The organism is Pseudomonas sp. 2hn (assembly GCF_019646095.1).
In the GTDB taxonomy this organism is placed as follows: domain Bacteria; phylum Pseudomonadota; class Gammaproteobacteria; order Pseudomonadales; family Pseudomonadaceae; genus Aquipseudomonas; species Aquipseudomonas peradeniyensis.
Genome location: NZ_CP081016.1, coordinates 2,780,584 through 2,837,432, shown reverse-complemented (window position 1 = coordinate 2,837,432; position 56,849 = coordinate 2,780,584). Strand labels below are relative to the sequence as shown.

The window sequence follows — 56,849 nt, the reverse complement described above, 5'->3', positions numbered from 1 at the left end:
GCCAGCCCTCGATCAGCACGAATGCCAGCATGACCACCGCCATGAAACCCAGCACCAGGCGGAACAACGACACGGCGCGGCCCTCGCCGGTCACCGCGAAGACGCCGTCATCAGTGTGTTTCCTGGCTGCTGCCATCAAAGTCCCTTGTCGTCACGCACTGGCCGCTCATCACTATAGTTCAGACAAGCCACTGTCTATCACCTGTAGGAGCGGCCTTGTGCCGCGAAAGGGCCGCAGAGCGGCCCCGCGATCTATGCATGAGTGTTGAAACCCAGGGGCCGCTTTGCGGCCCTTTCGCGGCACAAGGCCGCTCCTACAAGTGCCCGTTCAACCAAGCTCCGTCATGATCGCCTCCATCAACGCCCGCACTCGCCTCGGCTGCACCCGGGTCGGCGGATAGACGATCTGCAGCGCCACCGGTCCGGCGCTGAACTCGCCCAGCACCTCCACCAGCCTGCCACTGTCCAGGTCATCCTGCACGTCACGCAGCGACTTCAGGCACAGGCCATGCCCGTCCACAGCCCAGCGCCGCACCTGCTCGCCGTTGTTGGCAACCCGCCGGCCGCGCACGCTGACCGGATGCGCCACCGCGTCCAGGCGAAACGGCCAGACCCGCTCGGTATGGATGCCGAAGCGCATGACGATACAGTCGTGCCGCGCCAGGTCGTCCGGGTGCAGCGGTGTGCCGTACCGATTCAGGTATTCAGGCGCGGCGCATACCACCCGGCGGTTGTCGCCCAGCGCTCGGGCGCGCAGGGAGCTGTCGGCCAATGTGCCATAGCGGATGGCGAAGTCGATGCCCTGCCCGACAAGGTCGACGTAGCCATCAGTCAGGTCCAGGTCGATCGACACGTCGGGGTGCGCCTCCAGGAAGCGGTCAAGCAACGGTGCGATGCAGTGCCGACCGAGATCCACCGGGGCGCTCAGGCGCACCAGCCCGGAGATCTTCTGCTGGCCGTGACGCAGCTGGCTCTGAAGCTCGTCAGCCTCGGCCAGTAGGCGCCGGGCGCCGTCGGCCAGCAGGCGACCGGCGTCGGTCAGGCTGAGCGAGCGGGTGCTGCGGGTCAGCAACGCCACCCCGTAATGTGCCTCCAGCGCCGACAGGCGCTCGGACACGGTGGCCGGTGACAGCCCACGCTCACGGCCCGCCGCCGACAGGCTGCCCTTCTCGATGATGGTGAGGAACAACGCCAGTTGATCCAGCATGGCTTTCGATTTTTCCGAAATATGATTTTGCCTTTCGGCTGATTATTAGCGATTTTATCGCTAATTACACTGCCCGGCATCGAAACCCACGCACTCAGGAGCGAACCGATGACCAGCAGAAGAGACTTCATGAAAGGCACCCTCGCCGGCGGCATCGCCGTGGCGGCGGGCGCGGCACTGGCGAGCGAACCCGGCAGCAGCAACGGGGCGACGCCCGGCAACGGCGCTGGCAAGGCGTTCTGGCCCAACGGCGCGCAACTGGTGATCTCGGTGTCGTTGCAGTTCGAATCAGGTGGGCAGCCGGAGCATGCCGAAAGCCCTTTCCCTCCACTGGACCCACGCTACCCCGACACCATCGCCCCCAGCTGGTACCGCTACGGCCCGCTGGAAGGCGTGCCGCGCCTGCTCGCGCTGTTCGACCGGCACGGCATCAAGGTCACCTCGCACATGGTCGGCAAGGCCGTGGAAGCCTACCCGGAGCTGGCGGCCGAGGTGGCCCGGCGCGGTCACGAGGCCGCCGGGCACGGCCTGCACTGGGCGCCCCAGTACAGCTTGACGCCCGCCGAAGAGCGCCGCCAGTACCAGCAGGCCAGCGCCATCATCGAGCGCGTCACCGGGCAACGTCCGCTGGGCTTCAACGCGTTCTGGATGCGCCACTCCCGCGAGACCCTGAATATCCTCCAGGACCTGGGCTTCCTCTACCACATCGACGACCTGGCCCGTGACGAGCCCTCGATCACCCCGGTGCGCGGCAAGCCGTTCGCCGTGGTGCCCTACACCCTGCGTAACAACGACATCGGCCGCATCGCCGGGTCCACGGCGATGACTGGCGCGGCCTTGCTGCAGGAGCTCAAGGACGAGTTCGACGTACTGTACGCCGAAGGCCGCCAACGCCGTCGGCTGATGTCGCTGTCGGCCCATGACCGCATCGGCGGCACACCCACCGTGGTGCGGGCGCTGGACCAGTTCTTCGCCTATGCCCGCAGCCATGCAGGGGTGGCGTTCATGCGCAAGGATGAGATCGCCCGCTGGACCCTGGCCCAGGGCGATGCGCCGGTCAATCCGCCGCAGGTGTTCGGCTGATTGCAGGCCGGCCAGGCCCAACCTGTAGGAGCGGCCTTGTGCCGCGAAAGGGCTGCAAGGCAGCCCCGGCGACCTTTGCATTAAAGCTGAAATCCAGGGGCCGCTCTGCGGCCCTTTCGCGGCACAAGGCCGCTCCTACAGCCCCACCAGGCCCGCCTGGCGCATGAACGCCAGGTTGTCCTCCAGATGCCAGTCCTCGGCGATCCGGCCATCGGCGATGCGATAGATGTCCATGGCGATGAAGTCGATGGCCTGGCCCTGACCCTGGTGCTCGCCCAGCGTGCCGGTGAAATGGCCGGTAAAGCGCAGCGCCGCGGTGACCCGGTCGCCGGCGACGATCATCTGCAGCACCTCGCAGCGCAGGTCCGGCACCGCCGCGCGGAATGCCCGGGAAGCCTTCAGCGGCCCTTCGACGCCCTGTGGCCGCCCCGGCGGCAGAGTGTTGTCGCGAAAGTCGGCGGCCAGCGCGGCGCGGGCCATGGCCTCGTCGCCGGTGTTCCAGAAGGTGTCGTAGCGGCGGGCGGCGAGGATCTGCTGCTGCGCCTGGGCCGCGGGCAGGCTCTGATCGACCACCAGCGTGACCGGCGTCACCAGCTCGCTGGCGTTGCCCAGATTGGCCGCCGCAGTCAGCAGCAACGTGGAGATCCAGCGGGCGGCACGCAGCGCCGAAGCCTTGGTTTCGGTGTTCATCCTGATTTCCTTCAGTGCGTTTACAAGGGGCATGGCGCGGCCGCGAACCATGGACAACAGCCTAACCAGCCCCGACGAAGCGCTCAAGAAGGCACTTTTCACTCACCAGATTACCTTGGAGTAACCCATGGCCCACTACCGCGAATGCCCGGCCTACGACGTCTTCGCCCCGAACTGCCCGGCACGCCTGGTGCTCGACCGCCTGGCCGACAAATGGGTGCTGCTGCTCATCGACCGCCTCAGCACCGGCGAACGGGTGCGCTTCAACCAGCTACGCCGGGATATCGCCGGTGTCTCGCAGAAGGTGCTGTCGCAGACCCTGAAGAAGCTCGAGCGCGACGGCCTGGTGGAACGCCAGGTACACCCGACCGTGCCGCCCACCGTCGAATACGCCCTGACCGAACTGGGCGCGACACTGGGTGGCACGGTGGAACAACTGGCGCATTGGGCGGAGTCGAACATACCGGCGATTGTTCAGGCTCGGCAACGCTACGATAAGAGGCCGGACCCAGGATCCCCCTACAATGCACTTTCCCTGTAGGAGCGGCCTTGTGTCGCGAAAGGGCTGCAAAGCAGCCCCGGCGATCTTTGCATCAATGCGGAAATCCCGGGGCCGCTATGCGGCCCTTTCCGGCCGGTCCGACGCCTCGGCAAGGCTGCTCCTACAGAGAAGCGCGTAACCTCGACTCACGGCTGCTGATACTGACTCAGGTACTTGTCCAGCATCGCCTTGTCCCCGCCACCTGCCACAACCGCCGCTCGATTCCCTGGACCAACAGGTGGCGCACCTCAGCCTTGGCATCCCCCATCAGTCGATTAGATGGATGGCTCAAAAAGGGGCTTCTTTAGATCTAGGCAAGACGACTTGCGTGTCACCTTCTCTCAGAGATCGGACCGCTATTAAAGGATATGCAGGTTCCCTTATAACAACTTCCATCTCTCTACGATGAGAAGGGTATTCGGGAAGCTGGCCAAAATTAAAGTCTCTCCCCTGTTTAAGGCGCGCCATATTTTCGACATACACACCATACAAACCAGGCGTCTTACCCTTAACATCCCGAATATAAGCACCAACAAATCCAGTCAGATATTTCATCACCGCAAGATAAAAACCCTGACCAAAATCTGGCTCACCACCCAAATTACTCCCGATGAATTTCGGATCCAGGCCCAATTTCAGGCTGGCACCATTCTCTATCGAACTAGCATGAAATCCAATCAAATCCCAGCCCTTTGGTGTATGGCCTTGGGCTGGGCGATCAGTTAGCGAAGGTAATGAGTTGGATCTTGTTCTAGGTACACCTGTCACTTTGTAGGTACCCATAACAGCCTGCCTATACCTATCAAAGTTAAAACTCGTTGACGAGGACCGCTTGGGGGCGTGCCCGCTCGCGTCTGTTAGATTTACCGGGTCTCCCATACAGTAACTATATGCATTCAAACCACCCGAATCGAACGGACTGATGTCATCCGGCGAATTGAAACGCATCAAGTTCACACAGAACATCCTATAACCATTACCCAGCATGTAATTTTTGATCAAGCGATCTACTTTCTCACCATTGAATCCGAGTAACCCATCCCCCTTTTGGCAATGGCCATACACTGTGTAGGTGGAGGCCTGAAGCGAATGGTGCGAATTCATCCTACCGAGTACTGTTTGCGACTTATCCACGCTCAACAAAACCATCCACCCTCCTTTCACACTGTTACCGGACGAAAAATCTTTAACACTACATTCTGCCACCGTTTTCATTACCAAACGCGCCACGTAGTGTCAGCAGCAAACCTGCTCACACTCAACACTAGCGCATCAGTAAATCGTATCGACAACGTCGCCCTACGCCAACCATTACAGACAAGCGTCAAACCTACCACTGACATAATTGCTAGTTGTCATATTTTGCATCTGCGCTACCCAAGCAATTATATTGTCTTGGGGGACGTCGGCGTGCTTTCAGGTTATACAACTGCTTCAGCCTCCTAGACCCTATACGAAATGTATTTGCACTCGCCCATTCTGCGTTGAAGCATGGCCGACAGCACGCACAGCGGCGCCGTGAAATCGCCGGTGTCTAGCAGAAGGTGCTGTCGCAGCCCCTGAAGAAGCTCGAGCGCGACGGCCGGGTGGAACGCCAGGTACACCCGGCCGTGCCGCCCACCGTCGAATACGCCCTGACCGAACTGGGCGCGACACTGGGTGGCACGGTGGAACAACTGGCGCATTGGGCGGAGTCGAACATGCCGGCGATTGAGAAAGCGCGGCGATGCTAGGACGACCGGTAGGATTGGACCTTCGTCCAGAAATGACCATTAGAATCCACACATTTCCTTAAGCCTTATGTTGCAGCTTAGTTGCTCCGCGCTCTCCCTCAAAACAATAGCGCATCTGGCTTCTTACTTTCGCCCCCATCGAACAGCACCAACAACAAGCTAAGCAAATTCCCTATACCTGCCCGTCGGAAGCTTACCTTCAGGGAGCCCGGACGATGGGTAAAACTCTATTCGCTCTTCAACTACAGACGTTATAAATAATGCTTCTTCATTGATCACTTTGTAAGAACCCAACATTTCGCTCCTAGGTGGCTCCGCTACTTTAATCCCAGACTGACTTGCAGTTTGTTGCGGCAACACATTTGCCGAAACTCCAGATGAGGTCATATCCTGGCCAATACCCTTCGAATTATACCTTTCAGACACCGCCGACCTTAGGTGCACTCCCTCGCCCGGTTTACGCCCACGCATAACCTTCGCAGTTTGAATAGTAGAGGGAACTGCGGAAGAAGCAGATAGAATAAGGCCCTTAAAATTAACTGACAATAATACGTGCCCCGCTGGATCACTCTGGCAAACTGGATTACCCTCACAATAGGCATAGGAATTCCCCCCCGACCCCAAAGGGGCTGAGGCTATCTGGAGAGCTGAATCTCATCAATGTCGAATATAGGCCCGATAACCATTACCCAACAGATAGTGGCTACCCATCGCCTCACGAAGCTGTCCGTTGAACCGCGTATCGACTTGCACAATTCGGGTTGTAACGGTCATGACGCACCTCCCTGCGACGTCACTGCACAATCACCTGTGGATCAGCAGACCGCAACTGGCAAATCTGCCAAGTGTCCGTCCTCCCCTTGTGGGGCCTTGTGCCGCGAAACGGCGGCGCAGAAATTTCAGGATCTCAGTGTCGATCAAAGATCGCCGGGGCCGCTGTGCGGCCATTTCCGGCCGGTCCGACGCCTCGGCAAAGCCGCTCCTACAGAGAAGCGCGTAACTGCGACTTACGGCTGCTGATACTGACTCAGGTACTTGTCCAGCACCGCCTTGTCCCCCGCCCCATCCCCCGCCACCTGCCACAACCGCCGCTCGATCCCCTGGGCCAGCAGGTGGCCCACCGCGGCTTCGATGGCCGACAGCACGCACAGCTGCGCCGGCTCGTTGGTGGTGTAGCCCACCTCGGCCTCGAGCAGCTTCTTGAACTCGATGAACTTGAACACCCCGGCGTTCTGCCCGACCGAGTAGATGGTCTTGCTGGTCATCACGTTGGCCAGCACCTGGCCGGTGCGCACATCCACCGCCCGCAGGTTGACCGTGACCTGGTCGACCCGGTACTCGCGGGACAGGCCGATGCCCAGGTAGCGGGCACCCTCGCCGCCGCTGCGCACATTGGTGTCGTAGGCGATGATGCCGCCCTCGAGCATCAGGTTGGCCGCCTGCAGCGGCGGCAGCTCGCCCTGGATGTTTTCAGCGACGTCGGGCTTTTTCTGCGAGGCGCGGATGATCTTGCGCTCGGTCAGCAGGTTCTGCAGGCCCTCGCGCTCCAGCACCACGAACCAGCCGCTGGCGTTGAGCGCGTCCATCAGCATGCTCGCCGCCCCCTGGGTGACGCTGGTGGAAAACGAACTGGCCGGGGTCGGCTTGTATTGCCCGGTCTGGTCGCGGAAGCCGTACACCACCGCCATCAACCGGCCGCGCGGCCGGGGCATGTTGACCAGGTCGTAGTAGGTCGAGGCCCGCGGCGTCAGCGTCGGGGTCTCAGGGTCCTGTTCGGCGGGCATCGGCTCGCGCAGGCCGCAGCCTGGCAGGCTACCCAGGGCGGCGAGGACCAGCAGTGTGCTCAGCAGGCGTTTCATGGCGTTCTCTCCCCAGTAAAGACCCGTCCCTCTCAGGGGTTCAGGCCGCTGACCTCAATGATCGAGACTTCCCCGGTGGCCCGGTCGGTGACCTTGATGCTCAGCGCCCCCGAGTCGTCGATGACGTCGATCAGGAAGGCGTCGGTGGACATGCTGCCGGTGTTGCCGTTGCTGATGTTGTCCAGCAGCTGCCCGAGCAGGCGCGACTCGAGCTGGTTGCTGAAGCGCTCCAGGGCCGAGGTGCCGGCGAACGCCGAGCTGCGGTCCTTGAGGTCGGGATCGTCGTAGTCGTTCTGCGCCTGGGCGTTGTTCAGCAGCCAGGTGCCATTGATCGGGTTGCCGCCGAAGGACGGGTTGACCGGGGTGTACACCAGCTCCGTGGCCAGGGCCTGGCCACCGAGGCCGGCGGCCAGCAGGCAGGCGGCGATGCGTCGCGCAAGGTGGGTGCTCATAGCTCGTCCCTCTCAAGATCAGTTGTGTCCTGCAGCAGTCGTTGCAGCTTGCGCTGGACGATCTGCTGCCTGACCAGGTCGGCGGCCGCGATGGCCTCGTCGTTGAGTTGCGTGGTGTTGGGCGGCAGGAAACGCCGGTACAGCACCTCGCGCTCGTACTCCACCGTCACCAGGCTGCCCCAGCGGGCATCCGGGCGCTCGCGCACCACCAGGTTGAAGTCGAGGCGGCTGGTGGCGCGCAGCCGGTCGCTGAAGGCGTGATAGAAGTCGTGGCCGATGTGCGAGATGGTGTTGTCGACGATAAAACCCATCATCTCGTCCTCGGCACCCGCCCGGGCCTGGCCCTGCAGCAGCGCCAGGCACAGGCACAGGCACAGCAACGTGGCCAGGCGTTTCATAGCGCCTCTCCCGGGCCTGCGTGCTGACGAGCGCCGCCGGCGCTCTCGACAAAGGCCTGCTCGGCGACGAACTGCCAGTCGCTGTAGTGCTCCAGCCCTTCGAATGCGCTCCACTGGGCGTCGAAGCCACTGCGTTTGAGCGGCGTGGCCTCGGAGCGGCTGTACACCCCGGTGATGCGGCCATCGATCGCGCGCAGCAGGCCCCACTCCTCGCCACCGCCGACAGGGTCTGGGTAAAGCCTGCGCAGGTGGCGCTGCGGCGCCGGGAAACGGTTGTCCTCCACCAGCTCGCCCAAGTCCTGCGGGTACTGGGCCAGGCCCGGCGAGGCGCGGTAGTAGCTGCGCAGGGCCTGGGCGTACTGGCCGCCCACCCACAGCAACTGGCGCTCGCGCTCGCGCTGCACGCTGGTGGCCCACAGGGTGCCGGTGGCCGCCAGGGCCACACTGCTGACGGCGATCAGCAGCAGCACGCCCAGGTAGGTGAAGCCGGTTTCACCATTCGGCATAGAGGCTGCCATCACGCGCCCTCCCGCTGGCTCCGCTTTTTATATCCGCCACCCCACCGGCCACGCCCTCGGGCGGTGGCACCAGCTGCCAGGCATCCCGGCGTTCGGTGATCGGGTCGACCGGGGTGTTGCGCAGGTAGCGCTGCTCTACCAGCTGGTCGAGGGAATCGGGGTAGTGCCCGGTGTCGCCGTAGTAGTGATCCAGGGCCTCGCGCAGCACCGCCAGGCTCTGGCGCAGGGTGGCCTCGCGGGAGGCCTCCAGGCTGTTGAAGTAGCGCGGCATGGCGATGGTCATCAGGGTGGCGATGATCGCCATCACCACCAGCAGCTCGATGAGGGTGAAGCCCTTGCTCGCTTTCATCGCCGTCACCATTGCCCGTAGGGGACGTTGTTGAGGCCCTTGCCGGCGGCCGTGGAATAGACATCGAACACGTCCTCGCCCTCGCGCGGGCTTTCGGCCGCGCTGTCGTAGGCGCGCAGGCCCCAACCACCCTGGTCGTCGGCCTTGGCGGCGCGCAGCGGGTCGTGGGGGATGCGCCGCAGGAAGTAGAACTTCGCGCCCTTGGCGCTGCGCACATCGCGCACGCCGTCCACCAGCACCTGCAGGTTCGGCGGATAGCCGCTGCCGTTCAGGCGCTTCTCGATGTAGCCGGCGTCGAAGGCGCGCTTGTAGGCATCGATGGCGTCACGGATCTGGTACAGGGCCTCGCGCAGCTGCTGCTCCTTGCCCCGGCGCACCACGGTCTCGGTCAGTGGCGCGGCCATGCTGGCGAGCAGCCCGAGCAGCGCCAGGGTCAGCACCACCTCGATCAGGCTGAAGCCCTGCTGGCGGCGTGTCATGGCCGTGGCCTCGGGCCGGCCGGCACCACCGCCATCTGCCCTTCCACCAACGGCGCCTCCTGCGACTTGCTGCCCGGCACCTCGGTGGGCACGGCGCTGGCCGGCACCGGCTGGGCCAGCTGGCGCACCTGCAGGGCCGACTCGGTGCCGGTGGCGAACTCCATGTCCGACGGGCTCTGGTACGGCAGGTTGCGCACGATGCGCGGGGTGATCGCCAGCACCAGTTCGGACTTGCTCATGTCGTCCTTGTTGCTGCCGAACAGCCGGCCCAGGCCGGGAATGTCGCCCAGCCCCGGGATCTTGTTGCCGCTGGCGTTGTGGTCGTTGCGCACCAGCCCGGCCAGCACCTGGGTCTCGCCGTCGTGCAGGCGCAGGCTGGTCTGGGCGTTGCGGGTGTCGACCTGGACCGGGATGGTGCCCTGGCGGGTCGCCTCCAGGGGCGTGGCGTTGCTCACTTCCAGGGCCACCTTGATCGCCACTTCGTTGTTCAGGTGCACGGTGGGCTGCACTTCGAGCTTGAGGCCGACGTCCAGGTAGGTGACGCTCTCGGTGATCACCGGCCCTTGGGTCGAGGGCACCGAGGTCGCGCTGATGATCGGCACCCGCTGGCCGATGTGGATGCGCGCCTGCTCGCGGTTGCTGACCCGGATCACGGGGCTTGCCAGGGTGTTGATGTCCTTGTCCTGGGCGTTGATCTTGGCCTGTGGCGCCGGCGAGATGCTGATGCGGCTGGAGTCGATGCCGCGCAGCTGGTCGAGCACGCTGACCGACTTGCCGTCGCTGGTCAGCACGCCGAAGGTGTTGGGCCACTGCAGGCCGAGGTCGAGGATGCGCGAGGTGGCCACCTCCATAACCTCCACCTCCAGCACCACCTCGGGGTTGGACTGGTCCTGGGACTGCAGCAGCTTCTCGGCCATGCGCACGGCGTCGGGGGTGTCGCGCATAGTCAGGGTGTTGAGGCGCTCGTCGACGAACACGTCACGGGTCTTGAGCATGGTCTTGACCATGTTCAGCGCGGTGTTGGCGTCGATGCTGGTCAGGTAGAAGGTGCGCATGACCAGTTCCTGGTAGTCCTTGGTCTTCTGCGGCGAGTCCGGGTAGATCAGCAGGGTGTTGTCGTTGACGATCTTCTGGCGCAGCTGGTTCTGCTCCAGCAGCAGCGCCACGGCGTCCTCGATGCGCACCTCGCGCACGAAGATGGTGGCCTTCATGTCCGGGCGCAGGTCCTTGTCGAAGATGAAGTTGATCCCGGCGACCTGGGCCAGCACCTCGAAGATGGTCTTCAGGTCGGCATCACGAAACTCCAGGGTCACCGGCCGCTCCAGCTTGCTGCGCAATTGTGGGTACGGCGTGGCGGTGCGCGCCTGGACGTTCTCGATGTCGCTGCGCAGGGTCTGGCCCTTCTGGTTCTGCGGATCCAGGCGCAACACCTCGCGCATGTAGCGTTCGGCGCCGAACAGGTCGCCCTGGCGCAACGCCGCCTGGCCGAGGGCGACGCGATCATCGAGGGTGCGGATCAGTTCCAGCTGGCGGATGCCTTCCAGGGCGCGGCGGTTGTTCGCCTCGATGGTCAGCACCCGGCCGTAGCCCATGCGCGCGCCGGCGAAGTCGTGGCGCACGCGGTCGCTGTCGGCCTGGGTCAGCAGCGCCTCGACCGCGGCCTGGCGGCCGTGGGCCAGGGCGATGTTCAGTTCGGTGTCGCGCGGGTCCTCGCGCAGGGCCTCTTCCAGGCGGGCGATCCCGGCCTCGTACTGGCCTTCCTTGATCAGCTCCTGGCTGTCCTTGCGCGCGGCGCTCGAACCGCATCCGCCGATGGCCACGCACAGGGCCAGGAGCATGAACGGCGCAGGCTTGCACAACTTCGACGATTTCATGGTGCGCTCCCGACAGACAGGGTCTGTGGCTGGTGCAGTGGCAGGTAGACCAGGCTCAGCTCGGTGGCCGAGACATGGTCCAGACGGTAGGTGTCATCGATCACGTCGCCCTGGCGCACGACGTAGAGCTTGTCGCCGCTCTGCAGGAAGATCTGCAGGTCGTCGCGCTCGCCCATGCGACCGATGAAGCGAAACGGCAGCGTCGGGGCGGTGGGCGCGGCGGCCACCGGGGCGGTGATCACGGGTTGTTCGCTGACGGTGGCCAGGGCCTGGGGTGGGGACCATTGCTGGCTGGGGAACAGGTCGCGTGAAGGGCTGGAAGCCTCATCGCGGGGCAAGCCCGCTCCTACTGGGACCGTGGATGCTGCGTGGGAGCGGGCTTGCCCCGCGATCGGGCCTGCCTCTTCTTCCTCCACCCCGAACCAGTGCCCCGGCGCCCACGCCAGCGCGGCGCTCAACCCCAGGAACCCGGTCCACATCACCGCACGCTGAGTGTTCATCACGACCTCGACAGGTAAAGGGTCATGCGCACACGACCGGTCAGTTCCCGGTCACCGATCCGCTTGCGCTGCAGCTCCAGGTCTTCCAGCACCAGGGTCGGCAACTGGCCGAGCAGCGCCTTGAGAAAGCCGCGGATCTGCGGGTAGCTGCCGCGCACCGGCAGGACGATCTGGTAGCGCGCCAGCTGGGTCTTGGGGTCCACCCCCAGGGCGTATTCGCCGCGTGACAGGCTGATGCGCTCGGCGCTGGCCAGGTGGTACAGGCGCTCGATCAGCTCGCTGGCCTGGGGCTGGCCGGGCAGCTGCTGGCGCAGTTCGTCCAGGGCCTGCTGCTCGGGCCGGACCTGGACCTTCAGTTCGCCGCGCGCCAGGCGCTGCACCTGGGCACTGGCGTCGGCCTCGCTGGCGCGCAGTTCGCGCACCACCTGCCACTGCGGCAGCACCCCGGCCAGGGCGACGGCCAGCGCCAGGGCACCGACCAGCACTGCGGCCAGCCCTGCCCGGCCCAGGCGCCGCAGCGCTTCATGGACGATCAGGCTAGGGACGCGCATGGCCGGTCTCCCAGGTGGCGGTGAGGTTGAAGCGCACCGGATGCTCGGCCTGGCCGGCCAGCACTTCATGGTTTAGCAGCGACACGTCGGACAGCTCGCTGCTGCGCTCCAGGCGCTGGTGGTACTGCAGCATCGCCTCGAGGTTGCGCGCCTCGGCGCTGATGCGGACCTGGCCCTTGCGCGCGTCCGGGGTGAGGCTGAGCAGCGCCACGTCTTCCTGGGGCATCGCCTCGAGCATGGCGAACAGTTGCTGCCAGGGCCGCTGCAGCTGCTGCGAGACGCTGCGCATCTGGGCCAGGCGCTCGGCCTGCTCGCGGATCACCGCGCTGCTCTGCACGGCGGCAGTGGCCGGGCGCCGGCCGAGCTTGAGTTCGAGCTGATGCACGCGGCCTTCGAGGTCCACCTGCTCGCTCACCAGTTGCTGCTGGGCCAGCACCAGCACCGCCAGCACGGCACCACCCAAGGCCAGCAGCGACCAGGCCAGGGGGCTGCTGTGGCGGGGCTGGAATTCCAGGTCGAGGCGGCGCATGTCAGGCCACCGCCCGCCACATGGCGCACAGCGGATCGGCCTCGGCGCTCGCCGCGCACAGCTGCACCGCCGCCAGCTGCGAGGCGGCGGTACGTCCCGGCGCATGCAGGTACACCCGCGGCAGTTGCTCGCCGTACAGCTCGCAGGTGCGCTCGATCAGCGCCTGCAGGGCCTGGTCGCTGTCGGCGCAGCCCTGGGCCAGCACCTGCTGCCAGGCGCCGCCGGCGGCCAGCAGCAGCACGCTGCGGCGTGGCTCGGCGAGCACGAAGAGGAAGTCGCCCTGGGTCAGTTGCGCCGAGCAGCGGTTGTAGGCGGCCATCAGGTACGGCTGCACCGAGCGCAGGCTCAGTCGGCTTTCCCGGCCCAGGGCCTGCAGGCCCTGGAGCAGCGCCTCGGGCAGCGCGGTGGCGATGCGCGCGGCGCCCGCCGGCTCCGGCGACAGCACGATGCGCCAGTCATCCAGGGTCTGCCCGTAGAGATGCTCGAAGCAGGCCCGGGCGTAGCTGTCCAGTTCGCCCGGGGTGCCGATGGCGTCGCTCCAGGGCACCAGGCAGAAGCGGCTGTAGCGGGCCGAGAGCAGCACCCGCAGTTGCGCGCCGCGTGCCGGGTGCTCGCCGAGTAGGCCGGCCAGGGCCTCCAGGGCCGGGGCCCAGGCCGGCTGAGCGGCTTCGCAGTTGAAGGCGCGGCTGCCCAGCCACTGGTGTTGATGACCGTGCCAGCGACCCAGGCCGACACCCTCGGCGCCGAGCACGGCGCAATACCGATCAGGCGATAAATGTGACACGGTTGATCTCCTCGAGTGTGGTGCGGCCGTCGCGAACCAGGTCCAGGGCCGAGGCGCGCAGCAGGCGCAGGCCGCGCTGGCAGGCAAGCTGCTTGATCTGCGCGAGCGGGCGGCGTTCGACGATCATCTGCCGCAGGTCGTCGTCCAGGTGCAGCAGTTCGGCAATGGCGTTGCGCCCGCGGTAGCCACTGCCACGGCACTGGCCGCAACCCTGGGCGCGCACGAAGCGCCAGCCGGCCACCGCGTCACGGGCCAGGCCCGAGGCGGCCAGCAGTTCGTCGTCAGGCTCGCAGGGCACCGCGCAATGCGGGCAGGCCAGGCGCACCAGACGCTGGGCCAGCACGGCGTTGAGCGCCGAGACGAAGCTGTAGGGGTCGACCTGCATCTGGCTGAAGCGGCCGATCACGTCGAACACGTTGTTGGCGTGGATGGTGGTGAACACCAGGTGCCCGGTCAGCGCCGACTGCACGGCGATCTGCGCGGTGTCCGGGTCACGGATCTCGCCGACCAGGATCTTGTCCGGGTCGTGGCGCAGGATCGAACGCAGGCCGCGGGCGAAGGTCAGGCCCTTCTTCTCGTTGACCGGGATCTGCAGCACGCCGGGCAGCTGGTACTCGACCGGATCCTCGATGGTGATGATCTTGTCGACGCCGTGGTTGATCTCGCTGAGCATGGCGTACAGCGTGGTGGTCTTGCCGCTGCCGGTGGGCCCGGTGACCAGGATCATGCCGTAGGGCTCGCTGGCCAGGCGGCGCAGGGCGCGCAGGGTGTGCTCTTCGAAACCCAGCGCCTGCAGCTGCACGCCGCTGACCTGGTCGGACAGGTCCTGCTTGTCCAGCACCCGCAGCACCGCATCCTCACCGAAGATGCTCGGCATGATCGAGACGCGAAAGTCGATCTGCCGCTCGCCGATGGCCACCTTGAAGCGCCCGTCCTGGGGCACGCGCTTCTCGCCGATGTCCAGTTCGGCCATGACCTTGATGCGCGAGATCACCTGTTCGGCGAAGGCGCTGCCGCTGGCCTTGCCGGCGCCGTTGAGCACACCATCGATGCGGTACTTGATGGTCAGGCCCTGGCCGGTCATGCCCAGGTGGATGTCGCTGGCGTGCAGCTTGAGGGCGTCGTACAGGGTCGAGTTGACCAGCTTGACCACCCGGCTCTGGTCTTCGCTGATGCTGGTCAGCGACAGACGCTGCAATGGGTCGACCTCGCCGCCGGCCTCACTGTCGTGGCCGAGGGCATCGACGGCGTGGAAGCTCTCTTCGTGGCGGGCCAGGAACGCGGCCAGGTCGGCGGCGTGAACCAGGTACAGCGGCGCGCCCTGCAGGCAGTCGTCGATCCAGGCCAGTCGGGCACTGTCGAAGGGGTCGGCGAACACGCCGACCCGCTCGCCATCGTGCTCGACCAGGGCAAATTCGCGCTTCAGGCATTGCGCCAGGCTGACTTGGTCGAAGGCCGGGGTGCAGGCGAACAGGGTCTGGGTGGCGAGGGCCGGGTAATGCAGGGTGGCGGCCAGGCGCTGGGTGAAGGTGGCGGGCGTGTCGCTGCAGAGGCGCTCCAGGCAGGCCAGCAGGCGCTCTTCGCCGGCTTGCTGGCGGGCCTGGGTCAGGAGATCGCGGGGGTAGCCAGCAATCGCGGGGCAAGCCCGCTCCCACGAGTCCGTAGCCAGTTGCGTGGGAGCGGGCTTGCCCCGCGATTGCTCCAGTGGATCTGCATCGAATGCCTGGGACATGGCCTGCGACTCCGCTCAGGGGCGGCGCCGCAGGCTGGGGGGACCTTGGGCGCCGCTATTCCCCGGTGAGCAGTTGTCCGTCGTCAGGTTCGCCTGGCTTGGCGCCGATGCGTCGGCGGTCGGCCAGGACCCAGCTGCCATCGTACAACTGCAAGGGGAACGACTCGTTCCTGTTCTGGCGTCGTTCGACGAACCCCGCGGCCGGCTGGTCGGTGCTCCTGCGCTGGCGCTCGATACCCATCAGGTCGAAGACGGCGCGGGCCAGTTCCATCAGCGGGAACGGCTTGAACAGGACATGGGTCACACCCAGCTCGGCGGCGCGCTCACGGACCTCGGCGGTCGGGTGGGCGGTGATCAGCACGAAATGACACGACCTGTTCCTGCGCACGGTCTCCAGGACCTGAAACCCCTCCATGTCGGGCAAGCGGTAATCCAGCACGATCACGTCCGGTGCCAGGCTCTCGGCCTGATCGATGCCGCTGGCACCGTCATGGGCGAGATGGACCTCCAGGCCTTGCGCCTGCAGATACGCTTGCAGGTTCTGCGCAAGGGTCTGTTCGTCATCGACTACCAATACTCTGTTCACCAAGGTCCACTCCCATGAACTGCCCGGTTTCCCGGTCTGCGAAGTGCGGCCTTGTAGAGGCTTGAGCAGGCTTCGTGCCAGGCATGAAAAGTCATTGCGCACCGCTTCCAAGTCATTGATATCGTTGTTGCTTTCAATCCACTTCAGGCCGTGCTGGCAAGCCGTCCCCCACAACCGGGGAAGCTGATGGCACTTTGCCTTTGGGGCATTCCCCAACAGTGGGGAAACGCCCCGGCGCCGCTTCAATCGGCGCGCTCCACTGTAGCGGAATCACGCAAACGTTGGCGCACTGCTTGCCGCGCCTGGGCCTGCAATTGCGCGACGAGCGCAGCCCTGGCCAGGCGCAGGCCGTATTCAGGTAAGACAGAAGTATTATCACTTTGGTTCTGCATCCCTTGCAGTCTTTGCCGATTGGCCTGATGGAAGGCCGCGACCTCGGCTTCGCTGGGCTCGGCCACCGCCGTCAGACGGGCGTAGACTTGCTGGGCGGCCATCTCCTGACGAGTGTAGTCAGCGAAGCTGCGCCGATCGAAGCCCGCCTCCCCAAGGCGGCGCTCGAACACCGCGGGGCTTCCGAAGGCCGCCTCCACCTCGCCGACCCGCGCCGTCAACTGCGCCTCGCTGATCTCGACACCCTGGCGCTGGGCCTCCTGCCACAGCAGTTCCTTGTCGATCAGCTCGTCCAGGGCCTGCTCGCGCAGGCGCTGGTACAGGTTGGGGTTGCGGATGCTCGCCACCGCCCGCCCCTGGGCCTGGAGGTATTCGCTGAAATAGCGCTCCAGGCGCAGCGCGCCGATGTCCACGCCATTGACCCGAGCCACCGGTGTGTCGGCGTGGCTTGCCAGGGCAAGCAGCGACAGCAGGCAGGCAATCAGTACGCGCATGGTCATCCACTCCTGAAAGGGTCATGGTGAGTCCGGTACCGGACGATACGGCGCCACCTCGACATAGCCCGGGCCCGGCAGGCTCACCGCCACCACATGGGCGCCGGCCATGCCCTGTCGACGTCCGGGGCCGAAGCCCAGCAGCGGCGTCAGGCCGGTGTCGACGTCATGCAGCTGTTCCAGGGCGCCGAGCAACTGTTCACGACTGGCGTCGCGCCCCACCTGTTTCAAGGCTTCGACCAGCAACTGCCAGGCGCACAGCGTGCTCACCTGCAGCGACGCCTGGCGCGGTTCCAGCCCCTGGCGCTGCTGCACGCCGGCCAGGGTCGCCCGGCCCCGCGCGGTCCAGTCGCCGGGCACGAACGGATAGGCCAGCAGTACGCGTCGCGACCAGGCCGGTGCCAGCCCCGGCACGGCACCGGCTACCTGGCTCGACACGGCCAGCAGGTAGGGGTTGCGGCCGGCGGCCTGCAGGCTGGCGGCCAGCTCGGCAAACGCCTGGGCGCGCCCCAGGAAGACGATGCCCTCGCCTGCCAGCGCCTGGCCGGTGAACGCTTGCGCGGAGACGCCGGTAAAGCCCAACTGGCGCAAGCGCTGCTGTACGACCTGCGCCGCCGCGGCCTGGTCGTCACCGGCATAGATCACCTGCACGGCATCGGGTGCCAGGCCAAGGCTGTCGCGGGCATGCAGGGCCACGCTGAGCAATTGCTCGGGCACGCCCGGCAAAGGGTCGAACACCTGGGCGCTGCTGCCACTGCGTGGCGTGGCGCCGATCAGCGGCAGGCCCGCCTGTTCCAGCTGGCGACTGTCGAGCAGCGGTGCCACGGGCGCAATCAGGGCGAAAACCCGCTCTCTGTGTATCAGCTTGTCCAGCGCCTGTGCGGTACTGGCCGGATCCGGTCCCGGGTCCATCACCATCAGCTGCAAGCGACGGCCATGGATGCCCCCCGTCTGGTTCAGCTGGGCGATGCCATCCTCCAGCACCGCCCTCACCGTCCGCCCGGCCTCGGCCAGCGGGCCCTGTTCGGGGAGCAAGGTGCCGAGGCGCAGGGTGCCCTCCTCCACGCCTGGATCGCGGTCCTCGCCCAGGCGCTTGAGGTAGGCCGCCAGGTTGCGCTGGTCGGCCAGGCTCAGTTCGAAGCGCGGCATGGCCGGGTCCAGTCGATTGCCGGCGGGGTCGATGCCGCTGCGCACGACCCGCGCCAGGCTGGCTTCGGTATAGGCCGGGTAGCGTCGGTTGTTGACCTCGCGATCGCCAGGGCCGAGGGCCAGGCGCTGCCAGTCCAGGCTTGGCGGGCGCACGCCGCCCTCGCTGCGACCGCGCCCGTCGTTGCCGTGGCAACTGGCGCAAGGCAGCACGCTGGCCGGCACGCTCATGTCAGCGGGGCCGACCCGGGCCAGCAACTGGGCGTCGCTGCTGGAAACGCCTTCGCGGTAGAGGCGTTTGCCGGCTTGTTCGTGGTCGGTGAGGTCCAGGCCCAGAGCTGGGGTGCATAGCAGCCACAGTACCAGCCACAGTGCCCCTGTAGGAGCGGCCTTGTGCCGCGATCGGGCGCGCAGCGGCCGCCATGACAGGCGATGGGGTATATCAGGCATATCGGCGTCGCCTGATTTACGGCCGCTTGGCGCCCGATCGCGGCACAAGGCCGCTCCTACAGGGGTCGGCAAGTACATGGTAGTCACCGCCCCGCCAGCGGCTGGGCCAGCAGTTGCATGCGCTGGGCAATTGCCGCCGGTGGCGCGTCCGGACGGATCTTGCTCCAGCGCTTGCCTGCCACGTCGCCGGCGATCAACTGCGTCGAATGCTGCTCGGGGCTGGGCAGGAACTGCCCCAGGCGCCCGAGCACCAGGTCGACGCTGGCCTTGTCGCCGGTCAGGAACAGCCAGTTCGGCCCGTCCACCCCTTGCTTGCGGGCAAACGCCTTGAGCACCTCGGGCGTGTCGTTCAGCGGATCGCTGCTCACCGAGACGAAGGTCACCTGCCCCGCAAGCTCGGCGCCCATGGCCTCGCGCACCTCGCGCAACTTGCGGGTGATCAGCGGGCAGGCGTCGTTGCAGTGGGTGAAGATGACATTGAGCATCACCACCTTGTCCTTGAGCACATCGCTGTAGAAACGCAGCTCGCGGCCGTCCTGGTCCGTGAGCACGGTGTCGGTGAACCAGGTCTGGGCATCACGGGTACCGCCGCCGCTGACCATGGGCTGCGGCGCGGGTTGCGGCGCCGGCGCGTGGCCCTCGTGGGCGAACGCGACCGAGGCGAGGATCCACAGGCAGCCGCCGAGCACCAGCCAGTCGAGACTGCGCATGCCGGCATGGCGGGAAGTCTGCGCGCTCATGGCCGCACCTCCTGGCCGGCGATGGCCGTGCTCTTGGCGTGCACCCGGCGCGCACTCAGGCGGTTGATCTCGCCGATCAGCACGTTGGGGTCGGTGAAACCGTAGTAGCGCGTCCAATGCCCGCTGCGCCCGTCACCGACCAGGATCAGCGGCGGGTGCTCGCTGAGGTTGGCGCTGAAGCTGCCCAGCCCCTTGAGCGTCTCGCTTATGGCATAGGGCGAGCCGGTCAGCCAGCTCCACCCCGGCCCGTGCTGGAACGCCCGGGCATAGCCGGCCAGGCGTTTCGAGTCGTCGCGCTGCGGGTCGACGCTGATCGACACCAGGCGAATCTCCTCGCCCACCCGCCCGCCCAGCTGCTGCTGGACCTTGCTCATGATCGACGAGACCACCGGGCACACCGTGGTGCAGCTGGTGTAGATGAAGCCCATGACCACCAGGTGATCCCCCACCAGGTCCTGCTCCAGGCGCACCGGCATGCCGTCCTGGTCCAGCAGCGCCACATCGGCGAAGCGCACGCTGGCCTTCTCCTGGCGCGCGGCCGGTGGTGGCTCGGGCTGGCCGCCGTGATCGTGGCCGGCGTGGGCCAGGGCCAGGTTGCTGGCCAGCAGCAGGCTCAGGCCCAGCAGTTTTCCGCCATGCAGACGCGTCATCGCACACTCCTGGCTTCCCCTTGGGAAGTGCTGGGCTTTGCTGCGCTCGGCAGGACGCGCAGGCTGGTGTAGTTGTCTTCGGTGAAGGCGCGCCCGAGGCTGGGCGACTGCACGTGCAGGTACCAGGCGCCGGCCTCGGCCAGCTCCAGCGGTGCCTGGTAGAGCCCGTCGCCCACCTCGACCAGCGCCACGTCGCGCGGCAGCGACGAAGGCGCCAGGAAGTAGCGCAGGCTCAGGTCTTCAAGCCCATGGCGCGGCTTGCCGTCCTCGCCGAGGATGCGTACCTGGGCCATGTAGTGCGCGTGTTGCAGCAATGGCCGCGCGGTGCCGATGAACTCGGCGTGGGCCCGCTTGCGCAGGCTCGACTGCGGCAGCGCCGCGACCTCGGTGCTGAAGCAATGGATGATCTGCGGCTGGTTGAGCAGGAACGCCACGTCGAAGGTGCCGGCCGCCGGCAGCTTGACCGTCGAGCCGTACACCCCCGGCGCGACCTCGCGCAGACTGCGGTCGATGACCAGCGCGGCGCGCGCCTGGTGACCGCGGTTGTTGTAGCCCGACATCGGCGCGTTCATGCCCTCGGCGTAGAAGTAGGTGGTGTTGTCCACCGGATTGACCACGAACACCGAGTTGTCGTCGCGGGAAATGCTCACCCCCTGGGCCAGCGGCAGGTCGCCGGCCTGGCGCGGCGCCGCCGGACCGGCCTCGAAGCCCTGGACGATCGGCGTGCGCCCCTGCCCGAGGCTTGCCAGGTTGATCATGCTCACCTTCGGCGAAGCCAGGCCGCGCACGTAGGCGTAGGCCTTGGTAAAGGTCAGCTGGTAGGGCTCGGCGGCCACCGGGATGCGGTGGATCAGCTGGTCGGTACTGGCGTCGATCACCAGCGCCTGGTTCTCCAGGGTGTTAAGCACCACGCCGTAGCGGCCATCGTGGCTGAAGCGCATCGGCCCCAGGCCCTGCTCGGCCTTGACCGTGTGGCGCAGGCTATGGCTGCGCGCATCGATCACCCGTACCGTGCCCTCCTGGCCATCGACCACGTACACCGCCTGCGACAAGGGCGAGTAGGCCACCGACAGCGGATGCGGGCCGACTTCGAGGGTTTTCACCAAGCGCATCTGGGCGGTGTCGATGACGCTCAGGGTGCCGCCGTCGCGGTTACTGACGAAGGCGAAGCGCGAATCGGCACTGAAGGCGATCTCGTGGTGGCCGGAGCCGGTGACGAACGACTTGAGCATGGTCCGGCTGGGCACGTCGATCACCGTCACCCCGCCCTTGGCCGGGTCCTGGCTGTTGTTGCCCACCCACAGCAGGCGCTGGTCGGGTTGCAGCGCCACCCGCAGCGGCTGCTCGCCGGCCTCCACGGTAGCCACGCGGGTGAAGGTCTCGGTGTCGATCAGCGCCACCTGGTTGCGTTCGGGCATGGACACGAACACCTGTTTGTCATCGCCCGTGGCCACCCAGTCCATGGGCCGACCCGGCAAGTCGATGCGCGCCAGGGTGCTGGTGACCCCGCCCACCGACACGGTCGGGTCGATCACGGTGAGGCTCGCGTCCTTGTTCAGCACCAGCAGGAAGTAACTGTTCAGGTCGAGCAAAGGGCGAGCGCCGATGCTGCTCTTGAGGAACAACGCCACCCGCGCCTTGCAGCTGCTGTCGCGGTCGCCGACCGGCGCCGATTGCGCAGGGTCGAGCCAGGCGCCGGGGGCCATGCCCGACAGCGGCTGGCCGCTTGACTGGTCGCTGACCTTGAAGCGGATGTTGGCAAAGTCGCCCTCGCGCAGTTCACCGCCGCCGAGGGGGCGCGCCTCGAACTCCACGGTGACGCCGTCGCGGCTGAGCGTGTGCAAGGCCTGGGGATCGGCGGCCTCCTGCAGCAGTTCGCGGGGGTCGCACCAGAGCTTTTCGTAGGCCACGCCGAGGCCGATCAGCGCGGTGCCCAGCAACAGGCCCAGGTAGGCTGGGCGCAGCTTGCGGTTCATGCCCGCGCTCCGCTGACGGGGATGGGCGCGCACGGAGCAGCGCCTTCGAGCGGGATGACCATGCTGCACCTCCACGGGGCTCAAGGGTTCTGTGGAGGGTGGAAGCAAGCGTTATGCCATCAATAAAATTGTTTTGAATCAGAGTGTTGGAGAAACAAGTGGAGGGTATTGGGGAGGCTGCCCCAAAGACGGGGGCGCTTTACGCCCCTTTTCAATGTTTTTGCGTTTTTTGGACTATGGCCGCTCCAATTCAAGATTGCCGGGGCTGCTTTGCAGCCCTTTCGCGGCACAAGGCCGCTCCTACAAGAGACCGCGTGCCCCTGTAGGAGCGGCCTTGTGCCGCGAAAGGGTCGCAAAGCGACCCCGGCGATTCCTAGCCGGTTGAGGCTTAATGCGCCATGCCCAGTTCGGCATCGTCCATCAACGCCTTGGCCAAGGCGCTGAGATAGTGAGCGGCCCAGACCATGCGTGGGTCGCTCTCCATCACCCCGACCAAGGTCAGGTGGCGCACGCAGTCCATCAGTTCCGAGGACTGTTCGCGAGCGTGCTGGCAGGGAATGCCGGGCTCGATGCAGAACAGGGGCTGGGTGTTGTTTTCACCTTGGTAAAAACGGGTCTTGCCAGCGGTGGTATGGGGGTCTTCTGGCGTCATGGGGATCTCCTTGAAAAGGGCTTTGCCTGGGCCGGCCTTATCGCGGGGCAAGCCCGCTCCCACGCTATGAACTCAGCGTTGAATTCAACATGGACTCAAAACGTGGGAGCGGGCTTGCCCCGCGATGAGGGCCGCCAGGCAACTCACACTCAGTGCAGGGTCGGCGCCTGCGTGGTCATCTGTAACTGCGCCAACGCCGAATCCAGCAGCGTGCGCACCGCCTCCATCTCATGCAGCGCAGCCAGTACCAGCATCGAGCCGGGAGACCGGGAGATGAGCGCGACGGATTGTTGGGTGACGGCCAGGGCGCAGAGCACGTGTTCGGTGGTCTGGACCAGGGTGTCTTCAAGGAAAGTGGGTGGGTCGGGGACGATCTTGAGCATAAACAGTTCCTGGTGTGGGCAACCATCCACGCTGCTGTCAAACAGATGGTGGCAGCTGTACGTAGGTTGACAGACCGGAGGAACTGAAAAGACCGGCGCACGCGAACGTGCCCTACGCACAGCCACCCTTGCAGGTGAAACCATGTGCTTTCAGTTCATCACAGCCTGTCAAAGCTGCGTCGCTGATGTACAGCGACCCGGCGAGACTAGATGCCCTTGAGATGAAAAAAAAGCGGGCGGAGTATGTTTGGGAAATGGACTACAAGGAAGCGGTTAAGTCTGATGTTTCAGGATGGGAGTGACCGCGTCAGGGCGGCGCTCGATCTCATAAACGCTGCAGAACCATCGCCTGACACCTGGCAGTCAACATGCGATCAGCCCCTTTCAAGAACCATCAAGGCAATATGCCATCTCGCACATCCGCCCTAGATCGCCCCACGTCCCCCGGCGCTATAGTCGGCCCATCGCCCTATCGCCAGTCCCCCTTCCTGGCGGTGGTGCGCCGTACCGAGAACAATGCCAAGGAAGCAACGCGATGATCCCCATGTCCTTCCCCTTCAAGTCCCTGTTCCTGCTCGCCGGCCTCGCTGCCCTGGCCGGTTGCCAGACCGCCAGCCCCAGCGCCGACACCCTCAAGCAGCGTACCGAGGTCACCCTCGGCGTACCGGTAAGCAAGGTCAGCAACCTGCGCAGCGACTCCAACACCACCTACTTCACAGCCAGCACCTCCAAGGGCCAGTTCGACTGCCAGGTGCCCAGCGGCGGCCTGGTCGCCGTGGCCGGCATGGGCATCTACACCCCTTCCCCCACCTGCTGGAAGGAAGGCCAGGCCCCCGTCTTCCAGTGACACCCTCAAGCGCCGGCCTGAACCGCCGGCGCCGCTGCCGTCTCGCGCAGGGCGCGCAACGCCGCACGCAACTCGGCAGGCCGCACCGGCTTGGCCAGCACCGCAATGCCCCGCGCCTGCAAGGCGCCCTGCAGCCTGTCGATGTCGTGACCGGTCATGATCAGCGCCGGCACATCGGCGCCGCGCTGCGCGCGCAACTGGTCGATGCAGTCGATGCCAGTAGCCTGCGGCCCCAGGTCGTAGTCGGCGACGATCACATCGCAGTCACTGACCAGGCCATGGGGCGAACTTTCGGCCTGGACCTCGCATCCCCAGCGTTGCAGCAGGGCACTGGTGGCCTGCAGAACGTTGTGGTCATCCTCCACCAGGCAAACCCGCAGACCGGTAAGCAGACCCGCCTGCAAGGCTTGGTCGACAGGGGTTCGCGGCACCTGGGCGGGAGCATTGGCCAGCCCTTGCAGGATCACGCTGGTGCCATGCCCCAGGCGCGAACGCAGGCTGACCTCCAGGCCCATCAACCGCCCCAGGCGCTTGACGATGGCCAGGCCCAGGCCGACCCCCTCGACATCCTTGTCGCGCGCCTCGCGCACCCGGTAGAACTCCTCGAACACCCGGCCCTGGTGCTCCTCGGCAATCCCCCGACCCTGGTCGCAGACGACGATGGCCAGGCCCTGCCCGCGAGGCCGCACGCCGATCAGCAGCGGGCGTCCGGCGGCATACTTGAAGCTGTTGGACAGCACATTCTGCACCATGGTCGCCAGCATGCCCGGGTCGGCGCGGATCCAGTGACGGCTGGGCACCAGGCGCATCTCCACCCCGGCCCAGCGCGCCGCCTCGCTGTTCTGGCGCAGCAGCTCGCGCAGGAAACCGTCCACGGCGAAGGTCTCCCATTTCGGCTGCACCCGGCCGTTGTCCAGGGTGTACAGGTCGAGGATCGAGCGGAACAGCTGCGAGACGTTGAGCAGCGAGCGATCGATGCTGTCCACCAGGCGCCGCTCCTCCTCGCCCAGGCGTGCCTCGCGCAGGCAGGCGGTGAACAGGCCGATGGAGTGGATCGGCTGGCGCAGGTCGTGGCTGGCCTGGGCCAGGAAGCGGGATTTCTCGCGGGTCGCGGCCTCGGCCAGGGCCGTGGCCTTGCGCGTGCGCTCCAGCAGCAGGTGGGCGTAGAACGGGATCAGGGTGCTGGTGGTCAGCAGCATCGGCAGCAGGAACGGCTGCTCCTGCCAGTAGGGCGTCAGCCGCCACACCACCAGCAACGCGCCCAGGGCCAGCACTGTGGCGATGGCCAGGTAGCGCGAACCGAAGCGCATGCCGTTGCCCAGGTTGATCCACACCATCACCGCGTACAGCGGCAATGCGGTCTCGCCGCCGACCACCAGGCCGAAACAGGTACCAGTGTAGTCGCCGAGCATGCCGAAGATCCGCCGCGCCGGGTAATGCCCGGGCCAGCGCTTGATGGCCTGGCGCATGCCGATCGACACCACCACGAAACCGGCATAGTAGAGCAGTACCGGCAGGTAGGTGGCCGGCGAGCGCCCCGGCAGGAAGCCCAGCAACGCCACGTAGCTGATCGCGCAGGAGGCGACGATGATGCGCAGGTTGGCTTGGTCCAATTCGTTGTTCTTCTCGAACCTCATGGGGTAACGTCCTTGTGCGCCAGTCGGCGTTTGCGGCAATCATCATGGGAAAATGCCGCACCTGACTGCTAAATTAGCATGTGTCGGACGACAGGGAGTTCCTCGACGTGAGTTGCCGCATCATCGTGGCGGACGACCATCCGCTGTTCAGGGAAGCCATGGTCAACACCGTGCGACGCATCCTGCCCGACGCCCGGCTGGAGGAAGCCGGCAGCCTGGCCGAGGTGTTGCGCCTGGCCACCTTGGGCGCGACGCCCGACACCCTGATCCTCGACCTGCGCTTTCCCGGCCTTACCTGCATCGGCCGCCTCGCCGAGCTGCGCCGGCAGTTGCCGCGCACCACACTGATCGTGGTGTCGATGGTCGACGATCCGCAGGTGATCTGCGAAGTCATGGCCGCCGGCGTCGATGGCTTTATCGGCAAGAGTGTCAGCCCTGCGGAGATCGGCGCGGCCATCCTCGCCATCCGCGCCGGCGAGGTGGTGGTCAACTACCTGCCCAGTGGCCTGCTGCCGCAATTGGGAACACCCAGCGAGCTGGAACAACTCACCCATCGCCAGCAGGACGTGCTGCGCCTGATCGCCCAGGGCAAGACCAACAAGGAGATCGCACGGGCGCTGGATATCTCGCCGTTCACGGTACGTATTCATGTGTCTTCGCTGCTCAAGACCCTCAATGTGCCGACCCGCACGGCGGCGGCGGTGAAGTATTCCGGGAACTGAGGGACCGCTTGTCGCCAAGGATCGGATGAAATAGACCTTCCCATGCCGCTGCACGATCCCAATTCACGAGGAGCGGATTATTCCGCCTCACGCGTTGAACGAGGATGCCGACATGAACGAGAAACATTGGATGGGTGGTGGTGACGTGCAGAGCGATTGGCCGGAACTGGAGCCTGACCGACGCAATGACCAAGCCGACGACCCGGATACCGATCCCAACCTGAACGAGGAAGAGAATCGCCCCGGTGTACCGGCCAGTGATCCGGAATCCGGGGCTTGAAGAATGCCCGCTCCCAAAGGGCCGATACCTTACCGAAGGAGCGGGTCAGACCCGCCAGTGCACATCCGTGATGCCATGCCGCTCGGCCATCGGCCGGCTGACCTTCTTGATCTTTTCCCGCCCAAACTTCGGGATGATCCCCAACCCCGCGTCGCAACTGGCCCAGTGCCAGGCCTCGGCGTTGTCCATGTGCTCCTGGCGGATGATGAACCGCCGCGGCTCTCCGTGCAGCCGATATTCAATGGTAAATAGCTGGGGACTTGGCATTGCCGCTGGCCCTCCTCTTCTCCATGGATGACTCTCTGACTGATCGCGGTGCTCCATGAAAATTCAAAAAAATTGTCCGACACTGTGAAGGAAGGGCCAGCCTGTTACGAACCGCTGCCGCCCCCATGGCTGTTGCGACCGCCCTTGCGGCCCGCCTCGGAGGCGCGAGCCCGGTCATTGGCGAAGTTACCGCCTGAATTGCGGCCGCCCTTCTGACCTGCACGGGATGCCCGCTCGCGATCATTGGCGAAGTTGCCGGGATTGGTTTGCTTGGTGCCGCCGCGCCGGTCGGTCTGGTCTGGGTCACGAGCCATGACGTGTCTCCTTCTACGTATTGGTTGGACGTGGCAGACAGTGCCACCGTGCAACAGTTATGAGTTGTCGCGATTCGCGACAACTCACTCGTTCTCGTAATGCTCTGACCAACGGCGATCAGCGTGCGAGGTGCGTGCGCTCAGCAACAGACAGATCGTTTGCACTTATTCGCTTCGCCTGCGGTCACATCACTGAATACATTCATCGAATAACGGAGTCGCCATGCCCTTGACCCGCGCCTGCCAACAGCTCGCCCTTGAGCCGAATCGCCGGCTGTTCACCAGTGCCTGCCAACTCGACCATGCTGCCTTTGCGCTGATCGAGGACAACCGCTCGTCGCCAAAGTGACCAGCAGCTTATAATCTGCGCCCAGTGCCCGGCGATTCGCTCAGGGCCATTTCCCGCTCCGTACAAGGCTGATGCCATGAAGTCGTCCAGCAAATCGCCCCTCGCCTCGCCGCACAATCCGGCGCTCAGCCCCAGCCACCTGGATTTCCCTGTGGTCGGCCTCGGCGCCTCGGCCGGCGGCCTGGAGGCGATTCGCCGGTTCTTCCAGCACACTCCGGACGATTCCGGCATGGCGTTCGTCGTGGTGCTGCACCTGTCCCCGGACCATCAGAGCCAGGCCGACCGGATCATCCAGGCCGTCACCCGCATGCCGGTGCGCCAGGTCAGCGAGCCGGTACCGATCGAACGCAACCATGTCTATGTCATCTCACCGGCCAATCGCCTGTCGACCAACGACGGCTACCTGCGGGTCAGCCCGGCCAAGCGCAGTCGCGGTGATCATGTGGCCATCGACCTGTTCTTTCGCGACCTGGCCGACGTTCACAAGGATCATGCCTTCTGCGTGGTGCTCTCCGGTACGGGCAGCGACGGCGCCGTAGGCCTGTCGAGAATCAAGGAGCAAGGTGGTGTGACCCTGGTGCAGGCACCTGACGATGCCGAGTATCCCGATATGCCACGTGCGGCGTTGGCCACCGGCATGGTCGACCTGCTGCTGCCGGTGGATGAGATGCCCGCGCGCCTGGTCGAGTTGTGGCGCACGGCGCGCCAGGTGAAGCTGCCGGAAATCGAAGACGACAGCCTGCCGCCGCCACTGGGGGAGCGTGAGGGCGATCCGACGGCGAGCGACCCGTTGCTGGACGAGATCCTGCTGGTGCTGCAAGGCGAGACCGGGCACGACTTCAGCCATTACAAGCGCGCCACCGTACTGCGCCGCCTGGAGCGCCGCCTGCATGTGACCGGCCAGACAGACCTGGCCGGCTATCTCGACTTCCTGCAACGCCACCCTGAGGAATCGCGGGCGTTGCTGGCCGACATGCTGATCGGCGTGACCAACTTCTTCCGCGACCGCGAGGCGTTCGACGCGTTGCAGCGCCATGTGATGCCGGGCCTGGTCAGCAAGGATGCCAATGAAGAGTCCGCGCGCGAGGTACGTATCTGGTCGGCTGGCTGCTCCACTGGCGAGGAGGCCTATAGCCTGGCGATGCTGGTGACCGAGCAGTCGGCGGTGGAACAGCGCAGTGCCCAGGTGCAGGTATTCGCCACCGACCTCGACGAACGTGCCATCGGCATTGGCCGCGCCGGACGGTATCCGGACGCCATCGCCACCGATGTGTCGGCGGCGCGTCTGCGCCAGTTCTTCATCAAGGAGGACCAGCATTTCAGGGTGCGCAAGGAAATCCGGGAAAAGGTCCTGTTCGCCCGCCACAACCTTCTGTCCGATCCACCCTTCTCCCAACTCGACCTGATCGTCTGCCGCAACCTGCTGATCTACCTGGACCGCGATGTGCAGCGCGAAATCCTGCGCCTGTTCCATTTCGCCCTGCGTCCTGGTGGCCATCTGTTTCTGGGCAGCTCCGAGTCGACCGACCTTGCCGCCGACCTGTTTGTCGCCGTGGACAAACGCAATCGTATCTTCCGCGCCCGGGAGGTGCAGACCACCAGCCATCCGGCGCGCCTGCAGGCCCCGGAACCTGTGCTCGCGTCTCCTGCCCGCGCGCGCAGCAGTCGCCGCTTGTCCTACGCCGAGATTCATCACCGCGCTCTCGCCCGCTGCACGCCGCCCAGCCTGGTGGTCGATACCGAGGGCAATATCCTGCACATGAGCGAAGGCGTCGGACGTTTCCTGCGTCACGCAGGTGGCGAGCTCAGCCACAACCTGCTCAGCCTCGTCATCGCGCCGTTGCGACCTGCCCTGCGCAGCACCTTGCTGCAGGCACAAGGCAGCGGCCAGGCGGTAACATCGCGCAGGGTCGCGGTCAGCCTCGACGAACACCCCACCTCCGTACAGATCCTGATCCAGCCGCACCAGGATGACCCCAGTGGCACCGACTGCCTGCTGGTGATATTCCAGTGCGTCGAAACCGACAGCAACACCGGCCCCGCCGTCGAGCAGAGCGAAGGCATGCTGCTGACCAACCTGGAGCGCGAACTGCATCGCACGCGCCTGCAACTGCAGGAAACCATCGAGCAATCGGAGTTTTCCAGCCAGGAACTGACCGCCTCCAACGAGGAAATGCAGGCGATCAACGAGGAGCTGCGCTCGGCCAGCGAGGAACTGGAAACCAGCAAGGAGGAACTGCAGTCGATCAACGAAGAGCTGCTGACGGTCAACTACGAGCTGAAGACCAAGGTCGAGGAAACCGACAAGGTCAATGACTACCTGAGCAACCTGATCGCCTCGACCGACATCGCCACGGTGTTCGTCGACCGCAACCTGTGCATCCGCTGGTTCACCCCCCGCGCCACCGACATCTTCAGCATGTTGCCGGTGGACACCGGGCGTTCGTTGCTCGACATCACCCATCGCCTCGACTACCCCGGCCTGGCCGACGACGCCCGGGCGGTAGTCGAGCGCGAGACCACCATCGAACGCGAGGTGGTCGGCCACAACCAGCACTGGTACCTGGCCCGCCTGCTGCCCTACCGGGCCAGCGAGCGCAACGTCGACGGCACCGTGCTGACCTTCATCGACATCAGCCAGAGCCGCGCCGCGGAGGAACGCCTGCGCCAGGGCGAGGAGCGCATGCGCCTGGTGGCGGAGAGCACCCACGACTTCGCCATCATCCTGCTTGACGAACAAGGCCTGATCACCGACTGGAACACCGGTGCCGCGCTGATTTTCGGCTATGGCAAGGATGAGGTCCTTGGCCACCATTACAAACTGATCTTTACCGAGCAGGACCAGGCCAGCGGTGTACCCGAGCGCGAACTGCGCAGCGCCCGCCTCCATGGCCGCGGCCAGGACGAGCGCTGGCACGTGCGCAAGGATGGCAGCCGCTTCTACTGCAGCGGCGAGGTATCGCGGCTCAAGGGCAGCAGCCTGCGGGGCTACGTCAAGATCGCTCGCGACCTCACCGGCCACAAGCGCCTGCACGACGAGCAGAGCAAGCAACTGGCCGAGTCGCAAAGCAGCAGCCACATGAAGGACGAATTCTTCGCCGTCATGTCCCACGAACTCAAGCATCCGCTGAACCTGATCCAGCTCAACGCCGAGATCCTGCGCCGGTCGCCCTCGGTGAAAGCCGCCAGTACCGCCAGCAAGGCTGCCGCAATCATCTGCGACGCAGTGTCCAGTCAGGCGCGGATCATCGATGACCTGCTCGATGTCGCCCGTATCCGCACCGGCAAGCTCAAGCTCAAGACCCAGGTGATCGACCTGTGCGCGGTGTTGCAGGGTATCCATGCCGTGGTACTCAACGAACAGCATCCTTGCGCCGTGCGCCTGGCACTGCCGGCGGATGGCGCACCTGTCCACATCGAGGCCGATGGCACGCGGCTCGAGCAGATCGTCTGGAATCTGCTGAACAACGCATTGAAATTCAGCCCTGCGGGCAGCGAGATCCGCGTAGTGCTGAGCAGAAGGGACACCCAGGCCCGCCTGGAGGTAATCGACCAAGGCGTCGGCCTGACCGAGGAGAGCCTGGAGCGCGTTTTCGACCTGTTCACCCAGGCCGGCCCGCAGCTGTCCGGCAACCACCGCGACGGCCTGGGTATCGGCCTGTCACTGGTGCGCCAGCTGGTCGAGGCTCATGGCGGGACAGTGGCGGCGTATTCCCCGGGGCTTGGTTGCGGCACGACCTTCACGGTCTGCCTGCCACTGTGCGCGCCCGGGCGCCAGGCTCCGTCGGAGTCGCCCGAACAGACCAGCGACGGCCGCCTGGACGGTATCAAGGTGCTGCTGGTGGACGACTCGGTGGAAATTCTCGAGGTCATGCAGCAGTTGCTGGAGATGGAAAACGCGGAAGTCGAGGCCTACAGCGACCCGCAAGCGGCACTCGAGGCCGCCGCCAGCGGGCGCTACGATATCATCCTGTCCGATATCGGCATGCCGGTAATGGACGGCCACGCCCTGATCAAGGCGCTGCGTGGCCTGGAACACCTGCGCTATACACCGGCCATTGCCCTGACCGGGTATGGCGCCAGCGCCGACCAGTACCGCTCGCGCCAGTCAGGTTTCGACCGCCACCTCAGTAAACCGGTGGGCTACGACGAATTGGTCGACGCCATAGAGACACTGTGCGGGTCGGTGCCCTATTGAGCCAGCACAGCGCCATCAACGCTGATTCCACTGGCACCTGCCCCACTCACGCATGCACGCTCCATTGCACCGCATCCGCAGCGATGGGCATTTCGTCGATGGCATGGATCATTCCGCTGGCCAGCGCCTCCTGCGGCGCCAGGATCCGCGGATAGGCCATCAGGTAGCGCGGCACGTCGAGCACGTCGCTGGCGCCTTCGGTGCGCTCGGCGACGATCTGCGCATACAGGCGCAGGTCGTAGTCCAGGCTCATGGCGTACTCGGCCATGCGCGCATGGTCCACCGAACCGTGCAAGGTCCAATGGAAGGGATGGAACAGGAACTTGCTGCAGGCACAGGCCGTACGATGAACGCCGGCCAGGAACAGGATGTTGCCCATCGACTCGACCGTGCCCAGGTTGTGGGTATGCACCGGCACCGGGAAGGCGCGCAGGAAGTTGTACAGGGTGAAGCCGTAGCTGCATTCGCCGCCCATGGTGGCGATGTTCAGCTGCAATACCTCGGCCCCCTGCTGCAGGGCCTTGGAGCAGGTATTGATCAGGTTGCCGCAGGTCGCGGAGTTGATCGGGCCGGTGTAGTGGATGATGTGTCTGGCCATGTCGTCCTCCAGGGTCAGTCAGGCGTGTTCTTTTCCCCAGCGTCACTGCCCGGCGTCGCCGGGGCGTGCTCGCCCATCTGCTGGTAATGCTTGCGCAGCGCATGCAGTTCGGCCGGCCCCATGTCCTCGAGGTCGAGCAGTGCCTTGTGCGCCCGCTTGGTGGTGCGCAGCAGCTCGTCGATCTTGATGTGCAACTCATCGTTGTCGCGGTTCTGGGTGTTCTGGATCAGGAACACCATCAGGAAAGTGATGATCGTGGTCGAGGTGTTGATCACCAGTTGCCAGGTGTCGTTGAAGTGGAACAACGGCCCGCTGACGCCCCAGGCGATGATCAGCATCAATGCGATGGCGAAGGTCACCGGGCGTCCACTGTGGTTGGCCAGCCATTGGGCAAACCGGTCGAATTTCATGGCTGGATCTCCTTCAGGCCGGTTGCCCGGTTTCGTCAGGCAGGCCTTCGATATCCGGGTCGTCCGGTTGCACCTCCGGCTCGTCCTCCTCCGGTTGCACCGGGGGTTCCGGTTGATCGTCGTCGAAATCGTCGTCGCTGTTCATGGCTCACCTCGGTTTACGCGCCGCCATGCGGTGGAGGCTCGCAAGGCGCGCAAAGTTCCAGTTTTTCTCCCAGACCACGACCTGTACGGCGGTTGTTCACCCGCTAAATATTTGCCTCGCGGTCCTTCAGGCAACTGGTCCGAAAAACCGAGAATATTTGCAGTGCGATGACTGAACACCCAGTCACAACTGAACACAGACCTTCCTGTGTTCGACCAGAGGTAAGCCATCATGGCTGACAATCAAGACAAGGGCGGCGACCGCAACGCCGACAACAACATGGGCAACGCCGGCCAGCAAGGGGGCCACGGCTCGGCAGGCGACATGACCGACCGGCAGAAAGGCGGGCAGCAAGGCGGCCAGCGGCCTGAGGACAAGACCGACAAGGATTGGGCGCAGTCCCAGGATACCGGGCGACAAGGCGGGCAATCGGTGGAACAGCCTGATGACAGGGAGAACCTTACCGACCCTGGAAAAGTTGGGGGTCAACAACGCGACCAAGACCAGGGCATGGACAAGGAACGCTGATTTCACTGGGGTCCACCCAGGGCGACAGCGTTCGCCCTGGGGATCGTATTGACAATCCCGGTACTGGCGGTATGCAAGGCCGAAAATTCTCTGACGAGGTATTAGCCCATGATCGACCCCAATCATCCAGACCCTTACGTCGATGAAGTACCGCACGATCCCGGCGAAAAGGTACCACCGCCCGATCCGGAACATGAGGCGCCCGACTGGCCGGAAGGCCAGGTGCCACCCGAGGAGCAATCCGACGGATGACAAAGTCCTTCGCTTGCGCAGGCTCATCGAAAACGGAGATCGAACAATGACAGCTCAATTGAATGGCAAGCGTGTGGCCTTCCTGGTCACTGATGGCTTCGAACAGGTGGAGCTGACAGGCCCTCGCGAAGCTCTCGAAACCAATGGGGCGATAGTCGACATTCTGAGTGACAAGGAAGGCACCGTTCGCGGCTGGCATCACGACAAGCCTGCCGACGAGTTTGCAGTGGACGCCACCTTCGAGAGCGCCCACCTTGATCTGTACGACGCCATTGTGCTGCCGGGTGGCGTACAGAACGCCGATACCATTCGCCTGATACCCGCGGCTCAGAAACTGGTGAAAAGCCACAACTCGGCAGGCAGACCGCTGGCGGTGATTTGTCACGGTGCCTGGCTGCTGGTGTCGAGTGATCTGGCCAAAGGCAGGCGGCTGACCAGCTACAAGACATTGCAGGATGATATTCGCAACGCCGGTGGCAACTGGGTAGATGAAGAAGTGGTGGTGGACGGCAACCTGATCACCAGCCGCAAGCCAGACGATATCCCGGCTTTCAACGAGCAGTTGATCAAGGCACTGGCGGGTTGAGTGCTGTCGATTCACCACTTGCCCCCAGGAGGCCTCATGAGTGAACCCCGAGAGTTGCATTCAACCGTCATTTGCACGCAGGAGGGAAAGATCCTGTTCGTGCGCAAAGAGGCGCCAGAGTGGTCTTTGCCCGGCGGCAAGCTCGAACCGGGCGAACAACCACTCGAGGCGGCCCGTCGGGAACTGCGGGAGGAGACAAGCCTGACGCTGCGAAACGCTCGGCACCTTGGCCATCACGCCTATGCGATGGAAGAACATTACCTTTACCGGATGCCTGTCGAGCGTTCAGAGGTACCGCGCGCATCCGGGGAGATAGTCGAATGCCGCTGGTTCACACCCGTCGAGTTGGTTCATGTGACGGTGAAGCCTACCAACCTGGACCTGCTCAAGCGGGCAGGACAAATTTGCTAGGAAGTTACTCATAGGCGCAGACAGAAACTCCGAGCTCGACCCAGGGCTTTCCCACCCGCGCCACTCGTCAATCGTGCTGAACCCTCTCACCCCACTACCAGTCGCTACTGATAAGTACACGAACGCAGGGGGCTCTCGTGAGCGAGATCCGCATTGGTATTTCCGGTTGGCGTTATGGCCCATGGCGCAAGGACTTCTACCCCAAGGGACTGCGCCAGGACGACGAGCTGGCGTTCGCCTCGCGGGCGGTCAACAGCATAGAGATCAATGGCTCGTTCTACGCGCTGCAGACACCGGAGCGCTATGGTCATTGGCGTGACCAGACACCGCAGGGTTTCGTGTTCTCGGTCAAGGCACCGCGTTACATCACCCATGTGCGCAGGCTTCGCGAGATCGATGAAGCGCTAGCCAACTTTTTCGCATCGGGCCCATTGCTGCTGGGCGACAAGCTGGGGCCATTTCTCTGGCAGTTTCCGCCGAACCTGAAGTTCGACGCGCAACGCTTCAGCGACTTCCTGGCCAAGCTGCCGCGTGACCGCAACGCTGCCCGCCTCCTCGCTCGCCAGGCGGCCGAGCGCCTGCAAGGCAACGGCGGCACTGCCATCCGAGGTAACGCACGCCTGCGCCACGCCGTGGAGATTCGCCACCCCAGCTTCCTCTGTGACACCTTCATCAGCCTGCTGCGCAAGCACAAGATTGCCTTGGTGGTCGCTGACAGCGCGGGCAAATGGCCTTATGTCGAGGAGGTCACGGCCGATTTCGTGTACCTGCGCCTGCATGGCGATGTCGAGCTCTATAGCAGCGGCTACACCGCCAACGCATTACGCCGCTGGCGCCTGCGCATCCAGGCCTGGGCTGCCGGCGGCCAGCCGGAGGATGCCCAGCACGTGGTAGGCCGCGCTCCGGCAAAACGCGCCTCTCGTGACGTGTACTGCTACTTCGACAACGACCAGAAAGTGCATGCCCCCTACGATGCCCGCCGCCTGCTGGCCAAGCTCGGCCTTGACGGCGAGCTGGTGACCGAGCCTGGCGTCGAGCCGCAGGAGCCGCTATGAACGGGACCCTGCCTGCTCCCCGCTGCATCATCGACAAGGTGAACGCCGTGCACCGCCTGACGGTGCTGACCCTCAACGTGCACAAGGGCTTCACCCTGTTCAACCGCCGCTTCATCCTGCCGGAGCTGCGCGAGGCGGTGCGCGCCACCGGGGCCGACCTGGTGTTCCTGCAGGAGGTGCACGGCAGCCACCAGCGGCATGCCGAACGCCATCCGACCTGGCCGACGGCACCTCAGTACGAATTCCTCGCCGACAGCATGTGGCCGCAATTCGCCTACGGGCGCAACGCGGTCTATCCCCATGGCGACCATGGCAACGCCCTGCTGTCCAAGTTTCCGATCCGCGCCCACGACAACCTCGACGTCACGATCCACGGCAACGAGGAGCGCGGTCTATTGCACTGCCTCCTCGAAGTGCCCGGCCATGAGCAGGTACACGCGATCTGCGTGCACCTGGGGCTGCGCGAAGACCATCGTCAGCGCCAGGTCGGCCTGCTGCTGGCGTTGCTCGACAGCCTGCCGCCGGACGAGCCGGTCATCGTCGCCGGCGACTTCAACGACTGGCGCCTGAAAGCCGATGCGCGGCTGTCGGGACATCTGCGCGAAGCCTTTGGCAAGCCGGCGCGCAGCTTTCCCGCGCGCCTGCCGCTGCTACGCCTGGACCGCATCTACCTGCGCAATGCACAAGCCTGCGAGGCACGGGTGTTGTCCCGGTACCCGTGGTCACACCTCTCCGACCATGCCCCGCTGGTGGCGCAGGTGACGCTATGAAGCAGTCCTGGAGCGACGGCAACCGTGTCGAACTGTTGATCAACGGCGAGCAGTACTACCCGCGCGTGTTCGAGGCCATGGCCCAGGCACAGGTGGAGATCCTCCTGGAGACCTTCATCATCTACGACGACAAGGTCGGCCAACCCTTGCGCCAGGCCCTGATCGACGCCGCGCGGCGCGGGGTGCGGGTCGAAGTGGCAGTGGACGGCTACGGCACTGCGGACCTGCCCGACGATTTCATCGCCTCGATGACCGAGGCCGGGGTGCGCTTCCATTCGTTCGATCCGCAACCCCGGCTGGCTGGCATGCGCACCAACTTGTTCCGCCGTCTGCACCGCAAGATCCTGGTGATCGACGGGCAGCGCGCGTTCATCGGCGGCATCAACTACAGCGCCGACCACCTCGGCGATTTCGGTCCGCAGGCCAAGCAGGACTACGCCGTGGAGGTCGTCGGCCCGGTGGTGGCCCAGGTGCACGCTTCCTCGTGCCGTATGCTCGCAGCGGTGCTGGACGCCGCCAGCCAGGTCCAGCCGACCTGCACCACCGCAGGCACGGCCAGCGCCGTGCTGGTGGAACGCGACAACGGGCGCCATCGCAACGATATCGAGGTCTGCTACCTGCAGGTCTTCCGTGAAGCCAGGCAACGTATCATCGTGGCCAACGCCTACTTCTTCCCTGGCTATCGCCTGCTGCGTGAACTGCGCAACGCCGCCCGGCGGGGGGTGGAAGTGACCCTGATCCTCCAGGGGCAACCAGACATGCGCTGGGTACGCGCGCTCTCGCGACTGCTCTACAACTACCTGCTGCGCGACGACGTGCGCATCCACGAGTACTGCCAGCGCCCGCTGCACGGCAAGGTGGCGTTGGTGGACGACGACTGGTCCACCGTGGGCTCGAGCAATCTCGACCCGCTGAGCCTGTCGTTCAACCTCGAGGCCAACCTGCTGATCCGCGACCGTGGGTTCAACGATGTGCTCTACCAACACTTGAGCGAACTCACCCGCGAACACTGCAAGGCCGTGACGCTCGAACGCATGGTGCGTGGCTACTGGTGGCGCGCACCCTTGATCTTCCTGGGCTTCCATATCACCCGCTATTTCCCGCGTATCGCCGGCTGGTTCCCGGCGCACCGGCAACGCCTGCAGTCGTTGCAAGCCGACAGCGAGGCCCCGGCCGGCTACCACGGGGGCAAGACCTGATGGCCACGCCACGCTGGAAGACCTGGGGCAAACGCCTGCTGACCGTGCTGTTCCTGGTGCTTATCCCGGTGCTGCTGTTCACCCTGGCGCGTAACCTGGACTGGAACGAAGTGCGCCAGTCGCTGCTGGCCTACCGACCCTCGACCCTGGCCCTGGGGTTGCTGCTGGCCCTGTGCAGCTACCTGGTGTTCGCCAGCTACGACCTGCTCGCCCGCGCCTACACCGGCCATCGCCTGCCGGCCCGCCAGGTGCTGCCGGTGGCGTTCGTCTGCTATGCGTTCAACCTCAACTTCACCACTTGGGTCGGTGGCGTGGCCCTGCGTTATCGCCTGTACGGCAGGCTGGGGCTCGATACGCCAACCATCACCCGCATCCTCACCCTGGGCCTGTTGACCAACTGGATGGGCTACCTGCTGTTGGCCGGCACGGTTTTCGCCTTGGGCTTGGTCAAGCTGCCGGATAGCTGGGCGGTGGGCGCCGGCGGCCTGCGTCTGATCGGCGTGCTGATGGTGGCGGTCGCGTTGGCTTACCTGTTCGCCTGTGCCTTCGCCAAGCGACGAACGTGGGACCTGCGCGGGCACGAAGTCACCCTGCCGAGCCTGCGCCTGGCGTTGTGCCAGGTGGCCCTGGGAGCCAGCAACTGGGCGCTGATGGCGGCGCTGATCCACCTGCTGCTGCCACCGGAACTGTTCTATCCCTCGGTGCTGGGGGTATTGCTGATCAGTTGCGTGGCGGGCGTGGTCGCGCATATTCCCGCCGGGCTCGGCGTGCTGGAGGCCGTGTTCCTCGCCCTGCTCCACGGCCAGCTCGGCCAGGGCACGCTGGTCGCCGCGCTGCTGGGTTATCGAACCTTGTACTACCTGATTCCGCTGCTGTTGGCGGTGGTCACCTACCTGATCCTCGAGAAGCGTGCCAAGGCCTTGCGCCGACAGGCCGGGCCGGCCCTCGACAAGCGCTGATGGGCCGTCGGGCCCGGGAGGTACATCATGCGGTTCATTCTGTGTATGGCACTGCTGGGCACCTTGGCCAGCGGGCAGGTGCTGGCCGAAGGCTGCGATGTGGTCACCCGCTCATCCAGCGAGGCGGTCAAGCCGGTGCAGCAGCACACCTGCTACAGCTACGGCAACATGCCGGCCGAAGCGATCGCCTGGTCGTGCAGCAGCGAAAGCAAGGAAATGCTCAACAGCCAGAAACGCAGGGTCGAGCGCTGCGCCGACGGCAGCGTCGGCAGCTGCATCGCGCCGCTGACCCAGGAGACCCTGGCCAACCCCGATGCCGCAGGGCGTGACGAGCCCTCCACCCGTCCAGCCGTGCCCAAGGATGCGCGGATCATCACCTACTACTACGACACCCCGAGCCTGGGCCAGGCGCGCAGCGATTGCGAGCGCAACAACGGGGTCTGGCAGACTCACTGACGCAGAGGAGAACAATCATGCCCCGTGGAGACAAAGACAAGTACACCGACAAGCAGAAACGCAAGGCCGAGCATATCGAGCAGAGCTACGAGGACAAGGGCGTGTCCAAGGACGAAGCCGAAGCCCGCGCCTGGGCCACGGTCAACAAGCAGTCTGGGGGCGGCGAGCGCAAAGGCGGTTCCGGGCAGAAGAAAAGCCCGGCGGCCAAGGCCGAGGCACGGGCTTCATCGGCCCGGCGCGCGGTGGCGACGAAGCACGGCGTGCCTCGCCCCGGACAGCGGCTGGAGGACATGACCAAGGCCGAACTGATGGACCGTGCGCGCAAGCGGCACATTGCCGGGCGCTCGACCATGCGCAAGGGAGAATTGATCGAGGCCTTACGCAAGGTGGCTTGAGACGCGTCGGCGTCCCTACGAGGCAAGCTCGGCGCTGTGCCGTTGCCGTTGCCGTTGCCGTTGCCGTTGCCGATCAAGAGTCTAGCGCCATAGCCCGCTAGCGACAGCTGCGTCTGTCCAGGCGCCGCCCGTAACTTCGCGACTTCAGGAGGCCGAACGCAGGCCTTGCGGAGGGAGGTGACGGGCATGGATGCCCGTCAAGCGCTGCGCCCCAGGATGGGGCGTTCAGCGCGGTCCTCCCGGGAGCAAGGCCGGAGTGAGGGGACCCGGAGCGAAGCGGAGGGCCGGATGAATGGAGCGAGGATTTTTTGGTTCCTTTTTGATCCTTCAAAAAGGAACTCGCCGTAAGGGCGAAAAGGTGACTATGCGTCGACATCGCAAATGAATTCGCTTACAACTATTAAAACCAGCACTGACCGACTTTGACTTTGACTTTGACTTTGACTTTGACTTTGACTTTGACTTTGACTTTTAGAGCATGTGTTTTGAAAGCTATATGCGCATTCATTTGCGATGGTGACGCGAAGTCACCTTTCCGCCCTTACGGCGGGTCCCTTTTTGAAGGATCAAAAAGGAACCAAAAAATCCTCGCTCCATTCATCCGGCCCCTACGCTTCGCTTCGGGGTTCCCTCGCTCCGTTCTTGCTCCCGGGAGGACCGCGCTGAACGCCCCATCCTGGGGCGCAGCGCTTGACGGGCATCCATGCCCGTCACCTCCCTCCGCAAGAACTCCGCTCGGCCTCCTGAAGTCGCAATTGGCGGCGCCTGGACTATCGCGTACTTAGAAGCAAGAGCAAGAGCAAGAGCAAGTACAATGGCAATGGCAATGGCAATGGCAATGGCAATGGCAATGTATGCATATGCAACCACAATGACCAAAATATACTAATCCCGCGCCAGCGCCTCAATAGGATCCAAGCGCGCCGCATTTCGAGCCGGTACAAACCCGAACACAATCCCGATCAACGTAGAACATACAAACGCCGTAACAACCGACCCCAGCGAAAACACCATCTCCCACTGCTTCACGAACAACGCAAACAAATACCCGATCCCATAGGACAACCCAATCCCGATCACCCCGCCAATCAGACAGACCATCACCGCCTCCACCAGAAACTGCTGGCGGATGTCGGACTGCCGTGCCCCCACCGCCATGCGAATGCCAATCTCCCGGGTCCGCTCGGTGACCGACACCAGCATGATGTTCATCACCCCGATCCCCCCCACCACCAGCGAAATCACCGCGATCAGCGACAGCAGCAGGGTCAGCGAGCGGCTGGTCTTCTGCACGGTCTGCATGATGCTGTCGAGGTTGTTGGTGAAGAAGTCCTTGGTACCATGGCGCTGCAGCATCAGCTTGTTGACCTCCTCCTCGACCCGCTTGCTCGGCATGCCATCCTTGATCCGCACGCTGATGCTGTCCAGGTGGCGCTGGCCGAGCACGCGCCCGGCGGCGGTCTCGTAGGGCATCCACACGTTCAGGGTGTTGCCGGCGACGAACAGGTTCTTGTTCTCGGCGGTCACGCCGATCACCGTGCACGGCAGCTTGCCGACCAGGATCACCTGCCCCAGCGGATTGACCCCGTCGCCGAACAGGCGCTTGCGCGTGTTGTGGTCGATCACCACCACCTGCGCCTGGCGCCGGGCGTCGTCGGCGCTGAACACGATCCCCGAGGCCAGCGGAATGTTGCGCACCTGGAAATACTGCTCGCTGACGCCGTTGAGCTGCACGTCAGCGTCGATGTTGCGGTAGCGCACCAGCGAGCTCTGGCCGATCACCGGGGTGGCGCTGTCGACGTAGTAGAGCTCGTTGAGCGCCGTCACATCCGCCGGCATCAAGGTCTCGATGGCCTTGGCCCGGCTGTCGCCGAAACTGGTGCCTGAATAGATGTCGATGGTGTTGCTCCCGATCGCCTGGATGTCCTTGAGCACGTAACCCTTGGCGCCCTCGCCGATGGCCGAGATCGACACCACCGAGGTGATGCCGATGATGATCCCGAGCATGGTCAGCAAGGTGCGCATGCGGTGCGAGACCAGGGCGATCCAGGCCATCTTGAAGGCCTCGCGGAACAGCCCCAGGCTGGCCACCAGCCGCCGCGGTGCCTGCTCGACAGCCGGCGCGGCCTCGGCGGCCGGCGCGGGCGCCTCGGGCCGGGTGCGGCGGTCGCTGACGATCTGACCGTCGCTGACCTCGATGATCCGCTCGGCATGGGCGGCGACCTTGGGGTCGTGGGTCACCAGGATTACCGTGTGCCCGGCAGCGTGCAGCTCCAGCAGGATGTTCATCACCTCCTTGCCGCTGGCGGTGTCGAGGGCGCCGGTGGGTTCGTCGGCGAGGATCACCTCGCCGCCGTTCATCAACGCCCGGCAGATGCTCACCCGCTGCTGCTGGCCGCCGGACAGCTGGCTCGGCCGGTGGGCCAGATGGGTGCCCAGGCCCAAACGGCCCAGCAGTTCACGGGCTCGGGCATGGCGTCCGGCCTGGGGCACGCCGGCATACACCGCTGGGATTTCCACGTTGCGCAGGGCATCCAGGTGCGGCAACAGGTGATAGCGCTGGAAGATGAAGCCGAAATGGTCGCGGCGCAGCGCGGCCAGGGCGTCGTCGTCCAGGTCGCGGGTTTCCTGGCCGCTGACCTGGTAGCTGCCGGCGCTGGCATGGTCCAGGCAGCCGAGGATGTTCATCAAGGTCGACTTGCCCGAGCCAGAGGCGCCGATGATCGCCACCAGCTCGCCGGCATGAATCTGCAGGTCGATGCCCTTGAGCGCCAGGAACTCGCGGTCGCCGGCCATGAAGCTGCGGCTGACCCCTTGCAGGCGCAGCAACGGCTGCTGCTGGTCCGCGGGCCGCGCCAGGCGCGGTGAAAGCTCGACGGTCATGTTCATGCTCACGCCCCCGCCTCGCCCGACACCGGCTCGCCGATCACCACCCGATCGCCTTCGGCCAGGCCATCCTTGACCTGCACCTTGACGTTGTTGTTGATCCCCGCCTGGACCTTGCGTACCTGGGCGAAGCCCTTGGCGTCGATCACCCGCACCGGGAAGCTGCCGTCGGCATCGCGCGGCCCCAGCGCCGCCACCGGCACGGTGAGCACGCCCTGGGCGGTGTCGAGGACGATGCGCACCTGGGCGGTCATCGAGATGCGCAGGCGGTGCTCGGGGTTGGGTACCTCGAACAGTGCGTTGTAGAACACCGCGCTGGCCTGCTTGGCCGCGCCGCTGTTCTTGTCGCTGCTTTCCAGGTAGTTCTGCGGCGCTGGCTCCGTGCCGCGCAGCTTGGCGTAGTAGCGCTGGTCGTCGCCGAGGATGGTGAAGTACACCTGCTGGCCAGGGCTGATATGGATCACGTCGGCCTCGGACACCTGGGCCTTGATGGTCATGGTGTCAAGGTCGGCCAGCTTGAGGATCACCGGCGCCAACTGGTTGGAGATCACCGTCTGGCCTTCCTGGGTGACGATGCCCACCACATGGCCATTGATCGGCGCGACGATGCGGGTGTAGCCGAGGTTGACCCTGGCGGTGTCGATCTGCACCCGGGCGCTCTTGATCTGCGCGTCCAGCGAGCGCAGGTTGGCCTGCTGCACCTCGAACTCGGACTCGGCGCTCTCGAAGTCCTGGCGCGAGATCGACTCGTCGTCCTGCAGCACCTCGTAACGTTCATAGACCCGCTTGGCCTGCTTGAGCTTGGCCTGCACCGAGCGCCGCTCGGCCTGCAGCTTTTCCTCGTCGACTTCGGCCTGGCGCAGGGTGTTCTGCGGCACCAGCGGGTCGATCTCGGCCAGCCACTGGCCCTCGCTGACCTTGTCGCCGAGCTTGACCTTAAGCGACTTGAGCTGCCCGGAGACCTGGGCACCGACGTCCACCTGGCGGATGCCCTCCAGGGTGCCGGTGGCCAGCACCGCGTTCTCGATGTCGCCACGTTCGACCGTGGCGGTAATGTACTGCGGCGGCTTGGCCGGGGCCTGCACCGCGTACAGCACGATGCCGGCGACCAGGGCCGCGGCGACCCCAAGGGTGATCTTGCGAAACTTCGTCTTTTCCATAAAACCGTTCTTCCAGAATCCGATGAGGTCCCGTGGGCGCGGGCATGGCCCGCGCCCACGACGGTGTTACTGCTTCACCCTGCCGTGATACAAGGCCTGCCCGTCATGCCACCACGCCGCCAGGCTGAACACATCCGGCACCTTGAGGATGCTGAAATGGTTACCCGGCCCCTGCCATACCTCCAGCTGCGGCAGCCAATCGCGCCAGCCCTCCTCCATGGCCTGCTGCTCGCGCTGGTTGCCGGCGAGGTCCAGGCTCGGGTCAGCCACCAGCACCAGCCGCGCCAGGCCGTTGAACCCGCCGTCGGGACGGTACACCGTGCGCAGGGCCGTGCCGAAGGTCCGCACCACGCCCTCGAGCGCCTGCGCCGAGGAACGCGACGGCATCAAGCCGACCCGCACCATGGCCGCGTGCAACTGGCGCAGTTGCTCCTGATCGTCGGCTTCGGCAAAGGCCGCAGGTTCGATGCCCAACGACTTGCCGGTGGACAGCTGCAACGACTCGATCAGCCGCTGCAGGGCCTGGGTAAAGGTGTACGGCTTGCCGCAACTGCCCCCCGCGCCCGGCGCCTCGCTGTCGATCAGGGTCAGGGAGCGCACTTCGCGCCCCTTGGCCTGCAGGCGTAGCGCCATGGCATGGGCCACCCAACCACCGAACGAATGCCCGACCAGGTTCAACGGGCCTTCGGGGTACAGCGCCTCGATGGCCCGGACATGGCAGTCGGCGGCGGCCTCCACCGCGCTGTGCGGTACCTCACCCACGGCAAGGCCCCGGGCCTGCAGGCCATGCACCGGCCAGTCCGGCCCCAGCGCCTCGGCCAGGCCGATAAAGCTGGTCACGCTGTCACCGGCCCCCGGCACGCAGAACACCGGGACATGGGACGGCGTGCCGCTCTGGATCGCCAGCAGCGGCTGGTGCGTCGGCGCAACGCCGCCGGCGGAAGCCTGCAACGCCTGCGCGATAGCCTGGCCCAGCACCGCCGCCTGCGGATCTTGCACCATGCTCTGGTGATCGCCCGGCACGCTCAGGCAATGCAACGCCTGCCCCGGCAAGGCCTCGGCCCAGCCCAGGGTCGGGCTGTCGGTGACGATGCCGGCGCTGCGCTGCTCGGCGACGAACAGGTGCAGCGGCACCGGCAACGGTGCCAGCCGGTAGTGGGCCAGGGCATGCCCATGGGCCAGGTGACGCTCGAAGAAGTGGCGCAATTGCCCGTCGCTGGCCTGGACCAGGCCGGGCACCAGCAACTGGCGCTCACGGCAGTGGGCGAGCAGTGCTTCGAACGCCAGCGCCCCGGGCTGCAATGCCTCGATCTCGGCCAACTGCGCGGCTCCCGCCCCGCCCTGGGCCTGCCAATGCACCCGGCAATGCAGCAACAGCTGCCCTTGCAACAGGTGCGGCCCTTGCCAGCGCGCCTTGCCCTGGTCGCTCAGGCGCGGCACGTAGGTGTCGATCAGGCCGACGAACGCCACCGGCTCGTCCGCGCCCAGCAACTGCGCAGCCACCTCGTAGGCCAGCACGCCGCCGAACGACCAGCCCGCCAGCCGATACGGCCCGTGCGGCTGCACGGCGCGGATCCGCCCTACCAGGCGCGCCGCCAGGCACTCCATGGTGTTCAGTTGCGCTTCCCCAGGGGCGACGCCAGCCAGGCCATAGACGGGGAAATCACCTTCGATATGCCGTCCCAGGACCGGGAAGTACAGGTCCAGGCCACTGAACTCGTGGATCAGGAACAATGCCGGCTGGCTGCCTGCGGCGCGCACCGTGACCAGGCCTTCGTCCTCGTCCCCACCCTCGCCCAGGCGCGCTGCCAGGGTGGCGATGGTCGGGTGCTGGAACAACTCCGCCAGGGTCGTGTGCAGGCCGGCCTGGCGCATCTCGCCCACCAGACGGATCGCCGACAGCGAATGCCCGCCCAGTTCGAAGAAACTGTCATGCCGCCCTACCCGCTCGACCTCCAGCACTTGCGCCCACAGCGCGGCCAACGCCTGCTCCACCGGTGTTGCGGCGGCCTCGAACACCGCCACGGCCAGGTCCTGCGCGCCCGGCAGCGGCAGCGCCCGGCGGTCGACCTTGCCATTGTTGGTCAACGGCAACGCCTCGAGCGCGACGAACGCCGTCGGCAACATGTACTCCGGCAGCCGCTCGCGCAGGAAGCCGCGCAACGCCACGCCGTCGAGGGCCGCGTCGGTACGGGTGTACCAGGCCACCAGGCGCAGCGGTCCCTGCTCCAGGCGCAGGGCCATGACCACGACTTCGTCCACGCCCGGACACTGGGCCAGGTGCTGCTCGATCTCGCCCAGCTCGATACGGAAACCACGGATCTTCACCTGATCGTCGGTGCGTCCCAGGCATTCCAGCTGGCCGTCATCACGCCAGCGGGCCAGGTCGCCGGTGCGGTACAACCTCGCGCCGGGCCCAGCGCCGAACGGGTCGTCGAGGAAACGCTCGGCCGTCAGTTGCGGGCGATTCAAGTAGCCCAGGGCGACGCCGTCGCCGCCAATGTACAGCTCGCCGGTCACGCCTTCGGGCAACAGGCGCCCGTGCGCATCGAGGACATAGGCCGTGGTGTTGCCGATCGGGCCGCCGATCGGCACATGCTCGGCGTCGTCGGCCAAGGCCCGCACGGTGCAGGCGGTGGCAAAGGTGGTGGTCTCTGTGGGCCCGTAGCAGTGCACCAGGCGCAGGTTCGGCGCCCGCGCCAGCAACGCCCGGAAGCTGGCGGGCTCGCCGCGCTCACCGCCGCACAGCAGGACCCGCAGCCCGGCCAGGGCCTCGGGGATCAGCTGCACGTACTGGTTGAACAGCGCCGTGGTGACGAACATCACGCTGGCACCGCCCTGGCGCAACGCGCTGGCGAACTGCGCCGGCTCGACCAGGGTCTGGTGATCGATCACCAGCACCTGGCCGCCGTTGAGCAGGCCGCCCCAGACATCCAGGGTGGCGGCATCGAACGCCGGGTTGGAGACAAAGGCGAAACGGTCGCTGGCATCGAAGTCGGCATAGCCGTTGTTCAGCACCAGCCGGGTGATGCCGCGGTGGGTGACTCGCACCCCCTTCGGCGTACCGGTGGAGCCGGAGGTGTACATCACATAGGCCACCGTGTCGGCGTCCTGCGCGAGGTTCGGGTTGTGCGCCGGCTGGTCGTCGAGGGCCAGGCAGTCCAGGTCGATGCGCCGCGCCTCGCATTCCGCCGCCAGGCTGCCAAGGGTCAGCAGCGCCACGGCCTGGCAGTCCTGGACCATGAACGCCTGGCGTTCGGCCGGGGCGTTGATGTCCAGCGGCACATAGGTGGCCGCGCACTTGAGCACGGCCAGTTGCGCCACCAGCAAGGACAACGAACGCGGCAGCAGGATCGCCACCGGGTCACCTGCCGCCACGCCCTCGCCGATCAGCCAGTGGGCCAGGCGGTTGGCTTGCTCGTTGAGCTCGCCGTAGGTGAGCTGGCGTTCATCGTGGCGCGCCGCCAGCGCCATCGGGTGCCGCGCCACCTGCTGCTCGAACAGGCGCTGCACGGGCAACTCGCGCGGGTAATCACGTTGCGTGGCGTTAAAGCCCACCAGCAACCGCTGGCGCTCCCCAGCCGGCACGATACCCAGCCGTTCCAGGCCTCGCTCGGGATCCTCGGTCAGGGCCTCGACCAGGTTTTCCAGGGCCTGCTGCAGATAACCGCACAGCCGTCGCGCATCCAGGCCCGGCGCACACTGGGCGGTCAGGCCGAAGCCTTCACCCAGGTCGTCGATGCTCAAGGCCAGCGGGTAGTTGCTGCGTTCCTCGGCATGCAGCAGCTCGATGCCCTCCCAGGCACGCCCGGCCGCACTGTCACGCACCAGGGCCGTGGCACTGTGGCGATAGTTGAGCAAGGCGCTGAACAGCGGCGCGCCGGGCGGCAGCGCACTGCAACGCTGGGCCAGGGCCAGTTGCGCATGCTCGTGCACCAGCAGCCCGGTGAGCCGGCGGTGGGTGTCGAGCAGCGCCTCGCGCACCGGCAGGCGGCCCACCTCCAGGCGCAGCGGCAAGGTGTTGATGAACACGCCCAAGGCGCGCTCCACGCCTTCGCCACCCTGCAGGCGACCGAGCAGCACGGTGCCGAACACCACGCTGTCGCGCCCCGACAACTGCCCCAGCACCATCCCCCAGGCCAGGTGCATCAGGCTGGCGGCACCGACACCCAGCAATCGCGCCTGCTCGCGCAGGCGTCGCGCCAGCCCGTCGTCCAGCAGTATCCGGGCTTCGGCCTCGGCGCCCTGATGGGCCAGCGGATGCGGGCCATAGGGCAAGGTCGGCTCGTCGATGTCGCCCAGTTGTTCGCGGAAGAACGCCTCGTGCTCGGCCTCGCCCGCGCCCTGCAGCACCTGGGCGATGTAGTTGCGGTATGGCACCGGCACGGGCAACTGGCGCTGCTCGCCGAGCAGGCAGGCCTGCAGTTCGGCGCGCAGCACATCCTGGGCCACGTGGTCCATGACCAGGTGGTGGAACAGCAGGGTCGCGGTGATGCGCCCGCTGGCCGGGTCCTGGCTGTGCAGCAAGCGCAGCATGGGCGCGCGGGTCAGGTCCAGGCGCAGGACCTGCGGCGTCTGCGCCGTCACCTCCTGTACCGGCAGCGATGCCTGGCGCCACACCACCTGTACGGGCTCGGCGAGGCCGTCCCAGTACAGCGAGGAGCGCAGGATATCGTGACGGGCAATCACCTGGTCCAAGGCCCGCTGCAGCGCCTCCAGCCGCTCGCGGTCGGCCACGGCGAAACGCGCCTGCAACAGGTACGGATCATCCCCCTCGCTGGCCAGGTGGTGGTAGAGAATCCCCGCCTGCAGCGGCCCCAGCGGGTAGATGTCCTGCACGTTGGCGGCGCCGCCCGGGACCTGGGCGACGATGCGGTCGATGGCCGCCTGCTCCAGCGCCACCAGCGCCAGCAGGTCCGGTGTGATGCGTCGGCAGTCGGCGCCAATACGGTTGGCCGGCACCCGGGTCCCGCCATGCTGGCCCAGGGTCGCGGCCAGGGCGGCCAGGGTCGGCTCGGCGAACAGCACGCGGATATCCGCCTCCAGGCCCTCGGCGCGCAGGCGGGCAATCAGGGTCACCGCCAGCAGCGAGTGGCCACCCAGTTCGAAGAAGTGGTCCTGGCGCCCTACCCTCGGCACGTTCAGCAGCTCGGCCCACAGCGCCGCCAGATGGGTTTCGGCTTCCCCTTGCGGCGCCTCATAGGCACGGCTGAGCACGGCCTCGGCGCCGGGCTCGGGCAGCGCCTGGCGGTCGAGCTTGCCGTTGGCGGTCAGCGGCATGGCCGGCATCGCCACATAGGCCGACGGCACCATGTAGTCCGGCAGTCGCGCCAGGGCATGCCGGCGCAGCGCCTCGATCCCGGGCGCGTCGTCGTGGGCGGTGAACCAGGCGACCAACCGCTCGCCACGCAGCAGCACCGCCACTTCACGAATGGCGGGATGACTGGCCAGGCAGGCCTCGATCTCGCCCAACTCGATGCGCAGGCCATGCAGCTTGACCTGGAAGTCGTCGCGGCCGAGGAACTCTAGCTCGCCGTCGGCGCGGCGGCGCACCAGATCGCCGCTGCGGTACAGGCGCTCGCCGACCACGAACGGGCTGTCGCCGAAGCGCTCGGCGTCTAGTTCCGGCAGGCCCAGGTAGCCACGGGCCACGCCGACGCCACCGATGTGCAGCTCGCCCACCACGCCACGGGGCACCGGCAGGCCGTTGCGGTCGAGCACGTACAGCCGGGTATTGGCGATCGGCCGACCGATCGGTGGTGCGCTTTCAGGCAGCGCTTGCCCGGGTTCCAGGGTCCAGACGCTGCAATCGACGGTGGCCTCGGTCGGGCCATAGACGTTGTGCAGGCGCACCTGCGGCAGGCGCTCGCGCACCTGGTGCAGCAACGCCGTGGTCAGCTCGCCGCCGCCACAGACGATATCGGTGAGGCTGTCGCAGGCCGCGCTGGCCTCAAGGGCGAGGAACTGCTGCAGCAGCGCCGGCACGAACTGCACCACGCTGACCCGCTGGCGCTGGATCAGCGCCGCCAGGTAGGCCGGATCGCGCTGACCGTCCGGACGCGCCAGCACCAGGCGCAGGCCGGCGCACAGTGGCCAGAACAATTCCCACACCGAGGCGTCGAAACTCACCGGGGTCTTGTGCAGCAGCGCGCCCTCGACGGTCGGGGCGATCAGCCGCGAGCTCCAGTGCACCAGATTGCACAGGCTGCGGTGCTCGACCATCACCCCTTTCGGCGTGCCGGTGGAGCCGGAGGTGTAGATCACGTAGGCCAGGTGGCGGGCACCCAGGCCGCTCACCTGCGGATTATCCGGCGACTGGCCGGTCCAGGTCGGCTGGTCGAGGTTCAGGCGCGGTACCGCGCTGTCGACGAAGCGCCCGCGGCTGCCGGCATCCACCAGCAATGCCAGCGGCGCGCTGTCGGCAAGCATGTAGGCCAGGCGCTCGTCGGGGTAGCCCGGGTCCAGCGGCACGTAGGCGCCGCCGGCCTTGAGCACCGCCAGCAGCCCGACCAGCAGTTGCGGCCCACGGGCCAGGCACACCGCGACCCGGCTGTCGGCGACCACGCCCTGGGCGATCAGCTGATGGGCCAGGCGGTTGGCCGCCTCGTTCAGTTGCCGGTAGCTCATCTGGCCGTCCTCGGCCTGCACCGCCAACGCCTGCGGCATACGCGCCACCTGCGCCTCGAACAACGCCTGCACCGGTTGCTGCAGGCCACCGACCAATTCGCTGGCATTGCAGGTCACCAGCTCCTGGCGGCGCTCGGCGGCGCCCAGCAGCTCGACCTTCGCCGGCACCGCCTGGTCGCTGCCGGCCATCGCCCACAGCAATTGCTCCAGGTAGCCGACATGGCGTTCGATGGTCGCCCGGTCGAACAGCGCCGTGGCGAACTCCAGGGCGCCGCCGTAGCCGTCGGCGGTCTCGCCCAGGCTCAGGGTCAGGTCGAACTTGGCGAAGATCTGCGAGCCGCCCAGCGCCTCCAGTTGCAGGTCGCCCAGTTGCAAGGCCTCGCCCGGCACGCCGTTCCAGGCCAGCGACACCTGGTACAACGGGGTATGGGCCAGGCTGCGCGGCGGGTGCAGCAGTTCCACCACCTGTTCGAACGGCAGGTCCTGATGGTCCTGGGCCTGGCTGACGCAGGCCTTGACCCGGGCCAGCAGCGCGCCGACATCGGGCAGTCCGGCGGTATCGATGCGCAGGGCCAGGGAGTTGACGAACAACCCGATCAGCCCTTCGACCTCTGCCTGCCGACGGTTGGCCACCGGCGTGCCGATCACCACCTCGGCCTGGCCGGACAGGCGCGCCAGCAGCACCGCCCAGGCAGCGCCGAACAGCATGAACGGGGTGACGCCATGGCGCAGGCACAGCGCCCTGAGGTCCTCGCTCAGACGCCGGTCCAAACGTATCTCGACCCGGTCACCCTGATAGTCCTGGCGGGCCGGCCGCGGCCGGTCGGTGGGCAGGGTCAGCAGCACCGGCGCGCCGGCCAGGGCCTGTTGCCAGTATTCGCCCTGGCGCTGCAGCGCGTCGCCGGCCAGCCAGCGGCGCTGCCACAGGGCGTAGTCGCCGTACTGGATCGCCAGCGCCGGCAGCGGGTCGTCGTGCCCTTCGCTGAAGGCCTGGTACAGCGCCGCCAACTCCTGGGTGAACACGCCCATCGACCAGCCGTCGGCGACGATATGATGCAAGGTAAGCAGCAGCACGTGATGCTCCGCCGCCAGGCACAGCAGGCGGCCACGCACCGGCAACTGGTGCGCCAGGTCGAAGGGCAGCAGCGCCTCGGCCTGCATCAGTTCGGGCAGCTGCTGCGCGGCGCCGCGCAGGTCGTGCCAGGCCAGGGCGAAGCCGCCACGCCCTGGGGCCACCCGCACCCGCGCCTCGGCGCCTTCCTGGGTAAAGTGGCTGCGCAGGCTTTCGTGACGCTCGATGATGCGCGCCAGTGCCCGCTCCAGCGCCGCACGGTCCAGCGGGCCGCGCATGGCCAGGCCCAAGGGAATATGGTAGGCGGCGCTGGCATCGTCCATCTGCGCCAGGAACCACAGGCGCTGCTGGGCGAACGACAGCGGCAGGGACTGGCCACGGGACGTCGGTTCGATGGCCGGCAGCACCTCGCCACCGCGCTCGGCCAGGGTCGCCGCCACCGCCAGCAGGCGGTCGTCGCCGAACAGCTCGCCCAGCGACAGTTCCCGACCCAGGCGTGCCCGCACCTGGCCGACCATGCGCATGGCCAGCAGCGAATGGCCGCCCAGTTCGAAGAAGCGGTCCTGGCGCCCTACCCGTTCCAGCTGCAGCAGCTCGCACCAGAGCTCGGCCAGGGCCGTTTCCAGCACGCCTTCGGCGGCCTCGTGGGCCTGACTGGCCGATGCCTCGCGCTCGGGCAACGGCAGCGCCCGACGGTCGACCTTGCCGTTGGCGGTCAATGGCCAGGCATCCAGGCGCACGAGCGCGGCAGGTACCATGTAAGCCGGCAGACGCTGTTGCAGGGCGGCGCGCAGGGCGCCGACCGGCTGCGCCTCGGGGCCGGCAATGTAGTAGGCCACCAGGCGCGGCTGGCCGGGCTGGTCCTCGCGGGCCAGCACCAGCGCTTCGGCGACGCCGGGCAAGGCCAGCAGTTGTGCCTCGATCTCCCCCAGCTCGATGCGCAGGCCGCGCACCTTCACCTGGTCGTCGTTGCGGCCCAGGTAGTCCAAGGTACCGTCGGCGTTCCAGCGGGCCAGGTCACCGGTGCGGTACATGCGCGCGCCGGGCTGCTCGCTGAACGGGTCGTCGAGGAAGCGCTCGGCCGTCAGTTGCGCGCGATTCAGATAGCCCCGCGCCACCCCGGCACCGCCCACGTAGAGCTCGCCGGTCACACCGCACGGTACCAGTTGCCGCGCCTCGTCCAGCAGGTAGACCTGGGCATTGGCGATCGGCCGGCCGATGTCCAGCGCCCCGCCCGGCAGCACCAGCCCGGAGGTGGCGACCACCGTCGCCTCGGTGGGACCATAGTTGTTGACCACCACGCAGCCCGGGTCGCTGGTGAACTGGCGCAGACGGTCGCCACCGATCAGCAGGGTGCGTAGGGTCGGATGGCGCAGCCCCTGGGTGAAGGCATATTCGGCGACCGGTGTCGGCAGGAAGGCCACTTTCAGCGGTTGCTCCAGCCACCAGGCCAACAGCCCGTCGAGCTGCTCGTTGCCCAGCTCGGCCGGCGGCAGGTGCAGCACCGCGCCGGCGCACAGGGCCGGCCACACCTCCCAGGCCATGGCATCGAAGCCGAAGCCGGCGACGCTGGCGGTGTGTTCGCCGGCGCCCAGCTCGAAGGCCTTGCAGTGCCAGTGCACCAGGTTGGCCAGGGTACGGTGCTCGACCATCACGCCCTTGGGCTGCCCGGTGGAGCCCGAGGTGTAGATCACGTAGGCCAGGTGGCTGGCCAGCAGGCCGGGCAGCTCGGGATTGTCCGTGCGCGCCGGCCAGTCCGGCCGGTCCAGGGCCAGCACAGGCACGGACAACCCGTCCAGGCGCGCCAGCAGCGCCTGCTGGGCCAGGACCACAACGGGGGCGCTGTCCTCGAGCAGGTAGCGCAGGCGCTCATCCGGATGCGCCGGGTCCACGGGCACATAGGCGCCACCGGCCTTGAGCACCGCCAGCAGCGCCACCAGGGTGTCCAGGCCGCGCCGGGCGACCACCGCTACCCGGTCGTCCGGCCCCACGCCGCGTTCGATCAGGTGATGGGCCAGGGCGTTGGCGCGCTGGTTCAGCTCGCCGTAGCTCAGGCGTGCATCGCCGGCCACGGCGGCCATCGCCTGCGGGGCACGGGCCGCCTGGGCCTCGATCAGGGCCGGCAGGGTCTGGTCGACCGGGAATGCCCGGGCGCTGCCATTGAAGGTATGCAGCAGGCGCCGGCGTTCGACGTCACCGACCAGTTCGACCTCGGCCAGGGGTGCCTGGTCGTTGGCGACCATGGCCCGCAGCAGGCGCTCGAAGTAACCGGCGAAACGGTGCACGGTGCTTTCATCGAACAGCGCCGTGGCGTACTCGAGGCTGCCGACTAGCGCCTCGCCCTGCTCGCCCATGCTCAGCGACAGGTCGAACTTGGCCACCTGGTTGGCCTGGGGCACGCCCTCCAGGCGCAAACCCGCCAGGCTCGGCGCGGCGCCCTCGGTGGCCAGCCAGTTGAGGGTGGTCTGGAACAACGGCGTATGGCCGAGGCTGCGCGCCGGGCGGACGATCTCCACCACCTGTTCGAACGGCAGGTCCTGATGCGCCTGGGCGTCGAGCAGGCGTGCCTTCACCTGGGCCAGCAGGCGCTCGCTGCTCGGCGCGCCCGACGTGTCGATGCGCAGCGCCAGGGTGTTGACGAACAGCCCCACCAGCGGCTCCAGCTCGGCATGGCCGCGCCCGGCCACTGGGCAGCCCACCACGACTTCACTTTGGCCGGACAGCCGTGCCAGGGTCGCGGCCCAGGCACTGAGCAGCACCATGTACAGTGTTGCCTGATGCCGCTGGGCCAGGGCCCGCAGGCCGGCACCGAGACGCGCATCCAGCTGCAGCGCCAGGCTGGCGCCGCTGAAGTCCTGGCGTGGCGGTCGTGGCCGATCACTCGGCAGGCTCAGCAGGGTCGGCGCACCGTCCAGGGCCTGGCGCCAGTAGTCGGCCTGGCGTTGCAGTTGCTCACCGGCCAGCCAGCGCCGCTGCCACACGGCATAGTCGCCGTACTGGATCCCCAGGGTCGGCAACGGATCGTCCTGGCCCTGGCACATGGCCGGGTACAGCGCACCCAGCTCACGGGTCAGCACGCCGAGGGACCAGCCGTCGGCGACGATATGGTGCAGGGTCAGCAGCAGCACATGGTGCTGATCCTCCAGGCGCAGCAGGCTGGCGCGCAACAGTGGTCCCTCGACCAGGTCGAACGGCGCGCTGGCCTCGGCCTGCAGGTGCGCGGCCAGGTCATCGGGCGCCAGGCTCAGGCGCCGCAGCCAGCCCGGTTGCGGTTTTTCGGCGATGTGCACCTCGGCACTGTCGCCTGCGGGCACGAAGCGGCTGCGCAGGCCCTCATGGCGCGCGACGATGCACAGCAAGGCGCGTTCCAGCGCGTCGGCATCCAGCGAGCCACGCAGGCCCAGGGCCAGCGGCACGTTGTAGGCCTGGCTGCCGCCCTCCAGCTGGGCCAGGAACCACAGGCGCTGCTGGGCGAACGACAACGGCAGGGGCTGCTCGCGGGACACCGCGACGATGGCCGGCAGCGTGCTGTGCCCGGCGCTCGCCAGCACCTGGGCCACGGCGGCCAGCTCGGGATTGGCGAACAGCTCGGCCAGGGTCAGCTCGACGCCGAGCCGCAGGCGCACCTGGGACACCATGCGCATGGCCAGCAGCGAATGGCCACCCAGGGCGAAGAAATGGTCATGCCGGCCAACCCGCTCCACCTGCAGCAGTTCGGCCCACAGCTGGGCCAGGGCGCTTTCCAGTTCGCCCTCGGGGGCCACGTAGCCGCGCTCGAACAGCGCCGAACGCTCCGGCGCCGGCAAGGCGCGGCGGTCGAGCTTGCCGTTGGCGGTCAGCGGCAGCGCCTCCAGCGCGACGAAGGCCACCGGCACCATGTACTCCGGCAGATGGACAAGCAGTTGCGTGCGCAGGTGCTCGGGCAAGGGTGCCTCGAGTCCGGTTTGCGCGGTGAAATAGGCCACCAGGCGCGGCTGGCCCGGCTGGTCCTCGCGGGCCACCACCACGGCCTCGCCGATGCCTGGCAGGCTGTTCAGGCGGTTCTCGATTTCGCCCAACTCGATACGCACCCCGCGAATCTTCACCTGGTCGTCGTTGCGCCCCAGGTAATCGAGGGTGCCGTCGGCCAGCCAGCGCACCAGGTCGCCGGTACGGTACATGCGCGCGCCCGGGGTGGCCGCGAACGGATCGTCGAGGAAGCGCTCGGCGGTCAGCTGCGGGCGGCCAAGGTAGCCACGGGCGACCCCGGCGCCGCCAATGTACAGCTCGCCCGCCACGCCCAATGGCACAGGCTGCAACCCGGCGTCGAGCACGTACAGGCGGGCATTGTCCACGGGGCCGCCGATGTGCAGCGCGCCCCCCGCCTCCACCACCCCGGAACTGGCCACCACGGTGGTCTCGGTCGGGCCGTAGTTGTTGACCACGGCAAAGGTCTGGGTGCGGTTGAACTGGCGCAGGCGATCGCCGCCGATCAGCAGGGTACGCAAGGTCGGGTGCCCGAGCTGATGGCTGAAGGCGTATTCGGCCACCGGCGTCGGCAGGAAGCTGACATCCAGCGGTTGGTCGCGCCACCAGGCCAGCAACGCATCGAGGTCCTCATGGCCCTCGCCGGCGGGCGCCAGGTGCAGGGTGGCCCCGGCGCACAACGCCGGCCAGACCTCCCAGGCCATGGCGTCGAAGCCGAAGCCGGCCAGGCTCGAAGTGTGCCGGCCCAGGCACAGGTCGAAGGCCCGGCAGTGCCAGTCCACCAGGTTGTTCAAGGTGCGGTGCTCGACCATCACCCCCTTGGGCTGCCCGGTGGAGCCCGAGGTGTAGATCACGTAGGCCAGGTGTTCCGGTCCCAGGTCGGCGACGGCTGGATCATCCAGCCGCTGCGGCCAGTCAGCCTGATCAAGCGCCAGCACGGGCACCGTGACCCCATCCAGGCGGCCACGCAACGCTTGTTGGGTCAGCACGGCCACTGGCGCGCTGTCGTCGAGCAGGTAGCGCACCCGCTCGTCCGGGTGGGCCGGGTCCACCGGAACATAGCCGGCGCCGGCCTTGAGCACCGCGGCCAGGCCAATCAGCGTGTCCAGGCCGCGGCGGGCGAACACTGCCACGCGGTCGTCGGGGCGCACGCCCAGGCCGATCAGGTGGTGGGCCAGGGCATTGGCGCGCTGGTTCAGTTGCTGATAAGTCAGCGACTGGTCATTGGCAGTGGCGGCCAGGGCGTGGGGATGGGCCTGGGCCACGGCCTCGATACGCCGATGCAACGGACCGTGCGGCTGTTCGATGCCCGGGGTCTGGTTGAAGGTTTCCAGCAGCTCCTCACGCTCGTCGCCAGGCACCATCGGCAGCGCCCTGATTTCAGCGGTGGGCGTTGCCGCGAGCAGGCTGCGCAGGGTCTGCTCCAGATAGGCGCAGACACGCCGTGCCGGCACCTCGGGGCTGGCTAGCAAAGTCAGGCGGAAGGCTTCGCCGAAGTCGTCGACACTCAGGGTCAAGGGGTAGTTGGTGGCTTCGGCGGCATGCACGATCTCGATCCCGGCCCAGCCGGCGCGCAGCACCGCTTCGGACCCCGAGGCCGCGCTGTGGCGGTAGTTGAGCAAGGCGTTGAACAGCGGCGTCGGCGCCGCCACGCCGCTGCAGCGCTGGGCCAGGGCCAGGGGCGCGTGCTCATGGCGCATCAGCGTGCTCAGGCGCTGGTGGGTGGCCTTGATTGCGCTGGCCAGGTCGGCGGCGTCCAGGTCCACCCGCAGCGGCAAGGTATTGATAAAGATGCCCAGCGCCCGGTCGGTGGCCTCGGCGCCTTGCAGGCGGCCCATCAGCACGGTGCCGAACACCACCTGGTCGCGCCCGGTCAGGCCGCCCAGCACCCGCGCCCAGGCCAGGTGGAACAGGCTGGCGACGCTCACCCCCTGGCTGCGGGCCTGGGCGCGCAGCTCGCGGCACAGCGCCAGGTCGAGGTCCAGCGCGTGCTCGTTCAGCGCCGCGCCATCCC

At 66.4% G+C, this 56,849-nt stretch carries 51 protein-coding genes and 2 pseudogenes (2 of these 53 only partly in view); 18 read left to right on the top strand and 35 right to left on the bottom strand.

Annotated elements, in window-relative coordinates; genetic code table 11:
* Both K2O50_RS12780 and K2O50_RS12775 read right to left on the bottom strand, forming a co-directional pair.
* Positions 1-136, bottom strand: the beginning of a protein-coding gene (locus tag K2O50_RS12780; RefSeq protein WP_050705644.1) for a sensor domain-containing diguanylate cyclase. Its footprint begins 1,433 nt before the window's first position; 136 of the gene's 1,569 nt are visible here — the first part of the coding sequence; the start codon lies at positions 134-136; its stop codon lies beyond the left edge, outside the window.
* Positions 137-328: 192 nt separating this feature from the next.
* Positions 329-1,207, bottom strand: a complete 879-nt coding sequence (locus K2O50_RS12775) for a LysR family transcriptional regulator (protein WP_050705643.1) — start codon at positions 1,205-1,207, stop codon at positions 329-331.
* A gap of 108 nt (positions 1,208-1,315) precedes the next feature.
* Here K2O50_RS12775 and K2O50_RS12770 point away from each other — a divergent pair, with 108 nt between their 5' ends.
* A complete protein-coding gene (locus tag K2O50_RS12770; RefSeq protein WP_050705642.1) occupies positions 1,316-2,290 on the top strand; it encodes a polysaccharide deacetylase family protein in 975 nt (324 codons plus the stop codon).
* Between the two features lie 135 nt (positions 2,291-2,425).
* Here K2O50_RS12770 and K2O50_RS12765 read toward each other — a convergent pair whose 3' ends face one another.
* Positions 2,426-2,980: an ester cyclase gene (locus K2O50_RS12765; protein WP_050705641.1), complete on the bottom strand. Its 555-nt coding sequence runs from the start codon at positions 2,978-2,980 to the stop codon at positions 2,426-2,428.
* Positions 2,981-3,107: 127 nt separating this feature from the next.
* Here K2O50_RS12765 and K2O50_RS12760 point away from each other — a divergent pair, with 127 nt between their 5' ends.
* On the top strand, positions 3,108-3,521 hold the full coding sequence (locus tag K2O50_RS12760) for a helix-turn-helix domain-containing protein (RefSeq protein ID WP_050705640.1): 414 nt from the start codon (positions 3,108-3,110) through the stop codon (positions 3,519-3,521).
* Positions 3,522-3,667: 146 nt separating this feature from the next.
* On the opposite strand, the pseudogene K2O50_RS26910 reads toward K2O50_RS12760, so the two are convergent.
* A pseudogene (locus K2O50_RS26910) lies at positions 3,668-3,777 on the bottom strand (curli production assembly/transport protein CsgG); the annotation flags it as partial.
* Positions 3,778-3,809: 32 nt separating this feature from the next.
* Positions 3,810-4,736 carry an RHS repeat-associated core domain-containing protein gene (locus K2O50_RS12755; RefSeq protein WP_082337736.1) on the bottom strand — a complete coding sequence of 309 codons (927 nt, stop codon included), beginning with the start codon at positions 4,734-4,736 and terminating at the stop codon, positions 3,810-3,812.
* 329 nt (positions 4,737-5,065) lie between these two features.
* Here K2O50_RS12755 and K2O50_RS12750 point away from each other — a divergent pair, with 329 nt between their 5' ends.
* Positions 5,066-5,254: a helix-turn-helix domain-containing protein gene (locus tag K2O50_RS12750; protein ID WP_256205988.1), complete on the top strand. Its 189-nt coding sequence runs from the start codon at positions 5,066-5,068 to the stop codon at positions 5,252-5,254.
* 549 nt (positions 5,255-5,803) lie between these two features.
* Here K2O50_RS12750 and K2O50_RS26650 read toward each other — a convergent pair.
* From K2O50_RS26650 to K2O50_RS12650, 21 genes and pseudogenes are all read right to left on the bottom strand, one after another.
* Positions 5,804-5,989: pseudogene (locus tag K2O50_RS26650) on the bottom strand (RHS repeat-associated core domain-containing protein); the annotation flags it as partial.
* 272 nt (positions 5,990-6,261) lie between these two features.
* Positions 6,262-7,113 carry a CsgG/HfaB family protein gene (locus K2O50_RS12745; RefSeq protein WP_186735546.1) on the bottom strand — a complete coding sequence of 284 codons (852 nt, stop codon included), beginning with the start codon at positions 7,111-7,113 and terminating at the stop codon, positions 6,262-6,264.
* Positions 7,114-7,145: 32 nt separating this feature from the next.
* The gene (locus K2O50_RS12740; protein WP_050705917.1) at positions 7,146-7,565 is read right to left on the bottom strand and encodes a curli assembly protein CsgF; all 420 of its coding nucleotides are present in this window, start codon (positions 7,563-7,565) and stop codon (positions 7,146-7,148) included.
* Complete coding sequence (gene csgE, locus K2O50_RS12735; protein WP_050705918.1) at positions 7,562-7,963, bottom strand: curli production assembly/transport protein CsgE; 402 nt, start codon at positions 7,961-7,963, stop codon at positions 7,562-7,564. The genes K2O50_RS12740 and csgE overlap by 4 nt, the downstream gene beginning before the upstream one ends.
* Positions 7,960-8,481 (bottom strand): type II secretion system protein, encoded by a 522-nt coding sequence (locus tag K2O50_RS12730; protein WP_050705919.1) that lies wholly within the window; start codon positions 8,479-8,481, stop codon positions 7,960-7,962. The genes csgE and K2O50_RS12730 overlap by 4 nt, the downstream gene beginning before the upstream one ends.
* Complete coding sequence (locus K2O50_RS12725) at positions 8,456-8,830, bottom strand: type II secretion system protein (RefSeq protein ID WP_050705920.1); 375 nt, start codon at positions 8,828-8,830, stop codon at positions 8,456-8,458. The genes K2O50_RS12730 and K2O50_RS12725 overlap by 26 nt, the downstream gene beginning before the upstream one ends.
* A 5-nt stretch (positions 8,831-8,835) precedes the next feature.
* Entirely contained in the window at positions 8,836-9,309 is a 474-nt protein-coding gene (locus K2O50_RS12720) for a type II secretion system protein (RefSeq protein WP_050705921.1), read from the bottom strand.
* Entirely contained in the window at positions 9,306-11,183 is a 1,878-nt protein-coding gene (locus K2O50_RS12715; protein ID WP_050705922.1) for a secretin N-terminal domain-containing protein, read from the bottom strand. Before K2O50_RS12715 ends, K2O50_RS12720 begins: the two co-directional genes overlap by 4 nt.
* Positions 11,180-11,683, bottom strand: coding sequence for a hypothetical protein (locus K2O50_RS12710; RefSeq protein WP_050705923.1), 504 nt, complete (start codon positions 11,681-11,683; stop codon positions 11,180-11,182). The genes K2O50_RS12715 and K2O50_RS12710 overlap by 4 nt, the downstream gene beginning before the upstream one ends.
* On the bottom strand, positions 11,683-12,234 hold the full coding sequence (pilO, locus tag K2O50_RS12705; protein ID WP_050705924.1) for a type 4a pilus biogenesis protein PilO: 552 nt from the start codon (positions 12,232-12,234) through the stop codon (positions 11,683-11,685). Before pilO ends, K2O50_RS12710 begins: the two co-directional genes overlap by 1 nt.
* On the bottom strand, positions 12,221-12,763 hold the full coding sequence (locus K2O50_RS12700; RefSeq protein WP_050705925.1) for a PilN domain-containing protein: 543 nt from the start codon (positions 12,761-12,763) through the stop codon (positions 12,221-12,223). Before K2O50_RS12700 ends, pilO begins: the two co-directional genes overlap by 14 nt.
* A gap of 1 nt (position 12,764) precedes the next feature.
* Positions 12,765-13,547 carry a hypothetical protein gene (locus tag K2O50_RS12695; RefSeq protein ID WP_050705926.1) on the bottom strand — a complete coding sequence of 261 codons (783 nt, stop codon included), beginning with the start codon at positions 13,545-13,547 and terminating at the stop codon, positions 12,765-12,767.
* Positions 13,528-15,279 carry a GspE/PulE family protein gene (locus tag K2O50_RS12690; RefSeq protein ID WP_050705927.1) on the bottom strand — a complete coding sequence of 584 codons (1,752 nt, stop codon included), beginning with the start codon at positions 15,277-15,279 and terminating at the stop codon, positions 13,528-13,530. Before K2O50_RS12690 ends, K2O50_RS12695 begins: the two co-directional genes overlap by 20 nt.
* Before the next feature lie 55 nt (positions 15,280-15,334).
* Complete coding sequence (locus K2O50_RS12685) at positions 15,335-15,868, bottom strand: response regulator (RefSeq protein WP_050705928.1); 534 nt, start codon at positions 15,866-15,868, stop codon at positions 15,335-15,337.
* A gap of 239 nt (positions 15,869-16,107) precedes the next feature.
* A complete protein-coding gene (locus tag K2O50_RS12680) occupies positions 16,108-16,749 on the bottom strand; it encodes a SurA N-terminal domain-containing protein (RefSeq protein ID WP_050705930.1) in 642 nt (213 codons plus the stop codon).
* A 21-nt stretch (positions 16,750-16,770) separates the two neighbouring features.
* On the bottom strand, positions 16,771-18,345 hold the full coding sequence (locus K2O50_RS12675; protein WP_082337761.1) for an ABC transporter substrate-binding protein: 1,575 nt from the start codon (positions 18,343-18,345) through the stop codon (positions 16,771-16,773).
* A gap of 83 nt (positions 18,346-18,428) precedes the next feature.
* Entirely contained in the window at positions 18,429-19,085 is a 657-nt protein-coding gene (locus K2O50_RS12670; RefSeq protein ID WP_050705929.1) for an SCO family protein, read from the bottom strand.
* Positions 19,082-19,735, bottom strand: coding sequence for an SCO family protein (locus K2O50_RS12665; RefSeq protein WP_186714338.1), 654 nt, complete (start codon positions 19,733-19,735; stop codon positions 19,082-19,084). The genes K2O50_RS12670 and K2O50_RS12665 overlap by 4 nt, the downstream gene beginning before the upstream one ends.
* On the bottom strand, positions 19,732-21,711 hold the full coding sequence (locus tag K2O50_RS12660) for a cytochrome D1 domain-containing protein (protein ID WP_050705700.1): 1,980 nt from the start codon (positions 21,709-21,711) through the stop codon (positions 19,732-19,734). The genes K2O50_RS12665 and K2O50_RS12660 overlap by 4 nt, the downstream gene beginning before the upstream one ends.
* 388 nt (positions 21,712-22,099) lie before the next feature.
* Positions 22,100-22,363 carry a DUF3077 domain-containing protein gene (locus tag K2O50_RS12655; protein ID WP_050705699.1) on the bottom strand — a complete coding sequence of 88 codons (264 nt, stop codon included), beginning with the start codon at positions 22,361-22,363 and terminating at the stop codon, positions 22,100-22,102.
* A 149-nt stretch (positions 22,364-22,512) separates the two neighbouring features.
* Positions 22,513-22,746 carry a hypothetical protein gene (locus tag K2O50_RS12650; RefSeq protein WP_050705698.1) on the bottom strand — a complete coding sequence of 78 codons (234 nt, stop codon included), beginning with the start codon at positions 22,744-22,746 and terminating at the stop codon, positions 22,513-22,515.
* 535 nt (positions 22,747-23,281) lie between these two features.
* Between K2O50_RS12650 and K2O50_RS12645 the strand changes: the two genes are divergently transcribed.
* Complete coding sequence (locus K2O50_RS12645; protein ID WP_050705697.1) at positions 23,282-23,593, top strand: hypothetical protein; 312 nt, start codon at positions 23,282-23,284, stop codon at positions 23,591-23,593.
* A 5-nt stretch (positions 23,594-23,598) separates the two neighbouring features.
* On the opposite strand, the gene K2O50_RS12640 is transcribed toward K2O50_RS12645, so the two are convergent.
* Positions 23,599-25,230 carry a hybrid sensor histidine kinase/response regulator gene (locus K2O50_RS12640; RefSeq protein ID WP_050705696.1) on the bottom strand — a complete coding sequence of 544 codons (1,632 nt, stop codon included), beginning with the start codon at positions 25,228-25,230 and terminating at the stop codon, positions 23,599-23,601.
* A 107-nt stretch (positions 25,231-25,337) separates the two neighbouring features.
* On the opposite strand from K2O50_RS12640, the gene K2O50_RS12635 reads away from it, so the two are divergent.
* Positions 25,338-25,952: a response regulator transcription factor gene (locus tag K2O50_RS12635; RefSeq protein ID WP_050705695.1), complete on the top strand. Its 615-nt coding sequence runs from the start codon at positions 25,338-25,340 to the stop codon at positions 25,950-25,952.
* A gap of 112 nt (positions 25,953-26,064) precedes the next feature.
* A complete protein-coding gene (locus tag K2O50_RS12630) occupies positions 26,065-26,232 on the top strand; it encodes a hypothetical protein (protein ID WP_156329634.1) in 168 nt (55 codons plus the stop codon).
* 45 nt (positions 26,233-26,277) lie between these two features.
* On the opposite strand, the gene K2O50_RS12625 is transcribed toward K2O50_RS12630, so the two are convergent.
* Together K2O50_RS12625 and K2O50_RS12620 are read right to left on the bottom strand one after the other, a co-directional pair.
* A complete protein-coding gene (locus K2O50_RS12625; RefSeq protein ID WP_050705694.1) occupies positions 26,278-26,499 on the bottom strand; it encodes a DUF6555 family protein in 222 nt (73 codons plus the stop codon).
* A 104-nt stretch (positions 26,500-26,603) separates the two neighbouring features.
* The gene (locus tag K2O50_RS12620) at positions 26,604-26,813 is read right to left on the bottom strand and encodes a general stress protein (protein WP_050705693.1); all 210 of its coding nucleotides are present in this window, start codon (positions 26,811-26,813) and stop codon (positions 26,604-26,606) included.
* A gap of 223 nt (positions 26,814-27,036) precedes the next feature.
* On the opposite strand from K2O50_RS12620, the gene K2O50_RS26645 reads away from it, so the two are divergent.
* The gene (locus K2O50_RS26645; RefSeq protein WP_256205992.1) at positions 27,037-27,162 is read left to right on the top strand and encodes a hypothetical protein; all 126 of its coding nucleotides are present in this window, start codon (positions 27,037-27,039) and stop codon (positions 27,160-27,162) included.
* A 76-nt stretch (positions 27,163-27,238) separates the two neighbouring features.
* Positions 27,239-31,360, top strand: a complete 4,122-nt coding sequence (locus K2O50_RS12615; protein WP_050705692.1) for a CheR family methyltransferase — start codon at positions 27,239-27,241, stop codon at positions 31,358-31,360.
* A gap of 46 nt (positions 31,361-31,406) precedes the next feature.
* Here the strand turns inward: K2O50_RS12615 and K2O50_RS12610 are convergent, their stop codons facing one another.
* From K2O50_RS12610 to K2O50_RS26640, 3 genes are read right to left on the bottom strand one after another with little or no spacing between them, the layout of a single operon-like run.
* The gene (locus tag K2O50_RS12610) at positions 31,407-31,958 is read right to left on the bottom strand and encodes an ATP-dependent Clp protease proteolytic subunit (RefSeq protein ID WP_050705691.1); all 552 of its coding nucleotides are present in this window, start codon (positions 31,956-31,958) and stop codon (positions 31,407-31,409) included.
* 14 nt (positions 31,959-31,972) lie between these two features.
* Positions 31,973-32,368, bottom strand: coding sequence for a low affinity iron permease family protein (locus K2O50_RS12605; RefSeq protein ID WP_050705690.1), 396 nt, complete (start codon positions 32,366-32,368; stop codon positions 31,973-31,975).
* 13 nt (positions 32,369-32,381) lie between these two features.
* Positions 32,382-32,513 carry a hypothetical protein gene (locus K2O50_RS26640; RefSeq protein ID WP_256205991.1) on the bottom strand — a complete coding sequence of 44 codons (132 nt, stop codon included), beginning with the start codon at positions 32,511-32,513 and terminating at the stop codon, positions 32,382-32,384.
* Positions 32,514-32,744: 231 nt separating this feature from the next.
* On the opposite strand from K2O50_RS26640, the gene K2O50_RS12600 reads away from it, so the two are divergent.
* From K2O50_RS12600 to K2O50_RS12555, 10 genes are all read left to right on the top strand, one after another.
* On the top strand, positions 32,745-33,041 hold the full coding sequence (locus K2O50_RS12600; RefSeq protein ID WP_082337741.1) for a hypothetical protein: 297 nt from the start codon (positions 32,745-32,747) through the stop codon (positions 33,039-33,041).
* 108 nt (positions 33,042-33,149) lie between these two features.
* Positions 33,150-33,293, top strand: coding sequence for a hypothetical protein (locus K2O50_RS12595; protein ID WP_156329633.1), 144 nt, complete (start codon positions 33,150-33,152; stop codon positions 33,291-33,293).
* A gap of 46 nt (positions 33,294-33,339) precedes the next feature.
* Positions 33,340-33,879, top strand: coding sequence for a type 1 glutamine amidotransferase domain-containing protein (locus K2O50_RS12590; RefSeq protein ID WP_050705688.1), 540 nt, complete (start codon positions 33,340-33,342; stop codon positions 33,877-33,879).
* A gap of 36 nt (positions 33,880-33,915) precedes the next feature.
* Complete coding sequence (locus K2O50_RS12585) at positions 33,916-34,290, top strand: NUDIX domain-containing protein (protein WP_050705687.1); 375 nt, start codon at positions 33,916-33,918, stop codon at positions 34,288-34,290.
* A gap of 137 nt (positions 34,291-34,427) precedes the next feature.
* Complete coding sequence (locus K2O50_RS12580; protein WP_050705686.1) at positions 34,428-35,345, top strand: DUF72 domain-containing protein; 918 nt, start codon at positions 34,428-34,430, stop codon at positions 35,343-35,345.
* Entirely contained in the window at positions 35,342-36,115 is a 774-nt protein-coding gene (locus tag K2O50_RS12575) for an endonuclease/exonuclease/phosphatase family protein (RefSeq protein WP_050705685.1), read from the top strand. The genes K2O50_RS12580 and K2O50_RS12575 overlap by 4 nt, the downstream gene beginning before the upstream one ends.
* On the top strand, positions 36,112-37,314 hold the full coding sequence (gene clsB / locus K2O50_RS12570) for a cardiolipin synthase ClsB (RefSeq protein WP_050705684.1): 1,203 nt from the start codon (positions 36,112-36,114) through the stop codon (positions 37,312-37,314). The genes K2O50_RS12575 and clsB overlap by 4 nt, the downstream gene beginning before the upstream one ends.
* Entirely contained in the window at positions 37,314-38,273 is a 960-nt protein-coding gene (locus tag K2O50_RS12565; protein ID WP_050705683.1) for a lysylphosphatidylglycerol synthase domain-containing protein, read from the top strand. The genes clsB and K2O50_RS12565 overlap by 1 nt, the downstream gene beginning before the upstream one ends.
* 27 nt (positions 38,274-38,300) lie before the next feature.
* Positions 38,301-38,729, top strand: coding sequence for a hypothetical protein (locus tag K2O50_RS12560; protein WP_050705682.1), 429 nt, complete (start codon positions 38,301-38,303; stop codon positions 38,727-38,729).
* A gap of 17 nt (positions 38,730-38,746) precedes the next feature.
* Complete coding sequence (locus K2O50_RS12555; RefSeq protein ID WP_050705681.1) at positions 38,747-39,124, top strand: Rho termination factor N-terminal domain-containing protein; 378 nt, start codon at positions 38,747-38,749, stop codon at positions 39,122-39,124.
* An 885-nt stretch (positions 39,125-40,009) separates the two neighbouring features.
* Here the strand turns inward: K2O50_RS12555 and K2O50_RS12550 are convergent.
* The 3 genes from K2O50_RS12550 to K2O50_RS12540 form a co-directional block, all read right to left on the bottom strand.
* Positions 40,010-42,013 (bottom strand): MacB family efflux pump subunit, encoded by a 2,004-nt coding sequence (locus tag K2O50_RS12550; protein ID WP_050705680.1) that lies wholly within the window; start codon positions 42,011-42,013, stop codon positions 40,010-40,012.
* A gap of 2 nt (positions 42,014-42,015) precedes the next feature.
* Positions 42,016-43,170 (bottom strand): macrolide transporter subunit MacA, encoded by a 1,155-nt coding sequence (gene macA / locus K2O50_RS12545; RefSeq protein WP_050705679.1) that lies wholly within the window; start codon positions 43,168-43,170, stop codon positions 42,016-42,018.
* 66 nt (positions 43,171-43,236) lie between these two features.
* On the bottom strand, positions 43,237-56,849 hold the 3' portion of the coding sequence (locus tag K2O50_RS12540; protein ID WP_220690023.1) for a non-ribosomal peptide synthetase. 913 nt of this gene lie beyond the right edge of the window; 13,613 of the gene's 14,526 nt are visible here — the last part of the coding sequence; its start codon lies beyond the right edge, outside the window — the gene reads right to left on this strand; it ends in the stop codon at positions 43,237-43,239.

Coding starts and splice junctions, on each gene's coding strand:
- K2O50_RS12775 (WP_050705643.1), bottom strand. CDS start 1,207: ATGCTGGATCAACTGGCGTTGTTCCTCACCATCATCGAGAAGGGCAGC.
- K2O50_RS12770 (WP_050705642.1), top strand. CDS start 1,316: ATGACCAGCAGAAGAGACTTCATGAAAGGCACCCTCGCCGGCGGCATC.
- K2O50_RS12765 (WP_050705641.1), bottom strand. CDS start 2,980: ATGAACACCGAAACCAAGGCTTCGGCGCTGCGTGCCGCCCGCTGGATC.
- K2O50_RS12760 (WP_050705640.1), top strand. CDS start 3,108: ATGGCCCACTACCGCGAATGCCCGGCCTACGACGTCTTCGCCCCGAAC.
- K2O50_RS12755 (WP_082337736.1), bottom strand. CDS start 4,736: ATGAAAACGGTGGCAGAATGTAGTGTTAAAGATTTTTCGTCCGGTAAC.
- K2O50_RS12745 (WP_186735546.1), bottom strand. CDS start 7,113: ATGAAACGCCTGCTGAGCACACTGCTGGTCCTCGCCGCCCTGGGTAGC.
- K2O50_RS12740 (WP_050705917.1), bottom strand. CDS start 7,565: ATGAGCACCCACCTTGCGCGACGCATCGCCGCCTGCCTGCTGGCCGCC.
- csgE (WP_050705918.1), bottom strand. CDS start 7,963: ATGAAACGCCTGGCCACGTTGCTGTGCCTGTGCCTGTGCCTGGCGCTG.
- K2O50_RS12730 (WP_050705919.1), bottom strand. CDS start 8,481: ATGGCAGCCTCTATGCCGAATGGTGAAACCGGCTTCACCTACCTGGGC.
- K2O50_RS12725 (WP_050705920.1), bottom strand. CDS start 8,830: ATGAAAGCGAGCAAGGGCTTCACCCTCATCGAGCTGCTGGTGGTGATG.
- K2O50_RS12720 (WP_050705921.1), bottom strand. CDS start 9,309: ATGACACGCCGCCAGCAGGGCTTCAGCCTGATCGAGGTGGTGCTGACC.
- K2O50_RS12715 (WP_050705922.1), bottom strand. CDS start 11,183: ATGAAATCGTCGAAGTTGTGCAAGCCTGCGCCGTTCATGCTCCTGGCC.
- K2O50_RS12710 (WP_050705923.1), bottom strand. CDS start 11,683: ATGAACACTCAGCGTGCGGTGATGTGGACCGGGTTCCTGGGGTTGAGC.
- pilO (WP_050705924.1), bottom strand. CDS start 12,234: ATGCGCGTCCCTAGCCTGATCGTCCATGAAGCGCTGCGGCGCCTGGGC.
- K2O50_RS12700 (WP_050705925.1), bottom strand. CDS start 12,763: ATGCGCCGCCTCGACCTGGAATTCCAGCCCCGCCACAGCAGCCCCCTG.
- K2O50_RS12690 (WP_050705927.1), bottom strand. CDS start 15,279: ATGTCCCAGGCATTCGATGCAGATCCACTGGAGCAATCGCGGGGCAAG.
- K2O50_RS12680 (WP_050705930.1), bottom strand. CDS start 16,749: ATGCGCGTACTGATTGCCTGCCTGCTGTCGCTGCTTGCCCTGGCAAGC.
- K2O50_RS12675 (WP_082337761.1), bottom strand. CDS start 18,345: ATGCCTGATATACCCCATCGCCTGTCATGGCGGCCGCTGCGCGCCCGA.
- K2O50_RS12670 (WP_050705929.1), bottom strand. CDS start 19,085: ATGAGCGCGCAGACTTCCCGCCATGCCGGCATGCGCAGTCTCGACTGG.
- K2O50_RS12665 (WP_186714338.1), bottom strand. CDS start 19,735: ATGACGCGTCTGCATGGCGGAAAACTGCTGGGCCTGAGCCTGCTGCTG.
- K2O50_RS12660 (WP_050705700.1), bottom strand. CDS start 21,711: ATGAACCGCAAGCTGCGCCCAGCCTACCTGGGCCTGTTGCTGGGCACC.
- K2O50_RS12655 (WP_050705699.1), bottom strand. CDS start 22,363: ATGACGCCAGAAGACCCCCATACCACCGCTGGCAAGACCCGTTTTTAC.
- K2O50_RS12650 (WP_050705698.1), bottom strand. CDS start 22,746: ATGCTCAAGATCGTCCCCGACCCACCCACTTTCCTTGAAGACACCCTG.
- K2O50_RS12645 (WP_050705697.1), top strand. CDS start 23,282: ATGATCCCCATGTCCTTCCCCTTCAAGTCCCTGTTCCTGCTCGCCGGC.
- K2O50_RS12640 (WP_050705696.1), bottom strand. CDS start 25,230: ATGAGGTTCGAGAAGAACAACGAATTGGACCAAGCCAACCTGCGCATC.
- K2O50_RS12630 (WP_156329634.1), top strand. CDS start 26,065: ATGAACGAGAAACATTGGATGGGTGGTGGTGACGTGCAGAGCGATTGG.
- K2O50_RS12625 (WP_050705694.1), bottom strand. CDS start 26,499: ATGCCAAGTCCCCAGCTATTTACCATTGAATATCGGCTGCACGGAGAG.
- K2O50_RS12620 (WP_050705693.1), bottom strand. CDS start 26,813: ATGGCTCGTGACCCAGACCAGACCGACCGGCGCGGCGGCACCAAGCAA.
- K2O50_RS26645 (WP_256205992.1), top strand. CDS start 27,037: ATGCCCTTGACCCGCGCCTGCCAACAGCTCGCCCTTGAGCCGAATCGC.
- K2O50_RS12615 (WP_050705692.1), top strand. CDS start 27,239: ATGAAGTCGTCCAGCAAATCGCCCCTCGCCTCGCCGCACAATCCGGCG.
- K2O50_RS12610 (WP_050705691.1), bottom strand. CDS start 31,958: ATGGCCAGACACATCATCCACTACACCGGCCCGATCAACTCCGCGACC.
- K2O50_RS12605 (WP_050705690.1), bottom strand. CDS start 32,368: ATGAAATTCGACCGGTTTGCCCAATGGCTGGCCAACCACAGTGGACGC.
- K2O50_RS26640 (WP_256205991.1), bottom strand. CDS start 32,513: ATGAACAGCGACGACGATTTCGACGACGATCAACCGGAACCCCCGGTG.
- K2O50_RS12600 (WP_082337741.1), top strand. CDS start 32,745: ATGGCTGACAATCAAGACAAGGGCGGCGACCGCAACGCCGACAACAAC.
- K2O50_RS12595 (WP_156329633.1), top strand. CDS start 33,150: ATGATCGACCCCAATCATCCAGACCCTTACGTCGATGAAGTACCGCAC.
- K2O50_RS12590 (WP_050705688.1), top strand. CDS start 33,340: ATGACAGCTCAATTGAATGGCAAGCGTGTGGCCTTCCTGGTCACTGAT.
- K2O50_RS12585 (WP_050705687.1), top strand. CDS start 33,916: ATGAGTGAACCCCGAGAGTTGCATTCAACCGTCATTTGCACGCAGGAG.
- K2O50_RS12575 (WP_050705685.1), top strand. CDS start 35,342: ATGAACGGGACCCTGCCTGCTCCCCGCTGCATCATCGACAAGGTGAAC.
- clsB (WP_050705684.1), top strand. CDS start 36,112: ATGAAGCAGTCCTGGAGCGACGGCAACCGTGTCGAACTGTTGATCAAC.
- K2O50_RS12565 (WP_050705683.1), top strand. CDS start 37,314: ATGGCCACGCCACGCTGGAAGACCTGGGGCAAACGCCTGCTGACCGTG.
- K2O50_RS12560 (WP_050705682.1), top strand. CDS start 38,301: ATGCGGTTCATTCTGTGTATGGCACTGCTGGGCACCTTGGCCAGCGGG.
- K2O50_RS12555 (WP_050705681.1), top strand. CDS start 38,747: ATGCCCCGTGGAGACAAAGACAAGTACACCGACAAGCAGAAACGCAAG.
- K2O50_RS12550 (WP_050705680.1), bottom strand. CDS start 42,013: ATGAACATGACCGTCGAGCTTTCACCGCGCCTGGCGCGGCCCGCGGAC.
- macA (WP_050705679.1), bottom strand. CDS start 43,170: ATGGAAAAGACGAAGTTTCGCAAGATCACCCTTGGGGTCGCCGCGGCC.